Source organism: Rhodococcoides kyotonense (assembly GCF_900188125.1).
Taxonomy (GTDB): Bacteria; Actinomycetota; Actinomycetes; order Mycobacteriales; family Mycobacteriaceae; genus Rhodococcoides; species Rhodococcoides kyotonense.
In genome coordinates, this window is sequence record NZ_FZOW01000010.1 from 1 (window position 1) to 57671 (window position 57671).

Genomic DNA, 57671 nt, shown 5'->3' on the forward strand with positions numbered 1-57671 from the left:
CCGTCGACCCCGCACTGCGCAAAGACCAGAACGTCATCCGAACTTCGTGTGTGAACGCCGGACGCACCATCGCAACCATCCCTCAAGGATCAGGCGCGTTGCGACGACCGCTCGAATCTGCCCCTCTGGTGCGGTAAGCACTGACGCAGCGCCGTGGACACAGAACCGACGAGAGTGTCGAAGGTAGTGAGCGGATGCGCCGGAACGTAGACCGGAAGCATGTTTGCCGTCATGCCGGGAACGAAATTCAAAGACCGGTCGACGCGCGCCCCGACCGGCATCCCGAACGGAAACGCGAAGATACCGGTCATCGCCGTAGTGAATGCCCTGCCGCACGCGATCAAAAAGGTGGCGACAGACCAGTTGTTGACACCGCATACATCCGCGATACGACTGGACAGCTCGACTCCCAGGTCATATCGCGTTCGCGAAACCTTCCAGGACGCGGAAGGCGCTCGCGCCGATAGCGTCGACGCACTCCATGTCGGATTCAAGGTTCTGCTCCAGAATTCCCGGTCCTCGGCCAAGGCGCCGGAATCGAGATATTTCTGCGTCCGCATCGAAGAGCGATTTCAGGTCTCCGAACCATCGCGGTTGCGCAACCTGTTCGAATGCAAGAGCAGTGTAGTGCTGGGCGATCCTGGTTACTATCAACGCACCGCCGAGTGCATCGAGCGCAAGGTGACTTCCGTACCCGTACAGGAACTCACGGCGTGGGCCGATGGTGATCACGGCAGATTGACTGCGTATTCGCGTCGATAGAGTTGCTCTGTGCTGATCCGTTCCAACATCCACCGCTCGGCGCTCACCTGCGGGCTCGATTCACCGCTCAAGTCGACGTACTCGACGGTGATCGGCCTCTCGAGATCGATCACTTGACGAACGTTTTCGCCATCGATCTCGAATCGAGTCCTCAGAACCTCGGCCTCACCGACGGTTTTCCGAATCGATTCCTCGAGTAGGTCTTTGTCGATCGTCATGTGCACGTCGAGATATTCACCGATGTTGAATGCCATCGACTCCGGTGATATCAGATCCGAAAACCAGACACCTTTTTGTGCGCTCAACAACGCGACGTCGTCGCCAGCAACTCTTACCACGACACTTCCTCCCCCGGAATCACTGCATAGCCAGCCGTCGAAATGCGACTGGCGAAAGGTACGAATCGATTCCTGAGATCAAACGCTGGACAACAGGTTCGTATGGAGATACTTGGCGAGCATCACGGGCGTGGGGTAGTCCATTGCAGCGGTGACGTGCAATTTGATCCCGGTAGCTCCGTGCAGTCTGTTACGGAACTCCATCGCACCAAGTGAGTCGATTCCGATGTCCTTGAACGGTGTCTCGGAATCGATCTGGGTACCCTCACCCACCACCGCTGACGCGTGCTGGCGCACGAGCTCCAATATGGCGCGTTCCTGAGCGGAATGGTCGAGTGCCGTGAGCATGTCGGTGAAATCGATTGCCGTTGTGGTGTCGGCCGCGATCTCGGTCGGTGATTCGAGTTCCACCAAGTCGCGAAGAACAGCAGGAACTTCCACCGAATATGCAAACGCACGCGCGTCGATTCTGGCCGGTACCACGACAGCGCAGACCGACCCCAACGACGCATCCAGCAGCCGCAGCCCGTCGTCCATCGACAGAACCGACATACCGCCCCGTGCCAGCCGTGCAGTGTCCTGCTCGCTCAGGTGCCCGGTCAGTCCGTCTTGCTGCTCCCACAAACCCCATGCCAACGACACCGCGGGCAATCCCTCGCTGCGCCTGCGCGCCGCCAATGCGTCGAGAAATGTGTTCGCAGCTGCATAGCCTGCCTGGCCCGGCGAACCCAAAATGCCGGCGGCCGAGGAGAAGAGAACGAAGGCCGACAGGTCGAGGTGACGAGTGAGCAGATGCAGGTTCCACGCGCCGTCGACTTTCGCCCGAAACACCCGGTCGATGTCTTCCGGCGTAGTGGAGGCGAAGATGTTGTCGGATAACTGACCCGCACAGTGAACAACAGCACTGAGCGGCTGCTCGGCAGGCAGCTGCTCGAGGACATCCGCCAAGAACTTTCGGTCCGCGACGTCACCCCGTGCAATCGTCACCTCGACTCCGAGGATCTCGACTTCCGACAGCAGTTCCTCGACACCGCTGGCCTCGACGCCGGTCCGGCTGATCAACACCAGATGCTCGACACCATAGTTCCGAGCCAGATGCCGAGCGACGCTGCGTCCGAGCGACCCCGTTCCACCCGTGATCAGTATCGTCCCGTGCAGTGGCACGGAATCAACCGTCAGGTGTGTGTCGGATCGAACGAGTCGCGGCACCAATGGCGATCCGCCTCGGATCGCAAGTTGGGGCTCGCCCGAACTCACCGCAAACGACACTGCCGCACCCATGTCAGTCGACTCTTCGACGTCGAGTAGAACTATGCGATCGGGATTCTCGGTCTGAGCCGCTCGTAGAAGGCCCCAGACGGAGGACTGGCCCAGTTCGCGAACATTCTCACCGTCTTCGGCCGCTACCGCTCCAGCTGTGACGACAACCAACGTTCTGTCGTCCGGATGCTCCACCAACCACCTCTGTACTCGCGCCAGAACGTCCACGACCTCGTCACTGGCGGTACGCCCCACCTCGGTTTCAGCTTTCGGGACAATGGTCAGCACCGGTTGCGACGCTTCGTCGTGGTCAGCGTCGTCGTTCAACTCGTGCCATCCGACGTCGGCCAGTGGTGCGGAGTAAGGCGACGCCACCCAGTCGACCGTGAACATCGCGTCGTCGATTCTGGTGGACAGCGCGGCCAGTCGTGTCAGGCTGACGTCAGCGAACATCAACGACTCGACCGACGCAACTACTCGACCGTCGCCGTCTGCGACGGACATCCGAATCCGGCGCTCGCCCACGCGCGAGAGTCGAACCCGAAGCTCCGACGCTCCGCCTGCGACGAGCGAAATGCCGGACCACGCGAACGGAAGCAATACCGATTCGGTCGACGAGCCGACTTCGCCAAGTATCAACGCGTGCAGAGCCGAGTCCAACAACGCGGGATGCAGCGAGAACGATGCACCATCACGAGCGTCATCGGGCAACGCCACCTCGGCATAGACGTCGTCCCCGTCGCGCCATGCCTCGCGAAGACCCTGGAAGGCCGGTCCGTACCGGTAGCCTCGCTCTGCGAGCAACTGGTAGACACCATCCAATTCCAGTCTCTCGGCTCCGAAAGGCGGCCATTCGGTTGCGAATTCGAACTCGTCGGCTCGGGCGACACCATTGGCAGTCCGTCGACCGACACTTCCGCGAGCATGGAGCGTCCAGGGAAGGTCCGAATGTCCTCCGATCCGTGAATAGATCGAGACAGGACGTTCACCGGCTCGACCTGCCGCATCCACGACGACCTGAAGTTGCACCTCGGTTCCCCTCGACACGATCACCGGGGCCTTCAGTACCAGCTCTCGTACCTCGGTCGCGTGGACTTCGCGAGCAGCGCGCAGTGCGAGTTCGACCAGCGCAGTGCCGGGGAGGAGAACGGTGCCGGACACGGAGTGGTCGGATATCCAGTGCGGTCGATCCGCCGAGAGCATCCCCATCAGAACTACCCCACCAGTATCCGGGCGTTGCACGACTGCGGCGAGGAGTGGATGTCCGGGATCATCGAGCCATGATGGGTCACCGGCGTCGGAGCGCTTCGAATCCATCCAGTAGGTCTTCGTGTCCCATGCGTAGGTGGGCAATCGAACGTACCCGGTGGACGGCACGAACCGCTCCCAGTCGACGGGCAGGCCACCGACGTGAAGCTCGGCGGTAGCGCGGTCGATGCATGCGTGTGCATCCTCGTCCCGACGGAGCGAACCCACTGCGATCACGTCTCGCCCAGCGTCCGCAGCCACCGTGAGAATCGGTGCGACGAGGGCAGGGTGCGGGCTCATCTCGACGAAATAGCGATACCCGTCGTCGACCATCCGTTCCACGGTCGAGGAAAACTGCACTGGTTCACGCAGATTGCGGTACCAATAGTCGGCCGCGATTTCTTTGACTGGCAACCGTTCCCCGGTCACCGTTGAGTACCACGCAGTCCGCCGCGGCTGGGCGATGATTTCCGAAAGATCCTCGTTCAAAGCGTCTTTCACCGACTCTACGTGAGCACTGTGCGACGCATAGTCGACCGAGAGGCGACGCGTGAAAATGTTCCTCCCGTCCAGCGCGGACAGGAGACCATCCAGTGAGTCACTGTCTCCTGCTACCACTACCGACCGTCCGCTGTTCACAGCAGCGATGGTCAAAGAGGCGCCGAACGAACTGATTTCGACCTTCAGCTGGTCCTCGGACAAGTTCACCACGGCCATTCCACCGCGGCCTGCGGTCTCGGTGAGATGCCTGCTACGGAACACCACGATCGCCGCTGCGTCGGCCAGGCCGAGCGCCCCGGCCACGTAGGCCGCCGCGATCTCCCCCTGGCTGTGGCCCACCACGCCGGAAGGCTCGATCCCACGGGCCCTCCAGACGGCCGCCAAAGACACCATCACCGCGAACAGCACAGGTTGGACGACGTCGTCCGAGTCCATACGGGGAGCACCGTCGTCGCCGCGAAGGACGGCAGCGACGGACCAACCCGTGTACCTACGGATCGTCGCGTCGCAGCGGTCGAACTCTTCTCCGAACTCGACATCGGTGCCGATGAGTCGACGCGCCATTCCTGCCCATTGCGAGCCTTGTCCGGGAAAGACGAACGCAACCTTGCCGGAACGCAATGCAGGCTCCAGCCCCTGAACCAAGTACGGGGACTTGCCGCCCTGCGCCAGGGCGACAACCCCGCCTCGAAGCTCGGAGCGATCGCGGGCAACCACCACCGCGCGTCGCTCGAAATGCGACCTCCTGACCGCCAACGTGCGTGCCAGAGCCGGCAACGACACTGTCGGATCGGCATCGAGAGTGTCGAGCAACAGCGCACCCTGACCACGCAGAGAGTTCTCGCTTCGAGCGGAGACGGGAAACAACGCAACCGGCGAATCGAGTGGGGGTTCGATCGGACGGCGGGGTGCCTCCTGCAAGATCACGTGCGCATTGGTACCGCTGATTCCGAAAGCACTGACTCCGACGCGTCGAGTGCGCTCGCCCGCAGGCCACGACAACGGTTCGTTCAACAGGGCCAACCCGGAACCGGCCCAATTCGCATGGGGACTCGGCGACGAGGAATGGAGAGTCTGCGGCAGAATCTCGTGTTGTAGTGCCTCCACCATCTTGATCACTCCACCGACGCCTGCTGCCGCCTGCAGGTGGCCGAGATTGGACTTCAACGATCCGATTCTCAGTGGCCGATCGGACGGTCTCCCCGATCCGAACACGCGAGCCAGAGCCCGCGCCTCGATCGGATCTCCCAGCGGCGTGCCGGTTCCGTGCGCTTCGACATAGTCGATGTCGTCGGGCTCCAGATCCGCCGATCGTAGTGCCGCCTTGAGAACACGTTCCTGAGCGATTCCGTTGGGCGCACTGAGCCCCTGGCTGCGTCCGTCCTGATTGACGGCCGAACCGGTCATCACCGCAAGGATGGGGTCCTGGTCCCGTACTGCGTCGTCCAGGCGCTTGAGCAGCACGAGACCGCAACCCTCCGCCCACACCACTCCATCTGCGTCTGCGGAGAACGGGGAGCACTTACCCGAACTAGCCAGGCCACGCAACCTGCTGAACTCGACGTGCGTCCGCGGGGTGGTCATGACGGTGACCCCACCTGCCAGCGCCATGTCGCATTCACCCGCACGGAGTGCCTGCGCCGCGAGATGCATCGCGACCAACGACGACGAGCAGGCGGTGTCGATGGTCAGCGCGGGACCTTCCAGTCCGAGTGCGTACGAGATTCGTCCGGACGCGACACTGCCCGCTGATCCTGTTCCGATATGACCGTTGAGTTGATCCAGTGACAGACCACTCCCGTAGCCACTGTCGTACAACCCCACGTACACGCCGGTCGGTGATCCGCTGAGCGAAAGGGGGTCGATGCCGGCCCGCTCGATCGCCTCCCACGCAACCTGCAACAACAACCGTTGCTGCGGGTCCATCGCACGAGCTTCCTGCTCCCCTATGCCGAAGAACGCGGCATCGAACGCCGATATGTCGGCGAGGTACCCACCCTCCAGTGAATAGGCCCTACCCAACCTGTCGGGATCATCATCGAGCAGATCGACCGCATTCCATCCGCGCTCGGATGGTGAGCCGACGACGTCCGTGCCGACCTCCAACAATTGCCATAGTTGTTCCGGGCTGTCGGCGCCACCGGGAAACCTGCACGCAGTCGCGACAATCGCAATATCGCCGCCGGTGAACGACGCGTCGGGCGTCGATTCGTCACCTCGTTCGCTGCCGATGGCCGCAGCGATCTTCGCGATCGTCGGATGTTCGAACAGTAGACTCGGCTCCAGAGTTCGTCCGACCGTCGCGGAGAGCTCCGACGTCAATTCGACCAGTGCCCGCGAACCCAATCCGAATTCGGCAAGAGGCCGGTCGACGTCCACGCGAGCCGAGTCGATGTCGGCCCGAGCCGCGATCGCGTCCGAGAGCCACGCCTCGATGTCAGCGACGTCGGTGATACTTATCGTCTCCGCTGCACTCAGAATTTCGTCCTCCGGAGGGCGAATCTGGTCCTCGGTCCCCGCGCCCGGGCGCTGGATTTCGTGCAGCTCTCCCGCCAGGTATGCGGCACGGGTCGCCTGTCGTTGAATTTTTCCGCTGCTGGTCTTGAAAATCGAACGTGGTTCGATCAGTACCACCGACTCGAGGCCGAGCCCATGATCTCGACTGACCGCAGCACGTACCGCGGACTCGATTCGCTCGAGCTCACCGGGATCGGTCGGCTTCAGCTCGGCGACGACGACGGGGCGCTCACCACCGGTCACGTCGTCGACGGAAAAGGCTGCAATACATCCCGGTCTAACCGCCGGATCGGCTTCCTCGACCGTCAACTCGATGTCCTGCGGATAATGATTCTTTCCGTCGATGATGAGGAGGTCTTTGCTTCGACCGGTCACGAACAACTCCCCATCGAGGACGAACCCGAGATCACCGGTCCGCATGAAGGGTCCGCGACCGTCGTCGAGGACTGCATCGAACACCTCGGCGGTTTTCGCCTCGTCGCCAAGATATCCCTGCGCCACACTGCCACCCGACACCCAGATCTCGCCGATCTCCTCGGCAGGCACCTCGGCTCTCGCGTGGGGATCCACGATGACCACCGACATTCCGATCCCGGGTCGGCCGCTGCTGACCCACTCAGCCGAATCGGATTGTTCGTCCGATCGACGAGTGACGACCCGCGGGGGTGTGTCCAATGCACTTCCGGTCACCATGAGCGTCGCTTCTGCCAACCCGTACCCCGGCATGAAGGATGCGTCCCGAAACCCGGCGGGCCGGAACTTGTCGGTGAAGTTGCGAACGGTTGATGCGCGGATCGGCTCGGCTCCGTTGAAGGCGACGTGCCAGGAACTCAGATCGATGTCCTGTAGCAGCTCCGGCGTAGCACGACGAACGCACAGTTCGTACCCGAAGTTCGGTGAACCACTGGTGTGACCTCGAAATTTCGACATCGCCCGCAACCAGCGTTCGGGTTTCTGCAGAAAATGCAGCGGCGACATCAGAACTGTTGTACCGCCTGTGAAGACCGTGCCCAGCACTGGGCCGATCAAACCCATGTCATGGTAGACCGGCAGCCAACTGACCGTCATGGCGCCCTCCCAGGAGGCAACACGATCCGGCGTATGTCCCATCAGGCCGGCCATTGCGGTTGCGTTGTGAAGGAGGTTGCCGTGGCTGACGATCACGCCTTTGGGCGCGGACGTCGAACCAGATGTGTACTGGAGAAAAGCTGTTGCGTCCAAACCGATCCCGAGGTCGCGCCAGCTGCTTTCGGCGGAGCTCGCAATCTCGTCCGTGGCAATCCAGTCCAGCGCAGCCAGCGCGGGCACGTTGCCGACAACCGTAGCGAGGCCATCGATGATCTGACGATTCGCGAGAACCACGGCGACGTCCGCGTCGGCAATGATCTGACGCAGTCGTCTTAGGCCGCGATCGAGCTCGTGAAACTGCGGCAGCGGAACCGGGATGGCGACGATTCCCCCGAACATGCATCCGTAGAACGCCTCCACGAAGTCCATTCCCGGCGGATACAGCATCAGAGCGTTTCTGCCGATCAACTCGCGTTGCTGAAGTGTTGCTCCGATTGCACGCGATCGCTTGGCCAGTGAGGAATACGTAGTGTCCGTGATGTCGCCGTCGACTTCACCAGTTTCCAAGAATCTGTACACGGACTTGTTCGGTGTATCCGATTCACGATTGTTCAACAAATCTACGAATGAGCTGTACATGGCACACTGTCCTCGGTGATGTCGGTGATGGGGATGCTGAACGAAGCAGCATTTACGGCTCGATCGAGTGGCGCCGGGAGCTTGTCGCGGCGCCTATGAATGCGGACTTCAGGAGTTGTCGGTCACAGCTTGGACAAAGGTGACCGAGAATCACCGGCGGCCGAGACCAATCCGTCGATGCCTGCCACGATCTCTGCCAACATGTCGGACAACAGGTAGGGGTTGTAACGCATTACCTCGTGGCCTTCGTCGATCTCGTATGTTGTCCACATCGGATCCGAGCGCAGTCGCTCGAAGGTCGACTTGAATGGGCTTGCGCGCCAACCTGTCGCGTGAATGTAGGTTCGATGGATCGATGCGTCGATCGCCTGTGCCTTGCTAGCCTGCAGGAGGGATGCGATGGGATGCGGATGTGACCGCTCGTCCGCACCCGGCCCTGGCAGGACGAATCGACCGTCCTCGCTGACCAGAGCCGCGCACCCTTCGCGAAGAAGCTCGCCCATCAACATCCAACACGAGTCTCCCCGCTCGGGTAGGAATGCATCGATATAGACTGCGCTTCGGCAACGCTCGGGCACCATCGCGCACACCCCGGTCGCCACCATCCCCCCGTAACTGTGCGCAGCCAGAACGACGTCCCGCAGATCGTTCTCGACGATGAACGTCACCACATCGTCGATGTGATCGTCCAGGTTGTACACGCGTTCCCGCTGAGTCTGTCCGTCGAGACCGGACAAGGTGAGCGAGTGGACCGTATGTCCCTGTATCTCCAGCTCAGCGGCTACCGTGTTGTAAGTCCACGCGCCTTCCCAACTTCCTGGAACCAGAACGATAGTCGCCATATCAGAACCTTTCTTCTCACCTGTGGCCGAAGAACTCAATGCCGTTGTACGTCGGATTTCTCGTGAGTCGCGAGGCTGGCGGCGGCGTTGGTCGAGACCCCACCGTGCTCGTATGCGTCGAAGTCGACGCGTCGAGTTGCGTGCGCGTATTCCAGGTGTGTCCCCGGCCAGACTGCGAAAGGTTTACCATCTTTGCCGCTCAACCATCCAGGACATCCAGTGCCGTACACCGTCTTTGAGAGCGCGACAGCACGTTTGGAGTTGTACTCGTCCTGCGCATCCTGTCGAACATCGACCCATCCGCCGGTCTGCGCGATACGCTCGATGACCGTCCGGACGAAGCGTGCTTCTTTCTCCAACATGAAGATCACGGTGTTGACGTTCGATGCGGTGCCGGGACCGTAGATCATGAAGAGGTTGGGAAAGCCGGACACCGAAATACCCAGGTACGCTTCTGGATTCTCCTTCCACTCGACGTGAAGGTTTCGTCCGTCGCGTCCGATGATGGCGATCGGAGCGAGGTACTCGTCCGCTGCGAACCCGGTGCACCAGACAACGACATCGGCGGGCACCGTTTCACCGTCCGACAGCTCGACCGAGTTCTCCGCCACTCGTCGAATCCCCTGCCGGTGAACGGACACGTGGTCACGATCGAGTGCTGGGTACCAGTCGTTCGACATCAAGAGTCTGTTGCACATTGCCCGATACTCGGGCGTCACCGCCGAACGAAGAACCGGGTCACTGATCTGGCGACGAATCTTCAGTCGCATCCACCCCTCGAGAATCCTACGAAACGGATCCATCCGGTTGTAGATCAACGGCGAACGAAGTTCGTACCAGAGGAATTCGAGATTGTGTTGCAGGCGCATGACAGAAGGAAAGCGTCGAAGAAGTCGACCGATCAACGGGTTCGCACGGTAGTCGTGGCGGTCGACCACCCAGTTCGGGGACCGCTGAACCACAGCTAGCTCCGCGACGTCGTCGACGATTTTCGGCACCAGCTGGACCGCACTCGCGCCAGAGCCGACCACCACGACCCGCTTGCCAGTCAGATCGACCGAGTGATCCCACTCCGCAGAGTGGAACATCGAGCCACCGAACCCGTCACTCACCTCCACGTCCGGAATCCTCGGCTTGGACAGCAACCCGGTTGCGCAGATCAGCGCGTCGAACTCGCGATCCTCTCCATCGACGAACTCGAGACGCCAACGATGGTCTTCGAAGCGTGCTGCCGATACTTCCCGTCCGAACGAGATTTTCGTCGATACGCCGTACTTCTCGGCCGCTCGCTGCAGATAGTCACGGATCTCGGACTGGGTCCCGAACCTGGCGGACCAGTCGGCATCCAGATCGAACGAATAGGAATAGATGGACGACGGCACATCGCACGCCGCCCCTGGATAGGTGTTTGCACGCCACACGCCACCGACGGAATCTGCGCGCTCGAAGACCTCGTAGGAGTCGATTCCGTTGCGCTCCAGTTCGATTGCCGCTGCAAGACCACCGAACCCAGCTCCAATGATCGCAACTGTCGGCGAATGCGCATCGGTGTTCGTCATGCCGAAGGCGCCAGATTCTGCAACCGAACGCGACCGCGTGCTATGTGCTTGTCATTCTCGTCGGAGACAACAACTTCCCACAGCTGCTGCAAACGCCCGCGATGGAGTGGATTCGCCTCGGCGTATAGCGCGCCAGTACGCGCAGATCTCAGGAAGTCCGTGCTGTTGTTGACACCGACAACAGTGCCACCACCGTTCTGACTGAGCCAGGAGAATGCCGCGATGCTCGCGATGGACTCGATGACGCCGCAGTAGACGCCGCCATGCACCAGCCCGAAAGGCTGGTGGTGGGAAGGTTGCGCCAACCATTCCGCACGTACCCTGTCGGCCGTCACTTCCGTTACTTCGAGCCCAATCAGACCTTCGAAACCGTTGGGATTGAATATGTTTCTCGCCACGGTAGGGTGTGCAGTCGTCTCGGTCATTTAAGCGAATCCCATCCACTTGGTCACGATCTCGGTCATGATCTCGTCAGTACCGCCGGCAATGGACATCACCCGAGCGTCCCGGTAGTGACGATTGATTTCGGTGTCGCGCATGTATCCACTGCCGCCGTGTAGCTGGAGCGCTCTGTCGACGACGAATGAACTGGCTTTTGTCGCCTCCAATTTTGCCCAACAGACCTGCGGCACAATGATTTCACCTTCGCTCACGCGAACGATCGTGTTCTTCAGATACTGGCCGGACACGTCCACCGCTTGCGCCATCTCGGCGAGCCGGTGGCGAACCACTTGCCGTTGGATCAAAGGCCGTCCGAACGTCGACCGCTCGCGGCACCATTCCACGGCGAGGTCGAGAGACCGCTTTGCTATCCCGTACGCCATGCCAGCTTGGCCGAGTCGCTCGTGCTGAAACAACTCCATGATGAGCCGGAAGCCCCCGTTTTCGACGCCGATCAAGTTCGCCGCAGGTACCCTGACGTCGGTGAAGGCGAGCTCCGCGGTGTCGGAGCAGTCCCATCCCATCTTGTCCAGGCGTCGAGTCACCTCGAAACCCGGTGTGTTCTTTTCGATCACGAGCAGTGACAGACCCTGGTGCCCTGGCTCTCCGGTCCTGACCGCAGTCACGACCGCATCAGCACGGACGCCGGAGCTGATGAACGTCTTCGAACCGTTGACGATGTAATCGTCTCCGTCGCGCCGTGCCGTCGTTCGGAGACCCGCGACGTCGGATCCACCCTCGGGCTCGGTGATTCCGAGCGCAACGACCATCCGCCCTTCCAACGTCGGTCGTACGAACTTCTCCACCTGCTCGGGTGTCCCGCACGAAATCAACGGGGCAAGAGCGACGCGGTGTGTGAAGAGGGCCATCATCAATCCGCTCGACCGGCCCGAAAGAATCAGCTCCTCACCCATGACACAGAAGTCGATGAGGTCGCCACCGCTGCCGCCCACCGCTTCGTCGAAACCAATGCCCAGGATCCCGACTTCGGCTGCTCTCGCGTGCAACTCCATAGGAATGAATCCGTCGCGCTCCCACTGGTCGATGTTGGGTGCAACTTCTTTCTCTGCGAAGTTTCGGACCATGTCTTTGAGTGCGACACGTTCCTCGGTTTCGAAGATTTTCATTGAACTCCTAGTTCGATGTGTGACGCCCTGAACCGAGCATCGTGGACTGATCGGCTGAAGCAGCAGTGCCGTATCTCGGTTGTGGTTGCAGGGCAATAGAATTAGCCGGTCTTTCACTCGACCGGGTTACCACCGCGGAGCGCTCGACAGTGCTGTGTTCCGTGCAGTCCGCGTAATCTGGATTTGCAGTCTCAGTTGCGTACCGGGTCGCCGATGACCAGATATGAGTGCCGAATGCAATAGTCGAACGCCGCGCTTCGTCGAGCGGTTTGGACGCACTCCAGATCGGTCCCTATTGCCAGACTTTGGCTCTGCGCCTATCGCGTGTCCCGAAGACGCGCCGAAAGTAAGATCTTTCGATGTAGGAAGTGATGCGGAGCGATCCGCATGCGTCTACGTCGGCGTTGTCAGCTTCATGTCTCCCCCAACTGAGTCTCGTGCAACCCCCCACAGGTAGCTCGTTCGACGGCTGCGCTTTTCAGCTCGGCACGTCTGGACAGAGAATATACCGACCTTTTGGTTTGTTCTACTTGCTACCCTGTGAGGGCAGTCACTGCCGGAGTGAATTGATAGCGAAATATGTTGTCGCATAGTTACTTCAGCGAATGACATGCCTTATTCTCACCGGTGCGACGAGCGGCCGGTTCGGTGCGGAGCCCACCGATCCCCGTCCCATCCAGTCTCGAAACGGTACCAGTTGTGGCACGATGATGGGGAGTGAGCACTCGCGGCTGTCACAAGGTCGGCCGCTTAGATCGAGGGGGGTTTCGATGAATTCCACACGCAGTCCATGGTTTGCGTTGTCCGCCTTGGTTATCGGCTTCTTCATGATCGTCCTGGACATGACGATCGTAGCCGTAGCCAACCCGGCAATCATGGTGGCGCTGGATGCAGATGTGTCCCAGGTCATCTGGGCGACAAGCGCATATCTGCTGGCATTTGCAGTTCCGCTTCTCGCGAGCGGCCGTCTCGGTGATCATCTCGGCCCGAAGAATCTCTACATCTGCGGGATCGCAGTCTTCACAGGCGCTTCCCTACTGTGTGGTCTGTCGGGGTCGATCGAGGCACTGATCGCAGCTCGAGCTCTGCAAGGATTTGGAGCAGCGTTGATGGCTCCTCAAACGATGGCGGTGATCACCCGCATATTCGATCGGGAGAACCGCGCAGCCGCCATGGGCGTATGGGGCGCGGTTGCAGGGTTCGCGAATTTGGCTGGACCTTTGCTGGGAGGTGTTCTAGTCGATATCGCGGGGTGGGAGTGGATCTTCTTCGTCAACGTTCCGGTGGGCGTTGTTGCGCTTCTACTCGCAGTCCGTCTGGTTCCGACGTTACCTACGCAGCCGCACAGGCTCGACTGGCGTGGGGTCCTGCTGAGCGGTGCCGGAATCTTTTTGCTTGTATTCGGACTTCAAGAAGGTCACAGCAGGAACTGGGACACCCTGACGATCGTCATGGTCGTCGGCGGCATCGCGACCCTTGTTGTATTCGTCGTGGATCAAGCCCGAACCAAGGGCGAACCACTGTTGCCTCTCGTGCTGTTCCGAGACCGCAACTTCGCACTCTCGAACGTCGCGATCGCGATTATCGGCGCCTCGGTTGCCGCCGTGATGGTGCCGCTGTACTTCTACCTACAAGCAGTACGAGACATGTCACCCACGCGGTCCGCGTTGTTCGCAGCACCGATGGCGATCACCACACTGATCCTCGCCCCCATAGTCGGGAAGATCAGCGGTCGTTTCCATCCCAGGACGATTCCGACGACCGGATTCGTACTGTTCGCGCTATCGGTCTTCTGGTTCTCGACTTTGATGACTCCGGACTCGTCGACGACGATGATTCTCGTAGTGGCCGCTGTTACCGGAGCCGCCAATGCGTGTATCTGGGCGCCGTTGGCCGCCACAGCGACTCGTAATCTGCCCGAGCACCAGGCGGGCGCTGGATCTGGCGTCTACAACGCGATACGCCAGGTTGGTTCCGTCCTGGGAAGTGCAGCTATCGCTACTGTCATGGCCGATCGTATGTCGGCGAATGGCTTGGGGAGTGGCAAGCTTGCGGAAGGTGGGCTCGGTCTCGATGCGATACCCGAGTTCGTCAAGGTGCCGTTCAGCAGGGCCCTCTCCGAATCGTTGTATCTTCCAATCGGAGTGCTCCTCGTCGGTATCGTGATGTGCGCGTTGTTCGTTCGGGATAAGTCTCCATCGGCGACGCGCTCCGAGCCGTCACAGGCAAGCGACGTGGACAGCAAGGCTTGAATCTGAAAGGTGCGCGAAGACACCTGAGGGGACCGTCGGCGCTTGCGCGTCGGTGGTCCCCTCAGGTGATGTCGAAATGGGTGCAGTCGAATCGGTTGCAGTCTGGAGTTCGAACTAACGCGTGAGTTTTATCCCGTACGCGATGGAACCGAGCAAGCCAACTGCCAGGACGATGACAGCGGCAAGTGCCGGCCAGGCAGATACTCGACCCGCCACGGCAAGAACAGTGAACGCCACGGTTGCAATGGCCGAGACGACCGACGCTGCGAGGATGAACAGCAATGCCGACGGGATTGCTTCGGTGCCTAGACCGACGGCCCGGGCCGTTGTTCGTTCTTCGCGGTCCCACGACGTCCGAGTCGAATCGATCGGCTGATGTTCTAGCTGAGACATTGCGCTCCCTGAGGTCCATGCCCGATTCTGCGGGCGTAGTTGACGGTGTGAGTTCTCGCTCTGCGAGTACCCGAATCACGCTGTCCAAGTAGAGATTATGCGCGTCTTCGAAGCGCTGAGGTTCGGGTGAGGTCGTTCGAGATCACCGATTTCTAGGAGTCACAATGGTGCTGCGGACCCAATCGGCGATCTGCTCGGCGATTTGCTCGCTGTGATTGATCCACGCGATGTGACCGAGCGCCCGGCCCCCGGTCATCGATTTGTCGAAGTGCTTGCGCGTCAATTCAGCATTGGGGATGTGAGCACACAAGGCATCCAAAGCCGCGGGCGGCGCCATCCAGTCACCGTCGACGGACGCCGCAAGTACCGGAAGGTCGACCGTCCGCATGAGCTCGGAGTAACGCGTCCCGTGCCCGATCGAATCGAAGCTGTTCGTGCGAGCAAGCCGCGCCCAGTCGAGTATGAGCGGCTTCGGCTGTCGGCCAAGGAAGTTCAATGTGTCACCGGGGTAGTAGCCGAAGAGGCTGGCAGTGATCGCGGCGAACGAGGTTCCGAGAAGGGGGGCGAGTGCTGACGTACCGGGGTACACGCGGTAGTACGGAGTGTTCGTTGCGATCAACACGATCCCCGCAAGTTCCACCGGTCGGGCGGCGGCGTACATGAGGCCGATCTGACCACCGAGGCTGTGACCGAGTAACACGATCGGTCGACCTGGGAACACGTTCTCGATTTCGGCAACGACAGCGGGGAAGTCGATCGTCGCGATGTCGTGATAACCCACATCGGTGCCGCGCTCGGTGCGCGGTGTGCTTGCCCCGAAGCCTCGGTAGTCCGCCACCACTGTCCCGACCCCGCGCTTGGCGAATTCGTCCAACAATCGCGTGTACTTTCTAGCTGCTACACCCATAGCAGTCCAGATCATCACCACCGGCATGTCCGGGTCACCTTCGCGACTGAGAAGGGAAAGCCTGTCCCCCTGTGCAAGAACGACGGTGTGCTGGTCGGTACTTCGCGTGTCTGTCACAGTTCGTCTCCCCTGAATAGTCGACTTTCCCGCGATCGACGCCTCACGTGGACGGAAGTAATCCGTCACGGGCGTGTGATGCGGTGGTCGGTTGTCGATTTCCATTCGCCGAAACCGAGGCTAGCAGGGGTGGTCTCATTTTGAAACTGCAGGAGTAGAATTTGTCCATGCGCTACGGAGAACTCGACGAGATACCGTGCTCGATCACGCGACCGCTGGTCGTCTTCGGCGACCGTTGGACACTGCTGATCCTCAAGTTCTCTTTCGCGGGCGTGCGACGCTTCAACGAATTCACGACCTCACTCGGAATCTCCAGAAGCAGACTGCAAGATCGACTCAACCGGTTGGTCGAACACGGCATTTTGACCAAGGCCGCTACCGCAGAGGGAAAGTACGAGGAGTACAGGCTCACCAAGAAGGGGCACGACATCTACCCCATCCTGATGGCGATCAAAGACTGGGGCGACAACTACATGGCCCCGGACGGTCCGCCGGTTCTGTATCAACACAGCCGATGCGGAGGTGATGCCCATGTCTCACTCGAGTGCGATCGTTGCGGGGATCACCTCAACGCCCGCGATATCACCCCGATACTCGGACCAGGCCTGACGGGCGAGGCGTAGTCGGCTCACCGCCAACTCTCCGTCTCTCGTATTCCCGGGTCGACCGGAACCACGTGTCCAGGGATGGCAACAAAAAAAGCAGGCTCCGACGTATCGAAGCCTGCAATCATGTTCTGCAACCAGCTGTGTGGGCGGAGGGGGACTTGAACCCCCACGTCCTTACGGACACTGGCACCTGAAGCCAGCGCGTCTGCCATTCCGCCACCCGCCCGGGCGACTGGAGAACATTAACACGCACATCCGGCAGCGATGAAATCGCGTCCACCGCGACCACGTCGGCCCGGATGCCCGACGAGCGGCAACGTATATCATGCTTGAACGACGACCTCGAGCCGACACGCGCTCGGGAGTCGGCGGCATAACGGAACCGGGAGGAGAGGTCACCCATGGGCATTGTCCAGCGCTTCGAGCGAAAATTGCAGGGAGCTGTCGGTGACGTGTTCGCCCGTGTTTTCGGCGGCGGTGTCGTTCCACAGGAAGTGGAGGCAGCGCTGCAACAGGAGGCATCCGATCGGGTTCGCCCGCTCGACGGTGGCCATTACCTCGCACCGAACAGTTATGTGATCACCATCAACAGTTCCGATCACGAAGAACTTGCCGCCGACCGTGACCTCACCGTGAAGGCGTTCTCCCGTCACCTCGGCGACTACATCCGCGATCAGGGATGGCAGACGTACGGCGACGTGGTGGTGCGCTTCGAACCGTCACCTACTTTGCACACCGGGCAGTTTCGGGCCAGTGGTTCGGTCGATCCCGATGTGGGACGATCACCCACTGCAACCGCACCACCTCCGCGCCCGTCAGCCCCACCCCAGTCGACATCAGGAGCCGGCCCCATGACGCAGAACTCAGGCTACGACCCGCAACGCGATCCGGCTGACGGCTCTCGCCAGGATCCGCGGGCACGCGGCGGCTACCCGGCCCCTGGCCAGGACCCTCGTTACGCGCAGCAGAACGGGTACGACGCACCGGCACGCGACCAGGGCTACCGGAACGGTGCCGCGTACCCGGGCAACGCACCTGCCGACGATCGATACGATCCGCAGTCGTACAACCAGGGCTCGTACGACCAGCAGCAGCCGTACGGCCAGCAGGCGTATTCGGATCAGAACTACGCCGAACAGGGTTACCAAGACCAGGGCTACCAGGACCAGGGCTACGGCCAGCAGGCATACGCAGACCAGGGTTACGACCAGCAGGCCTATTCGGATCAGGGCTACGGCCAGCAGGCATACGCAGACCAGGGCTACGACCAGCAGGCGTACACCGGCCAGGGCTACGACCAGCAGGCATACGACCAGCCCGGTCGTCAGGGCGGCTACCAGCAGCCTGCTTACGACTACCCACCCCAGCAGCAGGGCGGCTACCAGCAGGGCGGCGGCTACCGCTACGACGAGCCCGCCTACGGCGAGAGTCAGGGACTGTCCGCGACGCTGCAGCTCGAGGACGGAAGCGGCCGCTACTTCCAGCTCCGTCACGGACAGAACATCATCGGTCGCGGACAGGACGCGCAGTTCCGTCTCCCCGACACCGGTGTCTCACGTCGCCACGTCGAGATTCGCTGGGACGGACGCGTCGCGATGCTGTCCGACCTGGGCTCGACCAACGGCACCACCGTCAACGGCGCACCGGTACAGGACTGGCAGTTGGCCGACGGTGACGTCATCCGCGCCGGACACTCCGAGATCTTGGTCCGCATCGTTTAAACGGCCCCACCAGTATGGTGATCTCCACACGCAGCTTCACCCTAGGATGCTGCGTGAGACGCCGTGTCTGCACGAAGACACGGTCACGCGGGCCGATTCGGGGCTCGTCCCGCCGTGAATGACGAAGATGGTGGCGAAGGAGGTGGACGGCTGTGCAGGGATTGATTCTGCAGCTGACCCGAGCGGGTTTTCTACTCTTGCTCTGGTTCTTCGTCTGGGCCGTCCTTCGGACTCTCCGTAGCGACATCTACGCAGCGTCCGGCATGCGGATGCCAGCACGGTACTCGGGAGGCTCGAAAGTGCTCCCGTCGTTCTCCAAGCAGAAGGTTGCCAAGAATCTAGTGGTGACTCAGGGCGGTCTCGCCGGTACCCGAATCTCGCTCGGCACGCAGCCGGTTCTCATCGGCCGCGCCGACGATTCCACGCTCGTACTGACCGACGACTACGCGTCGACCAGGCATGCGCGTATCTCTCCTCGGGGCGGTGATTGGTACGTCGAGGATCTCGGTTCGACCAACGGCACCTACCTGGACCGCGCCAAGGTCACCACGGCCGTCCGTGTCCCGCTGGGCACCCCGGTGCGCGTCGGCAAGACCGTGATCGAGCTGCGCCCGTGACTCTGGTACTCCGCTATGCGGCCCGCAGCGATCGCGGACTGGTCCGTTCGAACAACGAAGATTCCGTCTATGCCGGGGCGCGCCTGTTGGCGCTCGCCGACGGCATGGGCGGCCACGCGGCCGGTGAGGTCGCGTCGCAGTTGATGATCGCCGCTCTGGCTCACCTCGACGACGACGAACCCGGCGACGATCTCCTCGGCAAACTCGAAGCGGCGACGCGTGAAGGCAACGCGTCCATCGCCGATCAGGTCGAGGACGAACCCGAACTCGACGGCATGGGCACGACGCTCACCGCAATCCTGTTCGCGGGCAAGAAGATCGGGCTCGTACACATCGGTGACTCGCGCGCGTACATGCTGCGCGAGCACAAGCTGACGCAGATCACCCGCGACGACACCTTCGTCCAATCGCTCGTCGACGAGGGGCGCATCACCCCCGAGCAGGCGCACACGCACCCGCAGCGTTCGTTGATCATGCGCGCGCTCACCGGCAACGAGATCGAGCCGACGCTGACGGTCCGCGAGGTGCGTGCCGGAGACCGCTACCTTCTGTGTTCCGACGGGCTTTCCGACGTCGTCAGCGACGAGACCATCGAGAACACGATGAACGAGGGCGACTGCGGCGAATCCGCCGACCGCCTCATCGAGCTCGCGCTGCGCAGCGGTGGACCGGACAACGTGACGGTCGTCGTCGCCGACGTCATCGACCTCGACTACGGCCAGAGCCACCCGATCCTGGGCGGCGCGGCCAGCACCGAGGAGGAAGAGGATTCTCCCCCGCCGAACACGGCAGCAGGACGTGCGGCAGCGATGCGGCCTCCGCGCGCGACACCCAAACGCATCACGACGCCACCGCCCGAGCCGGAGAAGAAGTCGCACAAGTTGCGGTGGACCCTCGTCGCGCTCGCCGTGGTCGCGCTGCTCGTGGGTGGCGCGTTCGTCGCCAACACCGTCATTCGGAACAACTACTACGTCGGCGAGGACTCGGGCCGCGTCGCCGTACTTCGAGGCGTCCCCGGGTCGATCCTGGGTTACTCGCTGCAGTCGGTGCACACCATCGGTTGTCTCGACGCCGACGGCGGATTGACCCTGACCGCACCGGACACCGCACCGAGCGACTGCGACGTCTTCGAGATCGACGACCTCGCGCCCGCCGCGCGCGAGCAGGTCCGTGCAGGTCTGCCGTCCGGCAAGCTCGACGACGTGAACGGCCAGATGTTCCGTCTCGCATCCGGTGACCTGCTGCCGCCGTGCGAGGCGTCGACCGAGACGTCGACACCTGCGCCGACGCCCACCGAACCCGTGCCGACGCCGGAAGCACCTCCCGTGGCAGAGGCTCCGCCTGCACCCGAAGCGCCGCCGACCACGACCGTCGAACCCACTCCTTCGGTGCCTCAGGTGGCAGGTCAGAACTGCAGGGCCGGTACCTGATGAGCTCCAATCCATCTGCGGGGGCGTCCTTTCCGAGTCCGCCGGGAGGTTTCGCTCCTGCGCCGGTGCAGTCGAACCGTCGCAACGTCGAGTTGCTGCTCCTCGGTGCCGCCGTCCTGATCACGACGTTGTCGCTGATCCTGGTCGAGGCGAGCCAGGAGCAGGCCATCACGTGGGACATCGCGAAGTACGGAGTGGCGTATCTCGCTCTGGTCACCGTGGCGCACTTGGCGGTTCGACGGTTCGCGCCGTACGCCGACCCGTTGTTGCTGCCGATCGTGGCGTTGCTGAACGGTCTTGGCCTGGTCCTCATTCACCGACTCGACCTCGCCGATCAGCAGACGGCTGCGTATCTGGGACAAGAGATTCCGTCGCCCGACGCCACCCAACAGGTGCTGTGGACGACGCTGGCCATCGCCGGTTTCATCGCGTTGCTCGTGCTGCTCAGGGACTACCGCACGTTGGCCCGCTACAGCTACACCGTCGGTTTGGCCGGCCTCGTGCTGCTGGCCATCCCGGCGATCCTGCCGTCGGCGTTCTCCGAGGTCAACGGTTCGAAGATCTGGATTCGCCTGCCCGGCTTCAGCATTCAGCCCGGTGAATTCGCCAAGATCCTGTTGTTGATCTTCTTCGCGTCGCTGCTCGTCGCGAAGCGCGAATTGTTCACCACGGCAGGCAAACACGTTCTCGGGATGGACTTCCCTCGCGCACGCGACCTGGGCCCGATTCTGCTGGTCTGGATCGTGTCGGTCGGTGTTCTCGTGTTCGAGAAGGACCTCGGTACGTCGCTGCTGATCTTCGGCACGGTGCTGGTCATGATCTACATCGCCACCGAACGCGTCGGCTGGCTGATCATCGGCTTCGGTCTGCTGTTGGTCGGCTTCCTGTTCGCGTACCAGGTGTTCGGGCACGTCAAGATTCGTACCGACACGTGGCTGCACCCGTTCGACGACTACAACGACACCGGGTACCAGATCGTGCAGTCGATGTTCAGTTTCGCGACCGGCGGACTGGCAGGCACCGGCCTCGGCAGTGGACGGCCGTCGCAAGTTCCGTTCGCCAAGACCGACTTCATCATCGCCACCGTCGGTGAGGAACTCGGCCTGATCGGTCTGGCTGCGGTCCTGATCCTGTACCTGATCTTCATCATTCGTGGTCTTCGGACCGCGCTCGCCGTCCGTGACAGTTTCGGCAAGCTGCTCGCCGCGGGACTGTCGTTCACTATTGCGATCCAGCTGTTCGTCGTCGTCGGTGGCGTCACCAAACTCATCCCGCTGACCGGCCTGACGACGCCCTACCTGTCGTACGGAGGATCTTCCCTGCTCGCCAACTATCTGCTGCTCGCGCTTCTGATCAAGATCTCCGACGCCGCACGTGAACCCGCGACGCCGAAGAAGAAGCCGGCTCCTGCCGCGCCGATCGCAGAAGCACCGACCGAGATGGTGAAGCGCCCGTGAACACTCCACTTCGGCGCGTATCCATCGCCGTCATGGTGATGGTCGTCGCTCTTCTCGCCAACGCCACGTACCTGCAGGTCATCAAGGCCGACGACCTGCGCAGCGATCCGCGGAACTCACGCGTGCTGCTCGACGAGTACTCGCGACAGCGCGGTCAGATCTCGGCAGGCGGCCAGGTCCTCGCCGCGTCCGTGCCGACCGACGACCGGTACAAGTACCTACGCGCGTATCCGCCGAACCCGCTGGCGACGTCGAGCCCGTTGGCGAACGCCCCGGTCACCGGCTTCTACTCGATGCTGTTCTCGAGCAGCGGCCTCGAGCGCAGCGAGGACGAGGTCCTCAACGGATCCGACGATCGCCTGTTCGGACGACGACTGTTCGACCTGATCTCCGGCCGGGATCCACGCGGCGGCAACGTCGTCACGACGATCGATCCCGTCGTGCAGCAGGTCGCCTACGACCAGCTCACGTCGCGCGGGTACACCGGCGCAGTCGTCGCGATCGAGCCGTCGACCGGAAACATCCTCGCGATGGCGTCGACCCCCAGCTACGACCCCAACACGCTCGCCAGCCACGACGGCGAACAGACCACCGCGGCGTGGGACGAGTTGAACGCCGATCCGAGCAAGCCGCTGCTGAACCGAGCGATCTCGGCGACGTACCCACCCGGGTCGACGTTCAAGGTCCTCGTCACCGCGGCTGCCCTCGAAGAAGGTGCGACGCCCGACGACCAATTGACGGCCGCGCCGAACATCACGCTGCCCGGTACCGAGACGACCCTCGAGAACTACAACGGCAGCACGTGCGGCGGTGCGCCGACCGCGTCGTTGCGTGAAGCGTTCGCCCGCTCGTGCAACACCGCTTTCGTCGAACTCGGCATCAAGACCGGCGCCGACGCGCTGCGTGACACGGCGTCGGCGTTCGGGATCGGCAGCGAGACGACGTCGGTGCCGCTTCCCGTCGCGGACAGCACGATCGGTTCCATTCCCGACGACGCGGCACTCGGCCAGTCGAGCATCGGCCAGCGTGACGTCGCACTGACTCCGTTGCAGGATGCGATCATCGCCGCGACGGTCGCCAACGGCGGTGTCCGGATGGCCCCGCACATGGTCTCTCAGCTCCAATCCCCCGACCTGTCCGACCTGGCCACGACCACTCCGCAGTCGGAGGGTCAGGCGATCAGCCCGGAAACCGCCGCGACGCTGACGTCACTGATGGTCGGCGCCGAGAACAACGCCGGTTCCGAAGGCAAGATCCCGGGCGTTCAGATCGCGTCGAAGACCGGCACTGCCGAGCACGGAACCGATCCCCGGAACACGCCGCCACATGCGTGGTACATCGGGTTCGCACCTGCGGACAACCCGAAGATCGCGATCGCCGTCATCGTCGAGGACGGTGGCGACAGGGCACTCGCCGCGACGGGTGGCTCGGTGGCCGCTCCCGTCGGTCGAGCCGTCATCGCGGCCGGATTGCAGGGGAGGTGACGAAAGAATGCCGTTGAGCAACGGTGCGCTCATCGCGCAGCGATACCGACTGATCCGTCTCATCGCCACCGGCGGTATGGGACAGGTCTGGGAGGCGATGGACTCGCGCCTCGACCGCAAGGTCGCGGTCAAGGTTCTCAAGGCCGAGTTCTCCGAGGACCCGGAGTTCTTGCAGCGCTTCCGGTTCGAGGCTCGAACCACAGCGCAGCTCAACCACTCGGGCATCGCGGGGGTCTACGACTACGGCGAGACCCGCGACGAAGCAGGCGAGTCGCTGGCGTACCTCGTCATGGAACTCGTCAACGGCGAACCACTCAACGCGGTCCTCGGCCGGATCGGACGACTCCCGCTCGGTCATGCCCTCGACATGCTCGAGCAGACCGGTCGTGCGCTGCAGGTTGCGCACTCGGCCGGCGTCGTGCACCGCGACGTCAAGCCCGGCAACATCATGATCACGCCTGCAGGACAGGTCAAGATCACCGACTTCGGCATCGCGAAGGCCGTCGACGCGTCCCCGGTCACCAAGACCGGCATGGTGATGGGCACCGCCCAGTACATCGCCCCCGAACAGGCACTCGGCAGTGAAGCGACCGCGGCCAGCGACGTCTACTCGCTCGGAGCCGTCGGATACGAAGCGCTGTCCGGTCAGCGGCCGTTCACCGGTGAAGGTGCCTTGACGGTCGCGATGAAGCACGTCCGCGAGATGCCCGCGCCGCTTCCGACGGATCTTCCGCCGCATGTACGTGAGCTCATCGAGATCACGATGGCCAAGGATCCCGTCGCACGTTATTCCAACGGCGGCGAGTTCGCCGACGCGGTCGCCGCGGTCCGTGCAGGCCGTCGTCCTCCCGCCCCTGGCAACGGACGCGGCCCTGGCACCGGTCGCGTGATGATGCCGGGCGTCGTAGCCCCGTCGAGCACGCAGATGATGCCGACGTCGCAGAACCAGTACACCGGGCCGCAGACAGGTTCCGCCGAACCCACGCCTCCGGAGAAGTCCGGCATGACGAGTGCTCAGAAGGCACTCGCGTGGGGTGGTGCCGGCCTGCTGATACTCGCTCTGCTGATCGGTGGTTTCGTATTGTTGAACGGGCCGGACGACACCCCTGCCCCGTTCACTCCCCCGACGTCGACGACGCTTCCGACCACCACGACGACCACTGTCGAACCGACGACCGAGCCACCGACGACCCGGCCGACGACGACGACCGAGGAACCGACGACCACCACCGAGCCGCCGACCACGACACCTGAACCGACCACGACGACGCCGCAACCGACGACCACGACGGTTGCGCCGACGACCACGACGGGTGGCTTCACACTGCCCAGCTTCACGTTGCCGTCGCTCCCCGGTGCAGGCGACGAAGAGAGTCCCGGCGAACTCGAGAACCCCTTCCTCATGCCAGATCGACAAGGACAGCGATGACGACTCCCCGCAATCTCTCCTCCCGGTACGAGCTGGGCGAGATTCTCGGCTTCGGCGGCATGTCCGAGGTCCATCTGGCGCGCGACGAACGGCTCGACCGTGACGTCGCGATCAAGGTCCTGCGCGCCGATCTCGCGCGTGATCCTACGTTCTACCTGCGGTTCCGTCGTGAAGCGCAGAACGCCGCAGCACTCAATCATCCCGCGATCGTCGCCGTCTACGACACCGGCGAGGCCGAGACCGAAGCGGGCCCACTGCCGTTCATCGTCATGGAGTACGTCGACGGGCACACGTTGCGCGACATCGTGCGCGCGGAAGGCCCGATGGCGCCGCGCCGTGCGATGGAAGTAATCGCCGACGTCTGTGCCGCGCTCGATTTCAGCCACCGCAACGGCATCGTGCACCGCGACGTCAAGCCGGCGAACGTCATGATCAACCTCGCAGGCGCGGTCAAGGTCATGGACTTCGGTATCGCCCGTGCCATCGCCGACAGCTCCAGCCCGATGACGCAGACCGCAGCAGTGATCGGCACCGCGCAGTACCTCTCGCCCGAACAGGCCAGAGGCGAGCAGGTCGACGCTCGGTCCGACGTCTATTCGCTCGGCTGCGTGCTGTTCGAGATCCTCACCGGCGAACCGCCGTTCAAGGGTGACTCGCCGGTTGCAGTCGCCTACCAGCATGTGCGGGAGGATCCGCAGCTACCGTCGCGCGTCAACCCATCGGTGCCGCGTGAACTCGACTCCATCATCTTGAAGGCGATGGCGAAGAACCCGGCGAACCGGTACCAGACGGCAGCCGAGATGCGGACCGACCTCGTGCGGGTTCTCGGCGGACAGCGCCCGAGTGCGCCGACCGTCATGAACGACGAGGACCGCACGACGATCCTCGGTTCCATGGACGCGCGTCAGCCCCGGTCCGACGAGCCGCGCACGGTGACTGGATCCGGCGGACGCCACTCCGACGGCGACGAGGAGCCGAAGCGTCGCGGACTCCGTATCGCACTGATTGCCATCGCGGCGATCGTCGTCATCGGAATCGTCGGTGCGTTCCTGTGGTCGCTCGGACCCGGATCCAGCCCCGACCGCGTCGCGATCCCCGACGTCACCAACCTGTCCTCGTCCGACGCCGAATCCCGACTCCTCGAGGCCGACCTGCGCGTCGCCATCCAGGAGAAGCCCGACGCGACCGTCGCCGCAGGCAACGTCATCACTACCCGTCCCGGCGCGGGGTCGGAAGTGGACTCCAAGAGCACCGTCAACCTCGAGGTCTCCACAGGCCCAGAACAGGTTCAGGTCCCTCAACTGAGCGGCAAGACGCAGCAGCAGGCGGCCCAGGCGCTGTCCGCGCTGGGCCTCGAGCTCGACGGAACCGTCGGACGCGCCGCGTCGACACCGGAGAACCTCGACAAGGTCGTCGAGCAGAATCCGTCGTCGGGAGTGGGAATCACGGTCGGTTCGGCCGTGCGCATCACCCTCGGCAGCGGACCGGCTCAGATCCGCGTGCCCGACGTCGTCGGACAGCAGCTCGACGTCGCACAACCGAACATCGAAGGTGCCGGATTCAAGGTCGAGGTCGAGAACATCGACTCGAGCCAACCCGTCGGGCAGGTCGTGTCGACGTCACCCGCAGGTGGGTCCAGCGCGACCGAGGGCGACACGATCACGCTTCGCGTCTCCAACGGCGACAAGATCCCGATGCCCGACCTGCTCGGACTGACGCCGTCGCAGGCCAGGGACGCCCTCGAAGGAGCAGGCTGGACGGGAACGGCGTCGAACATCACCTCGACGAACCAGAGCACGCTCGACCCGACGCTCGTCGGGAAGGTCGTCAATCAGGCCGAGCCGGCCGGGTCGGAGATCACGAAGACCCAGAGCATCGGCATCAGTGTCGGAACGTTGGGCATACCGCCTCGGTGAGGCAGCTCTGCAGCTCGTGAGTGTTTATGTATAGAGGGCTATACATAAACACTCACGAGGGGCGTAGCCACTAGGCATGCACGGCCGGCGCAGCCGCACTCGCGACCTGCGCTTCGAGCTCACGCACCAGCGCGTCGTCCACCTTCAGGCCACATACTTCGAGCCAGTTGGCCAGCATTCGGTGCCCGCCCTCGGTCAGGATCGATTCCGGGTGGAACTGGACACCGTGGATGGGCAGCTCACAATGACGCATCGCCATGACCAGACCCGAATCGGTAAGCCCGGTCACCTCGAGGACGTCAGGAATGGTGTCCGCCAGCACCGTCAGCGAGTGGTATCTCGTCGCCGTGAACGGCTCGTTCAGTCCCGCAAGGACGCCGACACCGGAGTGATGGACCTTGCTGGTCTTGCCGTGCAGCAGTTCGGGGGCGCGATCGACCGTGCCACCGAACGAGGCACCGATGGCCTGATGTCCGAGACACACACCGAGCAGAGGCGTCTCCGCACGCGCAGCAGCAGCGACCAGATCCATCGTGGCGCCCGCGCGCTGCGGAGTACCGGGTCCGGGACTGAGCAGAATGCCGTCGAACTTCTCGGCGACGGCGTCGCGGTCGGCAAGCCGATCGTCGTCGTTGCGCCACACGGTCGCGTCGACCCCCAACTGACCGAGATACTGGACGAGGTTGAAGACGAAGCTGTCGTAGTTGTCGACGACCAGGATGCGCATACGGCCAGGATAGGCGAGCGGGTAAACCGCCCCCCACGTCACCTCACGGGCTGTGCGTAGCGCGTGCGCACGACGCCGGTGTACCCAGGGACTGTCAGGTCGTCCGCGGCTGTCGCGTCGTAGCCGAGCCCGTACCGCAGCGCATACTGCTGGAACACCCGCACACCGCGATTGTTCTCGAGCGCCGCGGTGAGTCGAGCCGGATCCCCGAGCGCCGTCACGACGTACGGCGGACTGTACGTACGGCCACCGAGCAACAGCGTGTTCCCGATGCACCGGGGTGCGATCTCGCTGACTATCCGCTGGTCCTGCATCGCGATGGCCGACGCGCCACCCGTCCACAGTGCGTTGAGCACACTCTGTACGTCCTGTTGATGAACGACGAGATCGTTGGGCGCCGCGCCCGACGCGTATCGGCCGTCGGCACCGCGTGGCGCATCGGTCAGGGTGACGACGACGCCTGCTCCCGATTCGGGATTCAGCCCGGCTGCGCCGCTCAGTGCCTCGGATTTCGCGAGCGCGTCGCCGACTTCGGCGTCCTGCGCGCCTGCGGCACTCTGAAGCTCCTCGAGTCGACGGGTCAGATCGGCGCGAGCCGTGTCCGCGTCGTCGGTGCTGCTCTGGGCGCTGCGTACGAGATCGGATATCCGTGTCGTGTCGGACCTGCGGATTTCGTCGCCCGAGGAGAGCTGACGCGTCGTCGCCAACAGAATTCCGACGACGACACAGACGACGACCACCATGATCTGCCAGACACGGTCGGTCAGGCGCGCTCGACGACGGTCGGTCATGGCTGAAGTCCGGTGCTCTCCCGTGTGAATCTCCTGCGCTAGCGTGTACTGGACGAGTGTCGGCACGTGCGGCGCTCACCTTTGAGAACAGACGCTACCCGCTCGAGTGTGCATGGGCCCGTCCACAACTTGTCCCAAGGTTGTCCACAGGCCGGGCCCCACCTACGAGCAACGACGACGAAGAGGTTCGGACATGCCCAAATCGAAGGTTCGCAAGAAGAAGGACTACTCCATCGCGCCCGGGACACGTACTCCCGGAGCCGTGAAAGCGGGTCCGTCGAGCACCCTCTACGTGTCGGTGATGCTGGGATTCATGCTGGTAGGGCTCTTGTGGCTGCTGGTGTACTACTTGGCAGCCGACGACCTCGCATGGATGAACGCGCTCGGTGCCTGGAACTTCCTGATCGGTTTCGGCTTCATGGTCGTCGGACTCGTCATGACCATGAGATGGCGATGATCCCGACCCCTTCATCCCAAGTTACACACATGTCATTCATCAACAATGTGGATAACTTCTGTGGATAACTTCGAAAACGATCCACAGGATGTGCACAACCTGTCGTGGGCGACGCCGATCAGCGCGGTGGTCGCGCTGGCCGTTGGCGGATTAGCGCTGGTCACCGTCGCGTTCGTCACAGACGTCGATCCGGCGGGCCGATTTCTCGTGACGGCAGCGGCGCTGGGCCTGTGGATAATTTCGGGATCGGCGGCTTTTCAGCGTCCCAGGCTGTGGATAAACGATGGATCGTTGTCGATGAAGCGGCTGACCGGCGTTCGCACGTACCGTCCCGACGAGATCAAACGCGTCAAGCTCGTCCGTTACCCGCGGCTCGGCCGTCGCGTTCCCATGCTCGAACTCGACGTCCAACGAGCAGGCGATGACGACGACCGACTCGTCATCTTCGGTCGCTGGGACCTCGGAACCAACCCACAGGACGCGTACGACGCCCTCGAGCGACACGGGTTGGTCCCACCCGGACGCTGAGCCGTCAGCGCGCCGACGTGAGGATTTCGGCACCGTCGTCGGTGATCGCGATCGTGTGCTCGCTGTGGGCCGTCAAGCACCCCGTCTTGCTGCGCAGAGTCCACCCGTCGGCGTCGGTGACGAGTTCGTCGGTGTCCTCCATGACCCACGGTTCCAGAGCGAGCAGCAGCCCGGGACGTAGCTTGTAGCCACGTCCTGCTCGGCCGGTGTTCGACACGTGCGGATCCTGGTGCATCGTCGAGCCGATGCCGTGACCGCCGAATTCGACGTTGATCGGGTATCCGGCGTCGTGCAGCACGGTGCCGATCGCATGGGAGATGTCACCGATGCGCGCGCCCGGTCCTGCAACGGCGATTCCGGCGGCGAGTGCGCGCTCGGTCGCGTCGATCATCTCGATGCTTCCTGCGGGCCTCTTCTCACCGACGACGAAGCTGATGGCCGCGTCCGCCGCAAGTCCGTCCTTGACCACGGCGAGGTCGAGCGTCAACAGGTCGCCGTCCGCGAGCACGTAGTCGTGCGGCTTCCCGTGCAGCACAGCATCGTTGACTCCGGTGCAGATGTAGTGCCCGAACGGCCCGCGTCCGAACGACGGCGCGTAGTCCACGTAGCAGGATTCGGCCCCCGCTCCGAGAATCATCTCCTTGGTCCACAGGTCGACGTCCAGGAGATTGGTGCCGACGGTGGCGCGCGCCTTCATCGTCTGCAGAATGTCGGCGACCAGTGCGCCTGCCTGGCGCGCTCGCGGCAGCTGACTGGGCTTCAGTATCTCGATCATGCGGCGCCTTCCTAGGGATACCAATAACTATCCCGGTAATGTTATCCCGGTATTAGTATCGGCTCATGGTCAGGTTGCCACTCACATCCGTCGAGCTCGAGCGTGGACAGCGCCTCGGTGCGCTCCTGCGCCGCTCGAGAGGGTCACGTTCGATGCTCGACACCGCCCTCGACGCGGGTGTGTCACCCGAGACTCTGCGCAAGATCGAATCGGGCCGCGTGGCGACGCCTGCATTCCCGACCATCGCCGCGATCGCCGATGTTCTCGGCCTGTCGCTCGACGACGTCTGGGCAGAGATCAACGCCCCCGTCGACGCCGGCGGGAGCCGCAGCGCGCGGGAGGCGTCGTAGACGAGTTCTAGATCCCCATCTGGGCACGAATATCGAGGATCCGGAGTGCGATGACCGCCAACGCGACGACGGCAACCGCAGCGACACCCACCCACGCCAGCCGAGGTGAACGCGTCGGGCTGGGGAGAAAGACGATGGCAGCGGTCGCGGCAGCGCCGGCGACCAAACCACCCATGTGACCCCACAGCGAGATTCCGGGGATCGAGATGCTGATGACGATGTTCACGCCGATGATGACCAGAACGGGCGTCGGGCTGCGCTTCAAACGCAGCAGTACGACGGCCTGAGCACCCAGAAGACCGAAGATCGCGCCCGACGCACCCACCGTGACGGCTCCGGGTGACTCGAGGACCAACACCGAAGCGCTGCCGCCGAGCAGTGAGACCGCGTAGACGGCGACGTATCGCGCCTTGCCCAGGACCGCCTCGAGATCCCTGCCGATGATGTACAGGGCGAACATGTTGACGAGCAGGTGAATCGGGCCGTAATGCAGGAACCCGCTGCCGATCACGCGCTGTACGTCGCCGGTGGCGACCAACGGAGAGTAGAGCGCCCAGTCCTGGAACAACGCGGAATTGCGAGTGTTCTCCAACAACGAGCTGGACTGCGCAGCCGTCACCGCGAACGCCAGGACGTTGAGTCCCATGATGATGTACGTGACCAAGCCGTACCTCGACGAAGCAGGCGCGCCGACGACGGTTCGCACCTGTGCAGTCGATCTGTTGGCCGCCTGAATGCACTCGAGGCAGTGCTGCCCGACCGACGCGGGCCGGAGACACTCGGGGCATGCGGGCCTGCCGCACCGCGAGCACGCGAGACCGGTGGGCCGGTCGGGGTGCCGGATGCACCTCGACTGAGGTGGGGTGGGCTGATCGCCGGGCGCGCCACCCCAGCCGGGGTTCGTCATGTTCTTACGAGTTCCTTCTGTAGGCCAACCGTCAGGCGATGGTGACGCTGTTGATGACGACCTCGTCGACCGGACGGTCGCCGCGACCGACAGGCGTTCCCGAGATCGCGTCGACGACCTTCTTCGACGCCTCGTCGGTGACCTCGCCGAAGATGGTGTGGCGACGGTTCAGGTGCGGGGTCTTCACCGACGTGATGAAGAACTGCGAACCGTTGGTGCCCGGGCCTGCGTTGGCCATGGCGAGCAGGTACGGACGGTCGAACGACAGTTCCGGGTGGAACTCGTCGCCGAACTTGTAGCCCGGGCCACCGGTTCCGGTGCCGGTCGGGTCGCCGCCCTGGATCATGAAGCCGTCGATGACGCGGTGGAAGACTGCGCCGTCGTAGAACGGTCCGGAGTTTCCGCCGGATGCGTTGGTCGTCGTGTACTCCTTCGAGCCGTCGGCCAGGCCGACGAAGTTCTCGACAGTCTTCGGCGCGTGGTTGCCGAACAGTTCGATGACGATGTCGCCGCGGTTGGTGTGCAGCGTTGCCGTGGATGTCTTGTTTGGTGAAGTCACACCACCATCGTGCCACCCTTGCCGCTCCTCGTGGCCAGGTGCCGGGGCTTGGCCGCATCTTTGTGGAACAGTGGTCACATGACCAGCACATCGAAGTCGACTCGGATCCGCGACGTCGCCGTAGGCGCGGGTGGAAATCTGCTGCAGGCTGCAAAGGTCTTCGGCACCGGCACGGCGGGCATCAGCGTCACGCTGGCCTCGAAGGGTTACTCGCTCGCCCGCCAGGAACTCGAGCGACGCAAGAAGGCTCAGAAGCGCAAAGCACGTTCGACGCCGCGCATCTCCCGCCGGACCAGACGAGTCATCGTCTTCGGAACGTTGTTCGGAGCAGCTGCAGGCGCCGCCGTGATCGCGACGAAGCGCCGTAGAACCACCCAGCCTCCCGCTGACGCACCCCCGAGTCTGGCCGATTACGCCGACGAGACACCCCGGACCTCGGTGACCGAAGCACCTCAGGTCTGACCCAGGCCGGCCACCACTCGGGCGATCGCGTCCTGCGTGGTGGTCCCCTCGGCGAAGTACTGACCGTGCCCGTCGGGCGCACGTAAGTCTCCCGCCGCCGCCGTCGGGAGCGTACGGACGCCGTCGAGTTCGCTGGGATCGGTACCGAACGCACCGAGATCGGCGACGACGTCGTTCCGCGCTTCGCCGACGAAGACGTGGCCTGCCGGGACGGACAGTTCGTGCACCGTGCCGACGCCGAGCCCGGGCGACCCGACTGCAACGAGTTCGTCGACGCCGGTGGCCTCCGCGTCGCGCACGGCATGCGCAGCCGTCAGCGATCCGTACGAATGGCCCAGAAGCGACAGATGTGGGTCCGTGCGTCGTGACGCGTCGAGTCCGTCGAGAAACACGCTCAACCGAGCGGCACCCGTGACCGCTGCGGTAGCGCCGACGACGGATCGGTTCGGGTCCAGCAGACTCCACCCGGTATGAGGCGCCGCGTAGTCCATCCACGTGACGACCGCGACGCCGTCCTCCTTCGGAACAGACTGCTGCACAAGTTCTTTCAGGGAGTCCATGTCGCCGTCGTACCGTCGCATGTCACCCTGCACGTCGGAATCCAGCCCAGGAACGAACACCGCGACATGAGTCGCGGTGTCGACGTTGCCCACCGCGATGGCCGCCAACGTGTCGTCCGCGCTGTGATTGTCGAGAACCAGAAGCTGTCGGTCTCCCTGCGCCAAGGTCTCGGAAATGGCGTCGAGCGCAGCCAATCTCTTCTCCGTCTGAGCCAGACCCGCATCTGCGTTGTCGAACATTCCACCGAAGATGTTGTCGTCCAGCCGTTTTCGAAGCTCGACCGCGACTCCCTGCAGACGCGTCCGCTCGAGCGTCAACACACGCCGGTTCGCGGCGTCCCTAATCTGAGCCGGGATTCCGTCGAGGCCGCCCAGCAGGTCGGGCCGCTGGACGAGTAGCGCGGTGCGCTGCGCCTGAGTCGACGCATCCCAGAAGGCGGCATTCGCAGCGGGGCTTCCCGACGTCGGCACCTCCACCGCCGCCGGACGCATCGGCCGAGGTTCGACTTCGGACTGCAGCAATGCCTCTGCTGTGTGCCGATCGAGATCATCTGCACGAGAAAGCAATTCGCGTGCACGCTGTTCGATGTCCCGTCGGCAGCGGAGTCGATCTCGTGCAATACTCCAGGCATCCACCGCGGCACTCGCATAGACCGGGATCCCGTCCCTGACCGTGGCGTCGTCCTCGATCGTCATGGACCACTCGTTCGCCCGACCCTCGCACGCCTGCACTGCATGGACGAGGGGATACATGTCCCGTGTCGCGGCGTACACACACCGACCGATGTCGTCGAGCACCCGTGCACGATCGAGGAATTCGCTCTGCACTCCGGACAGGGACGTTCGCGCCGCGTCGGCAGCCGTCCCATGCCAGTCGAGTTGCTCGAGCAGAACCGTCACGTCGTCGATCCGGCCGGTCAGGATGCGAGACTGCGCACGCACCCGATGTGCGAGCACACTCAGATCTGCCGGATCCCACCGTTGAACGTCCCCCCAGGACATCGACATACTGCGCCCCCGTTGTCTCCGTGCGCCGATCGAGAGATCGGCGATCTGCAGAGGATTCAACACCGAATGGCAGCAGAGCCTCGAAATTCATCCCCAGGCTGTGGATGAATTCTGTGGAGAACGGGTCAGCGCGCTATTCGCCACTCCGATTCGCCGGTGTCCGGTGGCTCGGAGCGCGACGCCTTCTGTGCCCGTGGACGGCTACGCTTGGCTCGATAGAGGTCTGCGTCGGCGGCGCGATAGATGTCGATCCACCGACGAGCGGCAGGCATACAGACGAGGCCGACACTCCACTCCGCCCGATGAGCCCGACGGAGTCTCTCGACGATCTGCCACGCCTCGGCCTCGAGCACGCCGGGCATGAACAGTACGAACTCGTCGCCGCCGAGTCTGCCCAACACATCGCGTCGACCGAGCTCTGCTTTCCACGCTTTGGATACACGTGAGAGCAGCACGTCACCGGCGATGTGCCCGTACTCGTCGTTGATCTGCTTGAAGTTGTCGAGATCGAGCACGGCGACACTGACGGACAGACCGCGACTTGCGCACGCGGGCAACATCTTTTCGACCTTGGACTCGAACCCGAAACGATTGTGGAGACCGGTCAGGGTGTCGTGTGTCGCCGAGTAGCGCATGCGCCGTGCGAACACCCCGAAGACTTCGGTGGCGCCGACGATGCCCAGTGCCACGAGTACGTAACTGACGAACGACGAGTCGAACGGGCCTGCCGCCGCACCCGAAACTGCCGAAACAGCAAGGGCCGCAACCCAGATGCTTGCGTTTCGCTCCGACCAGAAGGCCCCGATGTGCATGCCGAGAAAGATCGCGGCCTGGACGCAGATCAGAAACGCCGGCAGCGTCGCGCTCGTCGAGAACGACGCAGTCAACGCGACGATCGCGAGAAACGTCACTGTGCCGATGGTCCGCTTGGGGCTCGGAGGTCGTGAGCGTACGAGAACCACGACTGCAGCGATCCCGCACATCACCGAGATCGACACCGCGATTCGGCCAAACGTTCCGTGCTCGGACCACGAAGCACTTCCCGCGGCCGCGTACAGCAGAGTCGTGCCGATCACGAACACCAGCAGGGTGATTCCGGCCTCGTCGAACTTGGGCCTGATCACGCGTGGAGCGTCCTTGCATTGCAGCGCGCGATTCCGGAGCCTCCGGTGCTAGAGCCTCCGGTGCTGGAGCGGAGCGCGAACACGAGCAGAACCCGACCCGGCACGGTCTACCTCCCCATGAACACCACGCGCAACCGACTTTCGTGCCGGGACTTTAACACCTTCCGCCGACTTCTCGGATGCGTAAGCAGCGAAAGGCAGGTATCGCAGGTCGGAACGGGGAGAAGCGGCTCGCCGGCGTGTGGGTCTCGGCCGGAATGCACCCCCCTGCGGTGCATTCTTGCCGGACACGTCTCTGCCTCGTACCGACCGAACACTAAGGCCTCGAGTACATGCCGTCACGCGCACCGCAGAAGTCTGGGCCAGTCCAACATCCCAGCAGGAACCGCTTGGCATCGATCACAGTTCCGGGACTCACTGGGCAGCTACCCATGTGTACGGGAGGCGGGCTATGGCAGTTTCTCGATGTACATTGGCATTGCTGCCACTGTCGGAGCGCAGACCGCGAGCCGACACTGTCCACATGACAACCTTCATCGCACTCGTCGTCGCCCTGATCTTCGTTCACGTCGCCGCGACCACATATGTCCGTCACGGACGATCGCAGGCTGTCCGCGACCTCTGGGACAGTCCGTATCGCTACAACTATTTCCGCCCGGACGCCGTTCGCGCGAACGACACGTCCAGCGACGACGACGAAGTGGGCAGACAGCAAGAAAGGCGCCCGATCCGTGAGGATCGAACGCCTTCTTCTTGTGGAGCCTAGGAGATTCGAACTCCTGACATCTGCCTTGCAAAGGCAGCGCTCTACCAACTGAGCTAAGGCCCCGGGTCGTGCCGGACAAGCGAATTACAGCTTACACGCTTGCAACCAGCGGACGTCAGGCGGCTGTAACCTCGTGCCAGACACCGTCTCCCGCGCGTACGGAACGCACTTTCGACAGAGCCACCACAACTGCTACGACCGCGCCGACGAGAACGAGAATCTTCACAGAATCTCACCTCTTCGTCTCGCTCGGTGTGGGCCTAGGAGGACTTGAACCTCCGACCTCTTCCTTATCAGGGAAGCGCTCTAACCGCCTGAGCTATAGGCCCGTGTACCTCGGTGACCGGAAAGATTTCTCTTTCCGAACCGAGGAGAGAGATTACCGTATCGAACCGCCGTACTCCAAAACGGCTCGATGCGGTGCCCTCTACCAGCGCATCAGTCCCGATCCGCCAACGTCACTTCGACTCCACCGACCAGGTCGGAGGACAGGTTGTAGATGAAAGATCCGATGGTCGTCAACGCGGTGAACAACACCACATTGATGAGTCCGATCACTGCGGCATATCCGAAGACCTGCCCCGCGCTGACGAGACCGCCACCACCGCCGGACTCGTTGACGATCTCGGTGAACGCACTGTTCAACCGATCCCAGACGCCCATGCCATCCAGAACTGCGTACAACAGACCGACGGCAACCATCCACACGAAGAACAGCGAAACTGCGATCACCAGCGAGATCTTGAGCGTCGACCACGGATCGATCTTCCGCAGCTGAATGGTGGCCCGCAACGGGTCACCCTCGGAGCGTGCGACGACCATCGCGGGCGCTGCCGCAGGCTGCTTTTCCGTAGCCGGCTCCGGGTGACGGACCGCCGACAGGTCCGGCATGTCCTTTGCCAGATCCTTGCGCTCGATATGACGCGTCGGACCATCGATGACGGCTGCCTTCGACTTCGCTGCTTCACGCCGCTGAGTCTTGGCGTCGGCGTCCTCGGCGACCGGCTGTGCGGCGGTCCGATCGGCCGAGCTCGTGTCGACGGGCCCACCGGCGGGCAACGACCCTCCGCGATTCGTCAGATTGGTCTGCGGCGTGCTCTGCGGCGCACCCTGATTCGGCTGATCGGGTCGCTGGGTGCGCTGCCACGGCGGCGCCTGAGGAGCACCGTTGGTTGCCGCCTGCTGAGGACGTGCGTCGTCTTGTGGACCGGCGAAGGCCGCAGTCGGTGGCTGCTGAGTCTCGCCTGCCCGCAACGGATCCAATGGACGCCTCGGGTCCGACGCGGGACCCTGTGGTGCGCGCTGCTCGGATTGGCCGACCGCAGGAGTTGCCTGAGTCGGCGGCTGCGATTCGGGTGCCGGACGCTGAGGCGCGGACGCCTGCGCCTTCGGTGACGAAGCCCCCTCCGGTTTCCCGGCTTGTTCGGGCTTCCGGTCGGCGGGCCGAGCAGCTGCTTCCCGATCCACAGGCTGCTGAGTCGGTGCAGTCGCGCGCTCGGAACCCGGCGCCTGCTGAGGCGTCGGGCGCTGCGCAGGCTGAGCAGCCTGCTGCGGCCGCTGCGCAGGTGGACCTTGCGGGGGCTGCTGCCCCTGCGGGGCACCCTGCCCAGGTGCCTGACCCTGTGACGGCCGTGCCGGTGGCCGAGTGCCGCCCTGCGGAGGCTGCTGCGCACCGACAGCAGGCCGACCCGCCGGGGGGCCGGCAGGCCGTGAGGCCGGCTGCGGCCTCACGGGCTGCCGTGGCTGTTCGGCTCGATCACTCTGCGGGCCGGGCCTGCTGCCCGGCCTGTTGGGAGTGCTCACTACGACTCCTTCGGTGCATCATCTTCAGTGCTGGCTGCGCCGGGCTCGGGCTCGGCCTCGTCTGCGTTGCGGGCGATAGCGAGCAGTGTGTCGCCTTCACCGAGATTCATCAACCGAACCCCCTTCGTCTGACGACCAGCCTTACGTACCTGCTTCGCCGCGGTACGAATCACACCGCCACTCGAGGTGATGGCGTAGAGCTCGTCGTCGTCGTCGACGATGAGAGCCCCCACCAGGGTGCCACGCTTCTCGTCGTACTGAATCGTGAGCACGCCCTTGCCGCCACGACCCTGCTGCGGGTAGTCCTCCATCGCCGTGCGCTTGGAGTAGCCACCGGACGTCGCCACCAGGAGGTACTTGCCCTCACGGACGACGTTCAGCGACAGCAGGTGATCCTCGCCGTTGAAGCGCATGCCCTGCACACCGGACGTCGCGCGGCCCATCGGTCGCAAGACCTCGTCGGTGGCCGAGAAACGGATCGACTGTCCCTGTCCGGAGACGAGCAGAAGGTCGTCGTCGGACGACGCCAGCACGGCACCGACCAGTTCGTCCTCGCCGCGGAGGTTGACTGCGACGATGCCGCCGCTGCGGTTGGAATCGAAGTCGGTGAGCTTGGACTTCTTGACAAGACCACCCTTGGTGGCGAGCACCAGGTAGGGCGCGTCCTCGTAAGTCTTGATCTGAATGACCTGGGCAATGCGCTCGTCCGGCTGGAAGGCCAGCAGGTTCGCCACATGCTGGCCGCGGGCGGTGCGATTGGCCTCGGGCAGCTCGTACGCCTTTGCGCGGTAGACCCGACCCTTCGTGGTGAAGAACAGGATCCAGTCGTGCGTGGAGCAGACGAAGAACTTGCTGACGATGTCGTCCTGCTTCAGGCCCGCACCCTGAACTCCCTTGCCGCCGCGCTTCTGCGAGCGGTACAGGTCGGTTCGCGTGCGCTTGGCGTAGCCGGTCTCCGTGATCGTGACGACGACGTTCTCACGTGCGATGAGGTCCTCGTCGTTGACGTCACCGTCGCTGGCGATGATGCGGGTACGACGGTCGTCGCCGAACTTCTCGACGATCTCCGAGAGCTCGTCGCGCACGATCTGACGCTGACGCTCCGGGCGAGCCAGAATGTCCTGCAGTTCGGCGATCTCGAGCTCGATCTCGGCCAACTCGTCGATGATCTTCTGACGCTCGAGAGCGGCCAGACGACGCAACTGCATCGCCAGGATCGCGTCGGCCTGGATCTCGTCGATGTCGAGGAGCTCGATCAAGCCTGTTCGAGCGACGTCGACGGTCTGCGACGCGCGGATCAACGCGATGACCTCGTCCAACGCGTCGAGCGCCTTGACGAGACCACGCAGGATGTGTGCGCGCTCTTCTGCCTTGCGGAGGCGGTAGCGCGTACGACGGATGATGACCTCGAGCTGGTGAGCCACGTAGTAGCGGATCATCTGATCGAGACGCAAGGTGCGCGGAACTCCGTCGACGATCGACAGCATGTTCGCGCCGAAACTCGTCTGCAGCTGCGTGTGCTTGTAGAGGTTGTTCAGCACGACCTTGGCCACGGCGTCACGCTTGATGGTGACGACGATGCGCATGCCGACACGGTCCGAGGACTCGTCGTCGATCTTGGAGATGCCCGCGAGTTTGCCGTCGCGAACCTGCTCGGCGATCGAGGTGATCATGTTGTCCGGGTTGACCTGGTAGGGCAGCTCGGTGATCACGATGGTCGTGCGGCCGTTCGAATCCTCTTCGATCTCGACGACGCCGCGCATACGGATCGAGCCGCGACCGGTCGAGTACGCGTCCTGAATTCCCTGGCCGCCGACGATGAGCCCGTGCGTCGGGAAGTCGGGACCCTTGACGCGTTCCATGCACGCGGCGAGGGTCGCTTCCTCGTCTGCCTCGTGGTTGTCGAGAGCCCAGAACACGGCCTCGCCCAGTTCGCGGAGGTTGTGCGGCGGAATGTTGGTGGCCATACCGACGGCGATGCCGTTGGATCCGTTCATCAACAGGTTCGGCACACGTGACGGAAGTACCGTCGGCTCTTGGGTTTTGCCGTCGTAGTTGGGGATGAAGTCGACGGTTTCCTCGTCGATGTCGCGCAACATCTCCATGGCGAGCGGCGTCAGGCGGGCCTCGGTGTAACGCATGGCGGCTGCGCCGTCGTTGCCACGAGAACCGAAGTTGCCCTGACCGTCGACGAGTGGGTAACGCATCGACCACGGCTGTGCGAGACGGACGAGCGCATCGTAGATCGACGTGTCACCGTGCGGGTGGTAGTTACCCATCGTTTCGGCAACGGGCCGTGCGGATTTCACGTAACTACGGTCCGGCCGGAAACCCGAGTCGTACATCGCGTACAGCACTCGGCGGTGCACGGGCTTGAGACCGTCGCGCACCTCGGGAAGCGCGCGACCGACGATGACGCTCATCGCGTAGTCGATGTAGCTGCGCTGCATTTCCTGCTGAATGTCGACCGGATCGATCCGGTCGTGACCATCCCCGTTGGTGCTCTGTCCGGGAGGCCCGACAGGAGGCTCGGTGATGTCCGACATCAATTCTCCTTCGAAATTCTTGTGGCGTAGTCAGTTTCAGGTACTAGACGTCGAGGAAGCGAACATCCTTGGCGTTGCGCGCGATGAAACTGCGCCGAGCACTGACGTCTTCGCCCATGAGGACGCTGAACAGTTCGTCTGCGGCTGCTGCGTCGTCGAGTGTGACCAGACGAAGCACACGAACCGTCGGGTCCATGGTGGTCTCCCACAGCTCTTTTGCGTTCATCTCGCCGAGACCTTTGTAGCGCTGCACACCGTCGTCGATGTTGATCTTGCGCTTGTTCGCGAGCCCCGCCTCGAGCAGGCCGTCGCGCTCACGGTCGGAGTACGCGAAGTCCGGCTCACCGCGGTTCCACTTGATCTTGTACAGCGGCGGCATTGCCAGGTACACGTGACCGTGCTCGATCAGCGGGCGCATGAAACGGAACAGCAGCGTCATCAGCAGGGTCGAGATGTGCTGGCCGTCGACGTCGGCGTCGGCCATCAGCACGATCTTGTGATAGCGGAGCTTGGTGATGTCGAACTCGTCGTGGATACCGGTGCCGAACGCCGTGATGATCGACTGGACCTCGTTGTTCTTGAGAACTCGGTCGATGCGGGCCTTCTCGACGTTGATGATCTTTCCGCGCAGCGGGAGGATCGCCTGGAACATCGAGTCACGTCCGGACTTGGCCGATCCGCCGGCGGAGTCGCCCTCCACGATGTAGATCTCGGACTTGGACGGGTCGTTGGAGCGGCAGTCGGCGAGCTTGCCCGGGAGGCCTCCGATATCCGTTGCACTCTTGCGGCGCACCAACTCTCGTGCCTTTCGAGCAGCCATACGAGCCTGCGCCGAGGACACGGCCTTGTTGATGATGGTCTTGGCATCGGCCGGGTTGGACTCGAACCAGTGAGCCAGATGCTCGTTGCATGCCTTCTGCACGAACGAACGGACCTCGGTGTTGCCGAGCTTCGTCTTGGTCTGACCCTCGAACTGCGGCTCGCCGACGCGTACCGAGATGACGGCCGCGAGTCCTTCGCGGATGTCGTCGCCGGTGAGCTTGCCGTCCTTCTCCTTCACGAGCTTCTTCTCGGCGGCGTACTTGTTGACTGTCGACGTCAGCGCGGTGCGGAAGCCCTCTTCGTGGGTACCACCCTCGTGCGTGTTGATCGTGTTGGCGAACGTGTGCACCGACTCGGAGTAGCCGGCGTTCCACTGCATCGCGATCTCGACCTCGTGGCCCTCACCCTTGGCGGTGAAGCCGACGACTGTGCTGTGAATCGCGGTCTTCGTCTTGTTGATGTGCTTGACGAAGTCGACCAGACCGTCCGGGTAGTGGTACGTGCGCTTCTTGACCTTGGCAGGCTTGGCCTCGACGGCTTCTGCTTCTTCTTCCGACGCCGACTTCGGTGCCTCGGCGGTCTCGCCGAGTTCTTCCTCGGTGGCGTCGGTAGCGGCGACGCGCTCGTCGGTGAAGTTGATGGTCAGTCCCTTGTTGAGGAACGCCATCTCCTGCAGGCGACGGTGGACGGTCTCGAAGCTGAAGTCGAGAGTCTCGAAGATCTGCCCGTCGGGCCAGAAGCGAACCGTCGTACCCTGGTTGTCGGTCTTGTCGACGATCTCGAGAGGGCCGGGCTTCGCGTAGTCGTACGTCTGCTTGTACAGGTTTCCGTCACGCGGGGCGATGGTCAGCTCGACCTTGGTGGAGAGGGCGTTGACCACGGAGATACCGACGCCGTGGAGACCACCGGAGACCGCATACGAGTCGGAGTCGAACTTGCCGCCTGCGTGCAGCTGGGTCATGACGACCTCGACGGTGGGAACACCGGAGACGTGGGTCGCGACGGGGATGCCTCGGCCGTCGTCGACGACCTCGACGCTGCCGTCCTCGTGAATGGTCACGTCGACGGTAGTCGCGTAGCCGGCCATCGCCTCGTCGACCGAGTTGTCGACGACCTCCCAGATCAGGTGGTGCAAGCCGCGTTCACCGGTGGAACCGATGTACATACCGGGCCGCTTGCGAACTGCTTCCAGTCCTTCGAGCACGGTGATCGACGAAGCGCCGTAATCCTTGTTCTCGGTCTTACCTGACTTCTCGGCAGCCACGGTTCGGTTGTTCTCCTTTACACGTCGGAAGTCCATCGCACCGAAGTGCCGCCCCGCGCACCGGAAGGTGCCAGGCGCACGACTCACCTCCTCCGCCTCGACGAACCGCGTCTGCAGTTCTGTCGCTTCGGAAGAGTCGATTCCGTAGGGCTTCGCTGTTACCGGTCCATACTACTGGTAGACACCGACAGCATGGGAACGATGACACCCCGAAATGGCCCCTGAATGCCTCACAGACGGATTTTCTGAGCTTCCGCCGACAAATATGGACGGTGAACGCGTGACGTCCGGCTACAGGTCCAGCACGATCTTTCCGCCCGTCGACCGCGACACGCAGATCAGCATTTCCCGCTCACGTTCCTCGCTCGAGAGCCTGCTGTCGCGATGTTCCGGGCTCCCGTGAAGCACCCGAACACGGCACGTACCGCAGAACCCTTGCTGGCAGGAGTACGCGACGTCGGGTACGACCTCCCTGATCGACTGCAGCGCAGTCTTGTCGGCGGGCACCGTCACCACCACACCCGATCGAACCAGTTGCACGTCGAACTCGAGCCCGTCACGAACGGGCGGAGGTGAGAAACGCTCGAAATAGAGATGCGTCGCTCCGGTGGAGTCGAACGCCCGCCTCACACAGTCGATCATCGGCGGCGGGCCGCAGCAGTACACCGCGCCGCCCGTCACGTCCTGCATCAGATCCGAACCCGTCGGGACGCCGTCGACGTCGTCTGTGCGCACCGTCACACGGCCGGAATCCCACGACTCGATCTCGTCGAGAAATGGAAGCGACGCGCGCGATCGCCCGCAGTAGATCAACCGCCACTCCATACCGAGCGACCGGGCGGCACGCACCATCGGCAGAATCGCGGTGATTCCGATCCCGCCTGCCACGAACGTCGCCTGTTCGTGCGGACCGAACGGGAAGCCGTTGCGCGGCTCGCGCATCGTCACCGTGTCTCCCGGCTCGAGGGCATGCATCTCCTCGGATCCACCGCCGCCGTCCGGAACATGGCGCACCGCAACGGTATACGTACTTGCCGACGGGTCACCGCACAACGAGTACTGACGTCGACGCCCCGACGACAACTCCACGTCGATGTGCATGCCGGGTGACCACGACGCGAGCGCCGCACCATCCGTCGACGCGAACGTCAGCCGGACGACCGGTTGATCGACGCACATCACCTCGCGCCGCTCGACCGTGAGAGACACCGGGCGTCGAATCACCGGGGCAACGTACTCGGGCACGTACGTACCGTCGTCGAGAAGTGCGAACCACTTGTCCAGGGCATCGGTGACGAGCGACATCGTCTGATCCGGCACCGATCGTCCGTACAGGTCCGATGGAATCGTGCGATCCAGTCGGTACGACTCGACCGCCTTCGTCATGTCGGATATCCTGCGGCGCAGGCTCATTCGGATACCGGCCCGCCTGCGGCGCGCGCCGCGGGCGACGACGCGAGATACCGCTCGGCCTGATCCGTCGAGCCTTCCTGCGACGGGTGGTAGTCGGACCTGAAGTACCGAAGGGACGCACGGAAGAGCATGCCCGGCCCAGGGAACAGACCCTTCGCCGCGACGCGGCGGTACTGCTTGAACGACGGCCGACGCCTCTTCTCCGGCAAGTACTTCAGCGTCGGATCCTGACTCGTCAGGTAGCGGACCCCACGCGCCCAGAACCATACGAGCGCGGGCGCGATCACCAGATAGGTACGAATTCTGCGCGCCGGACGCACGTCGAAGTACTGCATCACTTCATAAGCGACACAACGGTGTTCGACTTCCTCGGCACCGTGCCACCGCAACAGGTCGAGCATGGTCGGATCGAACTCGACGTCGTCGAGCGCGTCGGCGTTCAGAACCCAGTCGCCGAGAAAAGCGGTCAGATGTTCGACGGCAGCAATGAGCGCGACTCGCTCGACCAGACTGTTCTTACCGTGGTGCGAACGGTTGCCCAGCGCGCGTCCGAACAGAAAGCGCATCTGCTCGACGTACGGCTTCACGTCGATGCCGTACGCCGTCAACTGATCCAGTACCTGCGTGTGTGCCTGAGCGTGCACAGCTTCCTGACCGATGAAACCGATGACGTCCTCGCGGAGTTGCTCGTCGTCGATGAGCGGCAACGCTTCCTTGAACGTCCGCACGAACCATTCCTCGCCCTCGGGGAGCAGCAAGTGCATGACATTGAACAGGTGCGTGGCAAGGGGATCACCGTCGGCGTAGTGCAACGGCAGCGATCCCCAGTCGAAGGAAACGTCTCGTGGTCGCAGAACGACCCGGTCCCCCGGCGTCGATCCTTCGGTAGCGGACATTCAGTCACCTCGTCACTCGCGAACGTCGGTGGCGCCCCCGCACCGATCTCTCTGGGGTCGGACGGCACGCTACGGGACCGACCCCTACGAGAGCAACCAAGATCACAGTTGACACAGCTATGTTACGAGTGTTACTGCGAAACCTCGGTAGGTGACCGCTTTCTACCCGTACGTGTCGCGCGGACCGCGTCCTTTGATGTGCCGATCGCCCTTGCGCCAACTCTTCGTCGTCGGCCCGGTGATCTTCAGGGTCTTCACCACACCGTGCCCGACGGCGGCCGCTATCTTCGCCAGAATCTGAGGCTGCATCAGACGTAGCTGAGTTGCCCACGCCGTCGATTCGGCCGACACACTGAGCACGCCGTCCTCGAGTTTCGTCGGCGTCGCGTGCGACGCGATGTCTTCCCCGACGACGGCCGTCCAGCGGCCCAGAACCGTTCCCTCCGAGACTTTGTCGGACCATCCGCGCTTCTTGGCGATCGAACCCGCCAGCGCCCCGAGCGTCTGAGGATCCCGATCGTCCGGCCCCGCGCCCGACCACCCTCGCTTGCGTCGACCTCGAAGCGCGCGAACGCCACCGGTCGGCGACGACCGACCCTGCCCGACGGATTTGCCACTCGCCTTGGCCGCAGCGCGTGCCTCCTCGAGCGCTCGGCGCGCCAGATCGACGCCTCGCAGCTCGGGCTGGGGCTCGGAGGAACTCTGTTCGTCGTCGTTCACGGGGTGACACCTTCGCTCTCGTCGATGGCGCTGATCCTCGACACACGACCAGTGTCCTCCTGGTGTGCAGCAACTGCCCAGCGGCGCGCCTCGAGCTCCGGGGGCACGTCCTCGGCGACCGCTGCCGTGATCAGCACCTGCTCGGCATCGACGGCCACCCGAGCCAACGCACTACGACGCTTGCGATCGAGTTCGGCGAACACGTCGTCGAGCATCAGAACCGGATCGGTTCCCTCGGCACGAAGCAACCCGAACGACGCCAACCGCAACGACAATGCGAAGGACCACGATTCACCATGACTCGCAAAGCCTTTCGCGGGTTGGTCACCGAGCATCAGCTCGAGGTCGTCGCGATGCGGCCCGACGAGACACACCCCGCGTTCGATTTCCCGACGTCTCATCACCGAAAGCTGATGCAGGAAAGCAGCTTCCAGCACGTCGACGTCGTCCGTCTCGGGAGTGCGCGACGGGTCGGCGAACTCGGGCGGCAGTGCCTCGGCCAGACTGCTGCGATAGCGAATCGCCGCAGGCCGCGATTCCGGCGCGATCGACGAATACGACTCCGCGACAAACGGAGTCAGCTCGTGTACAAGACCGATTCGAGAGAACAGCAGCTGCGCGCCGTGAGCTGCCAAGTGCCCGTCCCAAACATCCAGAGTGGCAAGAGCACTCGCGCCGTCGCTCGAGCTGGTCCCGCGACGAAGCGCTCCTCCCGCGGTCTTGAGCAGAGCCGATCGCTGCCGCAGCACTTTCTCGTAATCGCTTCGGACACCGGCCATTCGAGGACGACGCGTCGTCGCCAACTCGTCGAGGTATCGACGTCGATCACCCGGGTCCCCTCGGACGAGCGACAAATCCTCCGGGGCGAACAGCACGCTGTGCAGCACACCCAGAATTTCCCGTGGTCGCCGAACCGGCGAACGGTTCATGCGTGCCTTGTTCGCCTTGCCGTCCTGTATCTCGACGTCGATCGTCAGCTCGCGACCATGATTGACGACGGACGCGCCCGCGAACGCTCGCTCGGCGCCCGCCCGTATCAGCGGACTGTCCGACGACACCCTGTGCGACGACAGTGTGGCCAGATACCCGAGCGCTTCGAGCAGGTTCGTCTTGCCGTGTCCGTTGGGGCCGACGAACACCGTCGAACCCGGCTCGAGTTCGACGGTGACACCGTCCCACGAACGAAAGTCACGCAGGGAGAAGGAGCGAACGAACAAGGCTTATTTCTTGGGGTCGGGAGCGCGAAGCGTCTCTTCGGTGGTGGCACGTTTGACGGCGTGCCCGCCGAACTGGTTGCGCAGGGCGGAGACTGCTTTCATCGCGGGAGAGTCGTCCTGGCGGGACGCGAACCGCGCGAACAGTGCCGCGGAGATGACCGGAGCCGGGACAGCGTGGCGGATCGCTTCTTCGACCGTCCACCGGCCTTCGCCGGAATCCTCTGTGTAGCCGGAGATTTCGCGGAACTCGGGATCCTGTGCGAGAGCTTGGACGAGCAGGTCGAGCAACCACGAACGTACGACGGTGCCCTGACTCCACGCACGAAGCACACCGTGAACGTCGTGGACGAGGTCTTCCGCCTCGAGCAGTTCGTAGCCTTCGGCGTACGCCTGCATGAGCCCGTACTCGATTCCGTTGTGCACCATCTTCGAGTAGTGGCCCGCACCGACAGGACCGGCGTGGACGAAACCGTCGGCTCGATCGCCTTCCGGTCGCAATGCGTCGAAGATCGGTAGCGCACGCTCGACGTCGGCCTCCGAACCGCCGACCATGAGCCCGTATCCGTTCTCGAGGCCCCACACACCACCGGAGACGCCGGCATCGATGTAGCCGATACCCTTCTCGGCCAGCAGGTCCGCATTGGGCTTGTCGTCGGTGAACCGAGAGTTGCCGCCGTCGATGACGAGGTCGCCCTCCTCGAGGGCGTCACCGAGCGCGACGATCGTCTCGCGAGTGATGTCACCTGCAGGCACCATGACCCACACGACGCGCGGGGCGCTGAGTGCACCGGCGAGATCGCGGAGCGACGGGGTATCCGTCACCTCGGGCCTCGGGTCGTATCCGATCACTTCGTGACCGTGCGCGCGGAGACGCTCGCGCATGTTGAAACCCATTTTCCCGAGGCCGACCAGTCCCAGCTGCATGAGAAACGTCCTTCTCTAGTGTGCGGTCATTCGTAGGCCTGCTCGAGGGAGCAGGCCTACGTAGTCCGTACCCGATCAGCCCGGTAGTCGAACCGGCATCAGCAGATAGGTGTACGCACTCTGCGGTGCCGCGAACTTGCCCGACGCATCGGGTACCAGTTCATCATCCCCAGTGGGGCGCAGAACCGCAGGCCTACTGGGCGTGGTGAATCCGAACGTGACCTTCTCGCTGTGCAGCGAGGACAACCCGTCGATCAGGTAGCCGGGGTTGAAGGCGATGGTCAAGGCTTCGCCTTGGAAGTCCGCCATCAACGATTCCTCGGCGCGGCCTGCGTCGTCGCCACCTGCCGACAGCATCAGGCCCTCGGGGGAGAACTCGAGTCGAACCTGAGCTCCACGCTCGGCGACGAGTGCCACACGCTTGATCGCCTCGACGAGAGGAGCGATCTCGACGACGGCAATCGCGGTGTGCTCGGGCGGCAGAAGCTGGCGGAACTTCGGGAAATCGGCGTCGAGCAGACGCGTCGTCGTGCGACGGCCTTCGCTGATGATGCCGAGCAGGCCGTCGGCCCCGACGGACGAACCGGACCCCAACGCGAGCTCGACGGGTGAATTCGCACCGCCGCCCAGCGTTTTCGCGGATTCGGACAGTGTCTTGGCGGGGATCAGAACCTCGGTCTTGGTCTCACCGTTGGCCGGCATCCACTCGAGCTCTCGGACTGCGAGACGGAAACGGTCGGTCGCTGCGAGAACGACAGTCGTGCCCTGGATCTCGACGCGGATGCCGGTCAACATCGGCAGCGTGTCGTCGCGGCCTGCCGCGACAGCGACCTGGGAGATCGCTTCGGAGAACACGTCGTTGGCGATGGATCCGGTCTGCGTCGGCAGTTCGGGCAGCTGCGGGTAGTCCTCGACGGGCATCGTGGGCAACGAGAACTTGGCGCTGCCGCAGTTGATGAGCACCCGGGTCCCGTCGATGTTCACGTCGACGGGCTTGTTCGGAAGCGACTTGGTGATGTCGGCCAGCAGCTTGCCCGAGACGAGAGCGCGGCCAGGAGTCGCGACCTCGGCGGAGACGCGGACCTGGGCAGATACCTCGTAGTCGAACCCGGACACGGTCAATCCCTGCTCGTCAGCCGCAAGAAGGACTCCACCGAGAACAGGAACAGGCGGCCTGGACGGCAGGCTTCGAGCTACCCATGCAACGGAATCGGAGAAATCTTCACGAGCAACGCGAAACTTCAAACTTCCAAGCTCCATCGCTCGGCATTTCCTCTCGTTCGGCAGCGGTTCGTCTCGAAGAAGGGTCTTCGGTGAGTGCGGTGCACTCGTGGGTACCGGTGCATCAAAGAGTCTGACACAACCGGCAGATGCACACCGTATGCCCTTCGAGACCAACTTGAAAGCCGAAGATGTCGCTTCGGAGCGCTCGAGGCGAGCCTGTGAACGGATCTGTCCCCAACACCTGTTTTAGAAGAGATTCCCTCGAAGAGAAAATCTTCGTATTAATAGGTCCTGTGGAATCTGTGCACCCGCCCCTCGAGCCGCAGGTCGTCAGGCGTGGTGTCGTGGGGATGAATTCGGGACCAATCCACGGTGGCGATGGGGAGGACTGTGGACGAGCCACCAACGGTGCACAGGCTCCCACAGTCCATCCCCAAATCCGCGCCTTTGTCCACATGGTTATCCACAGGTGTGCATCATTCGGAAGCGTCTCGAAAATTTTCTCGAGAAGACGGCTCTCGAGGGGTCGCGTGGGGCGTCGTCGACACGAAAACGTCGGGCGGTCCCACTCGAGGTGAGTGGGACCGCCCGACGTCGTCGATGTTCCGGTCGTCAGCGCTTCGAGCGCTGCTTTATCCGTGCTGTCAGCTCCTGCACCTGGTCGTACACCTTGCGACGCTCGGTCATCTCCTTGCGGATCTTCTTGTCGGCGTACATCACCGTGGTGTGGTCTCGCCCGAACGTCTGCCCGATCTTCGGAAGCGACAGGTCGGTGAGCTCACGGCACAGGTACATCGCGATCTGACGAGCCATCGCGAGGGCACGGGCCTTTCCTGGCCCGCACAGGTCGTCGATCGTGGTGTTGAAGTACTCGGCTGTGACGGCCATGATCGTCGCCGCGTTGATCTCGAGGCTCGAGGAGTCCGGCATCAGATCGCGTAGGACGACTTCGGCGAGAGTGCGGTCGAGCGCCTGCCCGTTGAGCGACGCGAACGCGGTGACGCGAATCAGCGCGCCCTCGAGCTCACGGATGTTGCGTTCGATTCGGCTTGCGATCAGCTCGAGGACGTCGTGCGGTACATCGAGCCGGTCCATCCTGGCCTTCTTGCTCAAGATCGCGATACGCGTCTCGAGTTCCGGCGGCTGGACGTCGGTGATGAGTCCCCACTCGAACCTCGTGCGCAGGCGTTCCTCGAGGGTGGCCAGCTGCTTCGGCGGACGGTCGGACGACACGACGATCTGCTTGTTCGCGTTGTGCAGCGTGTTGAAGGTGTGGAAGAACTCCTCCTGGATGCCTTCCTTGCCTTCGATGAACTGGATGTCGTCGACGAGGAGGACGTCCGTCTCGCGGTAGCGGCGTTTGAAGGCGACCTTGCGATCGTCACGGAGGCTGTTGATGAAGTCGTTGGTGAATTCCTCGGTGGAGACGTACTTCACTCGCATACCGGGGAAGAGACGTTGGGCGTAGTGGCCCGCAGCATGCAGAAGATGAGTCTTGCCGAGGCCCGACGCACCCCACACGAACAGCGGGTTGTAGGCGCGGGCAGGTGCCTCGGCGATCGCAACGGCGGCCGCGTGCGCGAAGCGGTTGGAGGCACCGATGACGAAGGTGTCGAACGTGTATTTTGCGTTCAAACTGCCTGCACCTGCGGGAGGTGCCGTCGTCTCGGGGGGTTTGGTGAAGTACGTCGGCCACGAATTCTGAACGCTGGTGAGTGCGTCGCCGTCGTCGTCGACCTCTTCGTAATCCGCGGTCTCCGAGTCCGACGGTTCGTCGTCGGAGCTCGTGAGAAATCGACGACGGTACGTCGGTGAGCTGGGTGTTTCGGGGTGTTGGACGCGGTCGCCGTCCGACTTCTCCTCTTCGGGTGCCGAGATACGGACGCCGAGACCTTCGACTCCCTGGCCCAGATGACGGCCGAGCGCATGAAGGATCGGCTCGCGCAGGTCTCGCTCGATCGCTTCCTGTGCGAAAGACGACGGTACGGCGAGCAGAGCGAAGCCCTGCGTCAGAGTCAGTGGCTCGACCAGCGCCAGCCAGGCCTTCTGCCCCTTGGTCAGGGGTGGACCGCTGTGCCGATCGGACGTCAACTCCGTGACAACCTCAGGCCAGACGCGCGCCAGCGCACCCGGATCGTCGTTCACGGTGCCTCCTATTCGAACAGTGTCTACAACGGCTGAATCCGATGATCTTTTTCCCACCCGCGTCACGTCGAATTCGGCTATCGTCCCCTCATCACGACGTTCTTCGGGGGATCCACAGTCGAGCAGTGCACACGCGCCGGGTACGAATATGCCACTCGAGCCGTGTTTCCACACAATTATCCACAGGTGTGGATTAACGACACCGTTGTTACCCCATCCGGAGCCGCCGGCGCTTTTTCGGGCTTTTCGATGGTTCTGACCAGCTGCGTTATGAGGATTCGCGAAACTCGAGTTATGGGACCGGCCTGTGAGTAACGCACGACACGGTCCGGGATGCGGTTATGCACACACCTTCGTCCCCATGGATGTGGATGAATTACACGGTTGTAGTCCTCGAGGCGTAGATTCGACGAGTTTGACCACTGCGGGGTCGATCAGTACTCTCGAACAGTCACCCAAGGCGAGGTGGCCGATGCTTGCTGGCTGCATACAGTCTGTGTTCACTCGGATTCTCGCTCGGGGATGTAACCGGCGTTCGACCGAACCCGTTACCACCGTTGCCGACGCCCTCAGGGCGTCAATGATTTTCGAGGAGTGTTCACCGTGGCCAAGGGCAAGCGGACGTTCCAGCCGAACAACCGACGCCGCGCGCGTGTTCATGGCTTCCGTCTTCGTATGCGTACGCGTGCAGGTCGTGCAATCGTTTCTGCACGTCGGGGTAAGGGCCGTAAGGAACTCACCGCCTAATTCATTGTTCGTCCGAATTTACGGAGCTCGGGGTGTTGCCTGAGCCGCACAGATTGCATCGCAGCGCTGATTTCTCACGTGTGATGCGTCGAGGCCGCCGAATGGGTAGACAAGACTTGGTCGTGCACGCGTTCGCGCGTGACGACGAGGCTTCTGTTGTCGGTCCCGGTGCCGCGAGATTCGGATTGATCGTCAGTAAAGCTGTCGGGCCGGCGGTAACTCGTCATCGAGTTGCACGCCGGCTTCGGCATATCTGCGCCACGATGATGCTCGACGTACCCGCTACCAGCGACATCGTGATCCGAGCGCTTCCGGGCGCGGCAGATTCGTCCTCGAGGGACCTGCAACGGCAGGTTCGCGCGGGGCTGAAGAAACTCGGATACATCGACACTGCGAAAGACATTCGCTCATGACGCTGTTTCGCGTCGTCCGCTCGCTTCCTGCGCGGACACTCATCTTCTGTATCGAGCTGTATCGCACCTACGTGTCTCCGCTGAGACTGCCCACCTGCCGTTTTTCGCCGACGTGCAGTGAGTACGCAGTCGAGGCGTTGAGAACGCACGGCGCGATCAAGGGCTCTCTGTTGTCCGTTGTCCGGTTGCTGAAATGCGCGCCCTGGCACTCTGGAGGGTGGGACCCGGTTCCCGAGCGCGGCTCCTGGCGCCGCAGTTCACCGGTGACAGCCGAACAGACTTCGACCGAAGAAAGCCACGATCTCGTGAGAGTGGACGAACAGAGGAGTACATAGACCCGTGCTCGATTTCATTTACTACCCGGTCTCCTGGATTCTCTGGGTGTGGCACAAGGTATTCGGTGCCGTTCTGGGCGCCGACAACGGTTTCGCCTGGGCGCTGTCCGTGGTGTTCCTGGTGTTCACTCTCCGACTGATTCTGTACAAGCCCTTCGTCAAGCAGGTGCGTACGACTCGCCAGATGCAGGAGCTGCAGCCGCAGATCAAGGCGCTGCAGAAGAAGTACGGCAAAGACAAGCAGCGCATGGCCGTCGAGATGCAGAAGCTGCAGAAGGAACACGGGTTCAACCCGATCATGGGTTGCCTTCCTGTCCTTGCTCAGGCGCCGGTGTTCATCGGCCTGTTCCACGTGCTGCGGTCCTTCAACCGAACCGGTACCGGCGTCGGTCAGCTGGGCTTGTCGCCCGAGGAGAACCGTCAGCTCGGGAACTACGCCTTCTCGGTGAGCGATGTGCAGTCGTTCCTCGACGCTCGACTGTTCGGTGCTCCGATCTCTGCCTGGATCACCATGCCGCAGGCTCAGCTCGATGCGTTCGTGAACCCGGAAAAGGGACTCGGAATTCCGTCGGTGTGGACGATCGTCGCGGTCTCCGTCCCGCTCATGATCATTGCCGCGATCGCGACGCACCTGAACTCGCGAGCGTCCGTTGCCCGCCAGAGTGAGGCTGCAGCAGCGAACCCGCAGTCCGCGATCATGAACAAACTGGCCCTGTACGTCTTCCCGCTCGGTGTCCTCGTTTTCGGTGCATTCCTGCCGATCGCCATCCTGTTGTACTGGGTGAGTAACAACGCGTGGACCTACGGTCAGCAGCATCTCGTGTTCGGCAAGATCGACCGCGAAGAAGAAGCGAAGAAGAAGGTCGCCCTCGAGAAGCGAACCGAGAACGCGCCCAAGCCGGGAGTCAAGCCGGTCACCAAACCGAAGCCGGGTGCGCGTCCGAAGTTGTCGAAGATGACGCCTCCCCCCGCCACGGATGGAGCTGTGTCCGACGGCGAAGCTGTCGAGGCGGATTCGGAGAGTCCGACCAGTACTCCCCCGGCAGGAAATGCTGGCACCCCGCGGCCCAAGAACCAGCGCGTTCAGCCGAACCGCAACAAGCCCAAGCGCAAGCGGCGCTGACCGAGTCGATCGATGACAGGGACGAAGATGTCTGCAGATACCGATGGAACAACGAGTACTGACAACGCAGTGAACGCTGGGGACGGAGCTGGTGAGGTCGTGGCAGTCGAAACCGAGAAGGTCGTCGAGGACGAGGCCGTGAAGAAGTCCGCTGTCGACGAGTCGGTCGACGACGCGGTGGACGACGACGAAGATGCCGAGGACTACCTCGTCGAGGAAGGCGAGATCGCCGGTGACTACCTCGAGCAGCTTCTGGACGTTCTGGACTTCGACGGTGATATCGATCTGGACGTCGAGGGTGATCGTGCGATCGTCAGCATCGACGGCGGCGACGACCTGAGCAAGCTCGTCGGGCGTAAGGGCGAGGTGCTGGACGCGCTGCAGGAACTGACGCGGCTCGCGGTGCAGCAGTCGACGGGTGAGCGCAGCAAGCTGATGCTCGACGTCGCTGGATGGCGCGCCGGTCGTCGAAGCGAGCTCAGCACATTGGGTGTCGAGGCAGCTCGTCGAGTACTCGAAAGCGGAGATCGTGAGGAGCTTGCTCCGATGACTCCCTTCGAGCGAAAGATCGTGCACGACGCCGTAGCCAAGATCGATGGTGTCGACAGCGAGAGTACCGGTGTGGAACCTGCACGACGTGTGGTCGTCGTGAAGTCCTGATTTTCTGTTCGACGCCGCGAAGGCCCCCAACTCCGGTTGGGGGCCTTCGTTTGTTTTGGGGCTTGTTTGTTTCGGGGGTTGCTCGGCGCCGGCGATGTTAAATCGCATCGGTGTGATTTTCGGCCGTGTTTCACGTGAAACGGGGCGGTGCGAAGAAACGTCACAGTGACGATGCCGGCCTAGGGCTCGGTGCATCCAAATTCAGCGTGTTTTCGCCGATTTCTACCGTCGTCCGGAGGATGTCGAAGATGCTGGCACCGTCGTTTCGGTGGCGTGGAAGTGTGTCCACAGTCGACGGGAGCCATGCGGTTGAACTCATCGATCCTTGTCGGAATGCCAAGGCGTTTCGCGGAATGTAACGACAGACCCGGTAAGGCGTCTGTGATCAACTCGCTCGGTGCGGAGTGGACCCACGACGTTCGGTTGAGGTTGTCCAGGGTTGGGGTGAATCCGGGCCGGCTACCCGGGCTGAAGCTCGACGCCACGAGAATTCTTCGAGCATTGGGTTTCGGCCACGGCGCGCTTGTTCGCCTCGATCCTGTTTGCTGCGCGGCCCGCCACCCTGCTGCCGAGTCGTTTCACGTGAAACAGAAGATGCTTCGGTGTTGTCCGAGGACGCTGAACATCTATGGCACATATTGCCGCCGAAGTTGACGATCAGCTGCGCTCCGCGTGGTGCCCTCGATTCGGTTCGATTCCGCCCCGGGATCTGAATGCGTTGTCGGCAACCACTTGTGCGGGGTCCGTCGCAGTCTGTGTCGGCCGAGAGGGAAGTCCAAACTTATGACGCGACGGACCATGTCAGTGGAACGGAACATCTCCGATCGGTGTGGATGGTGAGCTAGGCGGTTGGTGAGAAGTTCGGTTCGGTCGTCGATGTACTCGTGGGACGGGAGACATGGTTCAGGTCGTTCCACGTGAAACCGGTCCCCTACTCTCAGGGTCTGGATGATGTCCGCGGAGCGTCCGTCGGACTGGCTTCGGTTGCACCGTAGAGATGGGTCCTCATTCCGAACGATTGTGAGTGCCGGGACATCGGATTCCGACAACCATTGAATTCCGGTGGCAGGGTGCAGATCATCGATCGACCCGGATCCGTTTCGTCGGACAACTCCTTCGAGTGCTCGGCGGGTGACTGTGCCGAGGCGGCCGCTAGCGCACCCAGTTGTGCGCGGCAGGGTAAGAACACAGGAAGTAGGCGACACGGTCGCAACCAACGGCGGACCGTCGTTTCACGTGAAACCCGGTGCATCGCGAAGCGGTCCTGAGTTGGGCGGCGTTGCACTTGACTCATTGGCTCCGAGCATCGGTAGATGATCCAGAGCTGACCTTCCTTAAAGGAGTGGCTGCTGCATCGAAGATGCTGGATCTATCTGTCAGTGCGATCGAGTGCATCGTGAGTTCGAGGTTGAGACGTCGCTGGGCGAGGCAGCGATCCGGGAACGATCGAATCTCCGGAGGGCACCGAGCCGTACTGTCGAATCAAGAGTGTTCGGAGCACGACGCCGCTAGTGCCGTCGCGTGATGGAACCGTCGACGGGTGCTCGACGCAGATCTGGATCCGTAGGTGGTCGGTATTCTGCGGGACCTCGTTGAGAGACCGACGACGTTCGGTACAACGTCGCCGGTGGAACTGTGCTCGTCCTGCCTCTCAGGCCGAGTCTGGGACTGTCTGCACAGCTACCCGACAGCGCGCGAGAGCGCGGTGCATGATCCTTCGGCACCCTGAAGTCGGTGCCAGTTTCACGTGAAACCCAGGATCCTCGGAGAACCAAGTCCCGCGTTCGATTCGACTCGATCGTTGCCGGTTTAGCGGGGCGAGTACGGACTGCGCGCGTCTTGTTGGGATGGACTCGGGCAACGGGCTCTGTACGGCCCCCGTCCATCGGTTGCGGTTGGATACAGCCCACGGGGGTTCGGCAGTGGCACGGCTGTGCCGCCAGCATTGGCTTCTTCGTGGTTCACGATGGCACCGAAGTGCTAGCGGGCAGAACGGCGTGGCAACCCAAGTCTGTTGCTGCATTCGCGCGTCGGATCGGGCAGACGGGTTGGTGTCTGTCGTTCCCCTTGAACCCGACGATCACAAAGAAGCACGCGCGCGTCATCTGGGTCCTCGGCTGAACGACGCCCGTCGAATGACACCCGCGTTCGTCGGTGTCTCTGCATACGCCCTGTCGAGCGCCGCACGACCCCACTCCCCCCACATGAGTCCGTTGAGCGGTATAGGCGCACCACGGTCCGACAGCGCCGGTACTCGAGAGGTCTCCTCGAGCCGAACATCCAGTCAGCTCGGTCAGGAGACTTCGCCAGTTTCACGTGAAACTCAGTCCTCCATGCTTCGCGGGTGATTCGGCCATGAACCTGGACTTTCACCGTTTCACGTGAAACGGAGCGGGCCATGAGTCGGCCACGCGGCCGAGTGTGATCGAGAGAACGGAGATAAACGTGTCGGATGCATCCGATAGTTTGGCGAACAGAGGCCCGACGCGGGAGGATGATTCAGTGGAATCTGAGGCGTTGAATGACGACCATGTGATGGCAACGGCAGAGCGCGTATTCGGCCCTCGGTTCGATCTCGCGAGGAAGTATTACGAGTCCTTGGCGACCGCCGGAGTCGAGCGTGGCCTCATCGGCCCGCGGGAGGTTCCTCGGCTCTGGGAGCGCCACATCTTGAATTGCGCTGTCGTCGCCGAGTTGATCGACGAAGGCGAGCGCGTCGTCGACGTCGGCAGTGGAGCCGGCCTTCCCGGAATCCCGTTGGCGATAGCCCGGCCAGATCTTCACGTCACTCTCGTCGAGCCACTCCTCCGCCGCACGGTCTACTTGGCCGAGTTCATCGAGGAGAACGATCTCAATGTTCTCGTGGTGCGCGGTCGCGCCGAGCAACCCGGCGTCAAGAAGGAAGCGGGTGGTGCAGACGTCGTCACTTCGCGAGCCGTCGCACCGTTGGAGAAGCTCGCCAAGTGGTCCCTCCCGCTGATTCACGAGGGTGGGCGGATGCTCGCGCTCAAGGGAAGTAGTGCCGAGGAGGAGATCGAACGCGATCGCCCTTCCCTTACCCGCATGGGTGCTGGCAAGCTAGAGGTAGTGAAATGTGGGGTCGGTATCGTGCCGACTCCGACCATCGTTATCCGTGCGGAACGTGTCCCTCGACGTTTCCAACGCACATGACGATCGATTCCAAGCAACTTGTTCTGCACCAATCCAGTTCCGCATTAAGGAGCACGTATGTCGGGTGGATCTGATCCCGCTGTTTCACGTGAAACAGAGTCCGAGAACGGTAGCGCATCGACGCGATCCGAAAACCGATCGACAGGTAGCTCGGGCTTCAGCGCCTACAGCAGTATCTCTTCCGACGACACTCCCATCGGTGCGGCCGCGCACCGAGCAAGCCAGATTCTCCATCCGGGTAGCGGTGGAGTCTCGATCCCGAAGCCCGCGCAGAGGCGGATGCTCACCATCGCCAATCAGAAGGGCGGCGTCGGTAAAACCACCACAGCGGTGAACCTGGCTGCCGCCCTCGCTATCCAAGGTCTGACCGTCCTGGTTGTCGATCTGGACCCTCAGGGCAACGCCAGCACGGCGTTGGGCGTCGAACATCATTCGGGTGTGCCCTCGAGCTACGAGGTGCTACTCGGTGAAGTCACAGCGCGCGAGGCGATCCAGAAGAGCCCACACAGTGACCGGCTCTACTGCATCCCCGCGACCATCGACCTTGCCGGCGCCGAGATCGAACTCGTGTCCATGGTTGCTCGTGAAGGCCGTCTGAAGA

General features: G+C 63.0%; 49 protein-coding genes and 3 tRNA genes (1 of these 52 running past the window's edge). 21 read left to right on the plus strand and 31 right to left on the minus strand.

What is annotated here, in order from left to right; all coding sequences use genetic code 11:
* Positions 1-89: 89 nt before the first annotated feature.
* The 8 genes from CHB96_RS16985 to CHB96_RS17015 all read right to left on the minus strand — a co-directional run bounded on the left by CHB96_RS16985 (position 90) and on the right by CHB96_RS17015 (position 12302).
* Positions 90-527, minus strand: a complete 438-nt coding sequence (locus CHB96_RS16985; RefSeq protein ID WP_245865842.1) for a condensation domain-containing protein — start codon at positions 525-527, stop codon at positions 90-92.
* Positions 415-732, minus strand: a complete 318-nt coding sequence (locus tag CHB96_RS30155; protein ID WP_245865851.1) for a hypothetical protein — start codon at positions 730-732, stop codon at positions 415-417. Before CHB96_RS30155 ends, CHB96_RS16985 begins: the two co-directional genes overlap by 113 nt.
* The gene (locus CHB96_RS16990; protein WP_176444343.1) at positions 729-1100 is read right to left on the minus strand and encodes a condensation domain-containing protein; all 372 of its coding nucleotides are present in this window, start codon (positions 1098-1100) and stop codon (positions 729-731) included. Before CHB96_RS16990 ends, CHB96_RS30155 begins: the two co-directional genes overlap by 4 nt.
* Before the next feature lie 78 nt (positions 1101-1178).
* A complete protein-coding gene (locus CHB96_RS16995; RefSeq protein WP_176444344.1) occupies positions 1179-8273 on the minus strand; it encodes a type I polyketide synthase in 7095 nt (2364 codons plus the stop codon).
* 182 nt (positions 8274-8455) lie between these two features.
* On the minus strand, positions 8456-9175 hold the full coding sequence (locus tag CHB96_RS17000) for an alpha/beta fold hydrolase (protein WP_089248368.1): 720 nt from the start codon (positions 9173-9175) through the stop codon (positions 8456-8458).
* A 35-nt stretch (positions 9176-9210) separates the two neighbouring features.
* Positions 9211-10734, minus strand: a complete 1524-nt coding sequence (locus CHB96_RS17005; RefSeq protein ID WP_089248370.1) for a flavin-containing monooxygenase — start codon at positions 10732-10734, stop codon at positions 9211-9213.
* Entirely contained in the window at positions 10731-11159 is a 429-nt protein-coding gene (locus CHB96_RS17010; protein ID WP_089248372.1) for a PaaI family thioesterase, read from the minus strand. Before CHB96_RS17010 ends, CHB96_RS17005 begins: the two co-directional genes overlap by 4 nt.
* Positions 11160-12302 (minus strand): acyl-CoA dehydrogenase family protein, encoded by a 1143-nt coding sequence (locus CHB96_RS17015; protein ID WP_089248374.1) that lies wholly within the window; start codon positions 12300-12302, stop codon positions 11160-11162.
* A 770-nt stretch (positions 12303-13072) separates the two neighbouring features.
* On the opposite strand from CHB96_RS17015, the gene CHB96_RS17020 reads away from it, so the two are divergent.
* Positions 13073-14554: a DHA2 family efflux MFS transporter permease subunit gene (locus tag CHB96_RS17020; RefSeq protein ID WP_089248376.1), complete on the plus strand. Its 1482-nt coding sequence runs from the start codon at positions 13073-13075 to the stop codon at positions 14552-14554.
* Positions 14555-14668: 114 nt separating this feature from the next.
* Here the strand turns inward: CHB96_RS17020 and CHB96_RS17025 are convergent, their stop codons facing one another.
* Positions 14669-14947 carry a hypothetical protein gene (locus CHB96_RS17025; protein WP_089248378.1) on the minus strand — a complete coding sequence of 93 codons (279 nt, stop codon included), beginning with the start codon at positions 14945-14947 and terminating at the stop codon, positions 14669-14671.
* A 142-nt stretch (positions 14948-15089) separates the two neighbouring features.
* Entirely contained in the window at positions 15090-15971 is an 882-nt protein-coding gene (locus CHB96_RS17030) for an alpha/beta hydrolase family protein (protein WP_176444345.1), read from the minus strand.
* Positions 15972-16138: 167 nt separating this feature from the next.
* Between CHB96_RS17030 and CHB96_RS17035 the strand changes: the two genes are divergently transcribed.
* A complete protein-coding gene (locus CHB96_RS17035; protein ID WP_089248382.1) occupies positions 16139-16594 on the plus strand; it encodes a winged helix-turn-helix transcriptional regulator in 456 nt (151 codons plus the stop codon).
* A gap of 128 nt (positions 16595-16722) precedes the next feature.
* On the opposite strand, the gene CHB96_RS17040 is transcribed toward CHB96_RS17035, so the two are convergent.
* A tRNA-Leu gene (locus CHB96_RS17040) sits at positions 16723-16805 on the minus strand.
* A gap of 175 nt (positions 16806-16980) precedes the next feature.
* Between CHB96_RS17040 and CHB96_RS17045 the strand changes: the two genes are divergently transcribed.
* The 7 genes from CHB96_RS17045 to pknB all read left to right on the plus strand — a co-directional run bounded on the left by CHB96_RS17045 (position 16981) and on the right by pknB (position 26633).
* Positions 16981-18300 carry an FHA domain-containing protein gene (locus CHB96_RS17045; RefSeq protein WP_089248384.1) on the plus strand — a complete coding sequence of 440 codons (1320 nt, stop codon included), beginning with the start codon at positions 16981-16983 and terminating at the stop codon, positions 18298-18300.
* A 152-nt stretch (positions 18301-18452) separates the two neighbouring features.
* Entirely contained in the window at positions 18453-18917 is a 465-nt protein-coding gene (locus CHB96_RS17050; RefSeq protein ID WP_089248386.1) for an FHA domain-containing protein FhaB/FipA, read from the plus strand.
* A complete protein-coding gene (locus CHB96_RS17055) occupies positions 18914-20347 on the plus strand; it encodes a PP2C family protein-serine/threonine phosphatase (RefSeq protein ID WP_089248388.1) in 1434 nt (477 codons plus the stop codon). Before CHB96_RS17050 ends, CHB96_RS17055 begins: the two co-directional genes overlap by 4 nt.
* Entirely contained in the window at positions 20347-21804 is a 1458-nt protein-coding gene (locus tag CHB96_RS17060; RefSeq protein WP_089248390.1) for an FtsW/RodA/SpoVE family cell cycle protein, read from the plus strand. Before CHB96_RS17055 ends, CHB96_RS17060 begins: the two co-directional genes overlap by 1 nt.
* Positions 21801-23288, plus strand: coding sequence for a peptidoglycan D,D-transpeptidase FtsI family protein (locus CHB96_RS17065; protein ID WP_089248392.1), 1488 nt, complete (start codon positions 21801-21803; stop codon positions 23286-23288). The genes CHB96_RS17060 and CHB96_RS17065 overlap by 4 nt, the downstream gene beginning before the upstream one ends.
* A gap of 7 nt (positions 23289-23295) precedes the next feature.
* Positions 23296-24717 (plus strand): serine/threonine-protein kinase, encoded by a 1422-nt coding sequence (locus CHB96_RS17070; protein ID WP_089248394.1) that lies wholly within the window; start codon positions 23296-23298, stop codon positions 24715-24717.
* Positions 24714-26633: a Stk1 family PASTA domain-containing Ser/Thr kinase gene (gene pknB, locus CHB96_RS17075; RefSeq protein ID WP_089248396.1), complete on the plus strand. Its 1920-nt coding sequence runs from the start codon at positions 24714-24716 to the stop codon at positions 26631-26633. Before CHB96_RS17070 ends, pknB begins: the two co-directional genes overlap by 4 nt.
* A gap of 70 nt (positions 26634-26703) precedes the next feature.
* On the opposite strand, the gene CHB96_RS17080 is transcribed toward pknB, so the two are convergent.
* Complete coding sequence (locus CHB96_RS17080; RefSeq protein ID WP_089248398.1) at positions 26704-27360, minus strand: aminodeoxychorismate/anthranilate synthase component II; 657 nt, start codon at positions 27358-27360, stop codon at positions 26704-26706.
* Between the two features lie 38 nt (positions 27361-27398).
* A complete protein-coding gene (locus CHB96_RS17085; RefSeq protein ID WP_089248400.1) occupies positions 27399-28151 on the minus strand; it encodes a DUF881 domain-containing protein in 753 nt (250 codons plus the stop codon).
* Between the two features lie 193 nt (positions 28152-28344).
* On the opposite strand from CHB96_RS17085, the gene crgA reads away from it, so the two are divergent.
* Positions 28345-28608 (plus strand): cell division protein CrgA, encoded by a 264-nt coding sequence (gene crgA / locus CHB96_RS17090; RefSeq protein ID WP_089248402.1) that lies wholly within the window; start codon positions 28345-28347, stop codon positions 28606-28608.
* A 45-nt stretch (positions 28609-28653) separates the two neighbouring features.
* Entirely contained in the window at positions 28654-29136 is a 483-nt protein-coding gene (locus CHB96_RS17095) for a PH domain-containing protein (protein WP_176444347.1), read from the plus strand.
* Positions 29137-29140: 4 nt separating this feature from the next.
* Here the strand turns inward: CHB96_RS17095 and map are convergent, their stop codons facing one another.
* Positions 29141-29911 carry a type I methionyl aminopeptidase gene (map, locus tag CHB96_RS17100; protein ID WP_089248406.1) on the minus strand — a complete coding sequence of 257 codons (771 nt, stop codon included), beginning with the start codon at positions 29909-29911 and terminating at the stop codon, positions 29141-29143.
* A 65-nt stretch (positions 29912-29976) separates the two neighbouring features.
* Between map and CHB96_RS17105 the strand changes: the two genes are divergently transcribed.
* Entirely contained in the window at positions 29977-30261 is a 285-nt protein-coding gene (locus tag CHB96_RS17105; RefSeq protein WP_089248408.1) for a helix-turn-helix domain-containing protein, read from the plus strand.
* Between the two features lie 7 nt (positions 30262-30268).
* Here CHB96_RS17105 and CHB96_RS17110 read toward each other — a convergent pair whose 3' ends face one another.
* Together CHB96_RS17110 and CHB96_RS17115 are read right to left on the minus strand one after the other, a co-directional pair.
* Entirely contained in the window at positions 30269-31168 is a 900-nt protein-coding gene (locus tag CHB96_RS17110) for a rhomboid family intramembrane serine protease (protein ID WP_089248410.1), read from the minus strand.
* 31 nt (positions 31169-31199) lie between these two features.
* Complete coding sequence (locus tag CHB96_RS17115; protein WP_089248412.1) at positions 31200-31727, minus strand: peptidylprolyl isomerase; 528 nt, start codon at positions 31725-31727, stop codon at positions 31200-31202.
* Between the two features lie 78 nt (positions 31728-31805).
* Between CHB96_RS17115 and CHB96_RS17120 the strand changes: the two genes are divergently transcribed.
* Positions 31806-32189 carry a hypothetical protein gene (locus CHB96_RS17120; RefSeq protein WP_089248414.1) on the plus strand — a complete coding sequence of 128 codons (384 nt, stop codon included), beginning with the start codon at positions 31806-31808 and terminating at the stop codon, positions 32187-32189.
* Here the strand turns inward: CHB96_RS17120 and CHB96_RS17125 are convergent.
* Positions 32180-33751 carry an alpha/beta hydrolase gene (locus CHB96_RS17125; RefSeq protein ID WP_245865799.1) on the minus strand — a complete coding sequence of 524 codons (1572 nt, stop codon included), beginning with the start codon at positions 33749-33751 and terminating at the stop codon, positions 32180-32182. The two genes, CHB96_RS17120 and CHB96_RS17125, sit on opposite strands and share 10 nt — an antisense overlap.
* A gap of 131 nt (positions 33752-33882) precedes the next feature.
* Positions 33883-34881, minus strand: a complete 999-nt coding sequence (locus tag CHB96_RS17130) for a GGDEF domain-containing protein (protein ID WP_089248416.1) — start codon at positions 34879-34881, stop codon at positions 33883-33885.
* A 523-nt stretch (positions 34882-35404) separates the two neighbouring features.
* Between CHB96_RS17130 and CHB96_RS17135 the strand changes: the two genes are divergently transcribed.
* Positions 35405-35647, plus strand: a complete 243-nt coding sequence (locus CHB96_RS17135) for a hypothetical protein (protein ID WP_141136500.1) — start codon at positions 35405-35407, stop codon at positions 35645-35647.
* On the opposite strand, the gene CHB96_RS17140 is transcribed toward CHB96_RS17135, so the two are convergent.
* The 13 genes from CHB96_RS17140 to dnaA form a co-directional block, all read right to left on the minus strand.
* Positions 35638-35710 (minus strand) — tRNA-Ala (locus CHB96_RS17140). The genes CHB96_RS17135 and CHB96_RS17140 overlap by 10 nt on opposite strands.
* A 52-nt stretch (positions 35711-35762) precedes the next feature.
* Positions 35763-35873: a DLW-39 family protein gene (locus CHB96_RS29985; RefSeq protein ID WP_217899961.1), complete on the minus strand. Its 111-nt coding sequence runs from the start codon at positions 35871-35873 to the stop codon at positions 35763-35765.
* 29 nt (positions 35874-35902) lie between these two features.
* A tRNA-Ile gene (locus CHB96_RS17145) sits at positions 35903-35976 on the minus strand.
* 109 nt (positions 35977-36085) lie between these two features.
* Entirely contained in the window at positions 36086-37450 is a 1365-nt protein-coding gene (locus CHB96_RS17150; protein WP_245865802.1) for a DUF3566 domain-containing protein, read from the minus strand.
* Positions 37450-39996: a DNA gyrase subunit A gene (gene gyrA / locus CHB96_RS17155; RefSeq protein ID WP_089248422.1), complete on the minus strand. Its 2547-nt coding sequence runs from the start codon at positions 39994-39996 to the stop codon at positions 37450-37452. The genes CHB96_RS17150 and gyrA overlap by 1 nt, the downstream gene beginning before the upstream one ends.
* Before the next feature lie 43 nt (positions 39997-40039).
* Positions 40040-42082 (minus strand): DNA topoisomerase (ATP-hydrolyzing) subunit B, encoded by a 2043-nt coding sequence (gene gyrB, locus CHB96_RS17160; protein WP_089248727.1) that lies wholly within the window; start codon positions 42080-42082, stop codon positions 40040-40042.
* Positions 42083-42373: 291 nt separating this feature from the next.
* Positions 42374-43468, minus strand: coding sequence for a PDR/VanB family oxidoreductase (locus tag CHB96_RS17165; RefSeq protein ID WP_245865806.1), 1095 nt, complete (start codon positions 43466-43468; stop codon positions 42374-42376).
* Between the two features lie 23 nt (positions 43469-43491).
* The gene (locus CHB96_RS17170; protein WP_089248426.1) at positions 43492-44391 is read right to left on the minus strand and encodes a metal-dependent hydrolase; all 900 of its coding nucleotides are present in this window, start codon (positions 44389-44391) and stop codon (positions 43492-43494) included.
* Positions 44392-44553: 162 nt separating this feature from the next.
* A complete protein-coding gene (locus tag CHB96_RS17175) occupies positions 44554-45111 on the minus strand; it encodes a DUF721 family protein (RefSeq protein WP_089248428.1) in 558 nt (185 codons plus the stop codon).
* Positions 45108-46328 (minus strand): DNA replication/repair protein RecF, encoded by a 1221-nt coding sequence (gene recF / locus CHB96_RS17180; RefSeq protein ID WP_089248430.1) that lies wholly within the window; start codon positions 46326-46328, stop codon positions 45108-45110. Before recF ends, CHB96_RS17175 begins: the two co-directional genes overlap by 4 nt.
* A 3-nt stretch (positions 46329-46331) precedes the next feature.
* Complete coding sequence (gene gnd, locus CHB96_RS17185; protein WP_089248432.1) at positions 46332-47252, minus strand: phosphogluconate dehydrogenase (NAD(+)-dependent, decarboxylating); 921 nt, start codon at positions 47250-47252, stop codon at positions 46332-46334.
* Positions 47253-47327: 75 nt separating this feature from the next.
* A complete protein-coding gene (gene dnaN, locus CHB96_RS17190; protein ID WP_089248434.1) occupies positions 47328-48512 on the minus strand; it encodes a DNA polymerase III subunit beta in 1185 nt (394 codons plus the stop codon).
* A gap of 576 nt (positions 48513-49088) precedes the next feature.
* On the minus strand, positions 49089-50621 hold the full coding sequence (dnaA, locus tag CHB96_RS17200) for a chromosomal replication initiator protein DnaA (RefSeq protein WP_089248438.1): 1533 nt from the start codon (positions 50619-50621) through the stop codon (positions 49089-49091).
* A 603-nt stretch (positions 50622-51224) separates the two neighbouring features.
* On the opposite strand from dnaA, the gene rpmH reads away from it, so the two are divergent.
* From rpmH to CHB96_RS17235, 7 genes are all read left to right on the plus strand, one after another.
* Positions 51225-51368: a 50S ribosomal protein L34 gene (gene rpmH, locus CHB96_RS17205; RefSeq protein ID WP_026347786.1), complete on the plus strand. Its 144-nt coding sequence runs from the start codon at positions 51225-51227 to the stop codon at positions 51366-51368.
* A 32-nt stretch (positions 51369-51400) separates the two neighbouring features.
* Entirely contained in the window at positions 51401-51781 is a 381-nt protein-coding gene (gene rnpA, locus CHB96_RS17210; protein WP_089248440.1) for a ribonuclease P protein component, read from the plus strand.
* Positions 51778-52116, plus strand: a complete 339-nt coding sequence (gene yidD / locus CHB96_RS17215; RefSeq protein WP_089248442.1) for a membrane protein insertion efficiency factor YidD — start codon at positions 51778-51780, stop codon at positions 52114-52116. The genes rnpA and yidD overlap by 4 nt, the downstream gene beginning before the upstream one ends.
* A gap of 4 nt (positions 52117-52120) precedes the next feature.
* On the plus strand, positions 52121-53239 hold the full coding sequence (yidC, locus tag CHB96_RS17220; RefSeq protein ID WP_089248444.1) for a membrane protein insertase YidC: 1119 nt from the start codon (positions 52121-52123) through the stop codon (positions 53237-53239).
* Between the two features lie 27 nt (positions 53240-53266).
* Complete coding sequence (locus tag CHB96_RS17225; protein WP_089248729.1) at positions 53267-53899, plus strand: Jag family protein; 633 nt, start codon at positions 53267-53269, stop codon at positions 53897-53899.
* Between the two features lie 2535 nt (positions 53900-56434).
* Entirely contained in the window at positions 56435-57070 is a 636-nt protein-coding gene (rsmG, locus tag CHB96_RS17230) for a 16S rRNA (guanine(527)-N(7))-methyltransferase RsmG (RefSeq protein ID WP_089248446.1), read from the plus strand.
* A gap of 57 nt (positions 57071-57127) precedes the next feature.
* Positions 57128-57671, plus strand: the 5' portion of a protein-coding gene (locus CHB96_RS17235) for a ParA family protein (RefSeq protein ID WP_089248448.1). The gene runs 470 nt beyond the window's last position; the window shows 544 of its 1014 coding nt (coding positions 1-544); the start codon lies at positions 57128-57130; its stop codon lies off the right edge, out of view.

What these genes read in the sequence shown, in the direction of transcription:
- CHB96_RS17060 (WP_089248390.1), top strand. Translation starts at nt 20,347, where the DNA reads ATGAGCTCCAATCCATCTGCGGGGGCGTCCTTTCCGAGTCCGCCGGGA.
- CHB96_RS17000 (WP_089248368.1), bottom strand. Translation starts at nt 9,175, where the DNA reads ATGGCGACTATCGTTCTGGTTCCAGGAAGTTGGGAAGGCGCGTGGACT.
- CHB96_RS17035 (WP_089248382.1), top strand. Translation starts at nt 16,139, where the DNA reads ATGCGCTACGGAGAACTCGACGAGATACCGTGCTCGATCACGCGACCG.
- CHB96_RS17225 (WP_089248729.1), top strand. Translation starts at nt 53,267, where the DNA reads ATGTCTGCAGATACCGATGGAACAACGAGTACTGACAACGCAGTGAAC.
- CHB96_RS17105 (WP_089248408.1), top strand. Translation starts at nt 29,977, where the DNA reads ATGGTCAGGTTGCCACTCACATCCGTCGAGCTCGAGCGTGGACAGCGC.
- CHB96_RS17070 (WP_089248394.1), top strand. Translation starts at nt 23,296, where the DNA reads ATGCCGTTGAGCAACGGTGCGCTCATCGCGCAGCGATACCGACTGATC.
- CHB96_RS17045 (WP_089248384.1), top strand. Translation starts at nt 16,981, where the DNA reads ATGGGCATTGTCCAGCGCTTCGAGCGAAAATTGCAGGGAGCTGTCGGT.
- CHB96_RS17085 (WP_089248400.1), bottom strand. Translation starts at nt 28,151, where the DNA reads ATGACCGACCGTCGTCGAGCGCGCCTGACCGACCGTGTCTGGCAGATC.
- gnd (WP_089248432.1), bottom strand. Translation starts at nt 47,252, where the DNA reads ATGCAGCTGGGACTGGTCGGCCTCGGGAAAATGGGTTTCAACATGCGC.
- CHB96_RS17125 (WP_245865799.1), bottom strand. Translation starts at nt 33,751, where the DNA reads ATGTCCTGGGGGGACGTTCAACGGTGGGATCCGGCAGATCTGAGTGTG.
- CHB96_RS17005 (WP_089248370.1), bottom strand. Translation starts at nt 10,734, where the DNA reads ATGACGAACACCGATGCGCATTCGCCGACAGTTGCGATCATTGGAGCT.
- yidD (WP_089248442.1), top strand. Translation starts at nt 51,778, where the DNA reads ATGACGCTGTTTCGCGTCGTCCGCTCGCTTCCTGCGCGGACACTCATC.
- CHB96_RS17010 (WP_089248372.1), bottom strand. Translation starts at nt 11,159, where the DNA reads ATGACCGAGACGACTGCACACCCTACCGTGGCGAGAAACATATTCAAT.
- CHB96_RS17015 (WP_089248374.1), bottom strand. Translation starts at nt 12,302, where the DNA reads ATGAAAATCTTCGAAACCGAGGAACGTGTCGCACTCAAAGACATGGTC.
- map (WP_089248406.1), bottom strand. Translation starts at nt 29,911, where the DNA reads ATGATCGAGATACTGAAGCCCAGTCAGCTGCCGCGAGCGCGCCAGGCA.
- rsmG (WP_089248446.1), top strand. Translation starts at nt 56,435, where the DNA reads ATGGCAACGGCAGAGCGCGTATTCGGCCCTCGGTTCGATCTCGCGAGG.
- CHB96_RS17165 (WP_245865806.1), bottom strand. Translation starts at nt 43,468, where the DNA reads ATGACGAAGGCGGTCGAGTCGTACCGACTGGATCGCACGATTCCATCG.
- dnaN (WP_089248434.1), bottom strand. Translation starts at nt 48,512, where the DNA reads ATGGAGCTTGGAAGTTTGAAGTTTCGCGTTGCTCGTGAAGATTTCTCC.
- CHB96_RS17025 (WP_089248378.1), bottom strand. Translation starts at nt 14,947, where the DNA reads ATGTCTCAGCTAGAACATCAGCCGATCGATTCGACTCGGACGTCGTGG.
- crgA (WP_089248402.1), top strand. Translation starts at nt 28,345, where the DNA reads ATGCCCAAATCGAAGGTTCGCAAGAAGAAGGACTACTCCATCGCGCCC.
- CHB96_RS17095 (WP_176444347.1), top strand. Translation starts at nt 28,654, where the DNA reads ATGTGGATAACTTCTGTGGATAACTTCGAAAACGATCCACAGGATGTG.
- pknB (WP_089248396.1), top strand. Translation starts at nt 24,714, where the DNA reads ATGACGACTCCCCGCAATCTCTCCTCCCGGTACGAGCTGGGCGAGATT.
- CHB96_RS17120 (WP_089248414.1), top strand. Translation starts at nt 31,806, where the DNA reads ATGACCAGCACATCGAAGTCGACTCGGATCCGCGACGTCGCCGTAGGC.
- CHB96_RS17020 (WP_089248376.1), top strand. Translation starts at nt 13,073, where the DNA reads ATGAATTCCACACGCAGTCCATGGTTTGCGTTGTCCGCCTTGGTTATC.
- gyrA (WP_089248422.1), bottom strand. Translation starts at nt 39,996, where the DNA reads ATGTCGGACATCACCGAGCCTCCTGTCGGGCCTCCCGGACAGAGCACC.
- CHB96_RS17110 (WP_089248410.1), bottom strand. Translation starts at nt 31,168, where the DNA reads ATGACGAACCCCGGCTGGGGTGGCGCGCCCGGCGATCAGCCCACCCCA.
- CHB96_RS17170 (WP_089248426.1), bottom strand. Translation starts at nt 44,391, where the DNA reads ATGTCCGCTACCGAAGGATCGACGCCGGGGGACCGGGTCGTTCTGCGA.
- CHB96_RS17080 (WP_089248398.1), bottom strand. Translation starts at nt 27,360, where the DNA reads ATGCGCATCCTGGTCGTCGACAACTACGACAGCTTCGTCTTCAACCTC.
- CHB96_RS17135 (WP_141136500.1), top strand. Translation starts at nt 35,405, where the DNA reads ATGACAACCTTCATCGCACTCGTCGTCGCCCTGATCTTCGTTCACGTC.